The 56,913-nt window shown below is 67.5% G+C and carries 46 protein-coding genes and 1 other RNA gene (1 of these 47 cut by a window edge); 23 read left to right on the plus strand and 24 right to left on the minus strand.

All coding sequences use genetic code 11. The features are described from left to right. Both RHOSA_RS20875 and RHOSA_RS0106240 read left to right on the plus strand, forming a co-directional pair. Positions 1-1,127, plus strand: partial view of a metallophosphoesterase family protein gene (locus tag RHOSA_RS20875; protein ID WP_051431871.1) — the 3' portion only. Its footprint begins 142 nt before the window's first position; 1,127 of the gene's 1,269 nt are visible here — the last part of the coding sequence; the start codon falls outside the window, past its left edge; it ends in the stop codon at positions 1,125-1,127. Continuing rightward, complete coding sequence (locus tag RHOSA_RS0106240) at positions 1,124-4,015, plus strand: AAA family ATPase (RefSeq protein WP_027287996.1); 2,892 nt, start codon at positions 1,124-1,126, stop codon at positions 4,013-4,015. The genes RHOSA_RS20875 and RHOSA_RS0106240 overlap by 4 nt, the downstream gene beginning before the upstream one ends. Positions 4,016-4,087: 72 nt before the next feature. On the opposite strand, the gene RHOSA_RS20880 is transcribed toward RHOSA_RS0106240, so the two are convergent. The 3 genes from RHOSA_RS20880 to RHOSA_RS0106255 all read right to left on the minus strand — a co-directional run bounded on the left by RHOSA_RS20880 (position 4,088) and on the right by RHOSA_RS0106255 (position 10,123). Next, positions 4,088-4,354 (minus strand): YrhK family protein, encoded by a 267-nt coding sequence (locus RHOSA_RS20880; RefSeq protein ID WP_051431872.1) that lies wholly within the window; start codon positions 4,352-4,354, stop codon positions 4,088-4,090. A 101-nt stretch (positions 4,355-4,455) separates the two neighbouring features. Beyond that, positions 4,456-8,010, minus strand: coding sequence for an indolepyruvate ferredoxin oxidoreductase family protein (locus RHOSA_RS0106250; protein WP_081728528.1), 3,555 nt, complete (start codon positions 8,008-8,010; stop codon positions 4,456-4,458). A 232-nt stretch (positions 8,011-8,242) separates the two neighbouring features. Continuing rightward, positions 8,243-10,123: an AMP-dependent synthetase/ligase gene (locus RHOSA_RS0106255; RefSeq protein ID WP_051431873.1), complete on the minus strand. Its 1,881-nt coding sequence runs from the start codon at positions 10,121-10,123 to the stop codon at positions 8,243-8,245. 148 nt (positions 10,124-10,271) lie between these two features. Between RHOSA_RS0106255 and RHOSA_RS0106260 the strand changes: the two genes are divergently transcribed. Further along, a complete protein-coding gene (locus RHOSA_RS0106260; protein ID WP_081728529.1) occupies positions 10,272-12,134 on the plus strand; it encodes a M3 family oligoendopeptidase in 1,863 nt (620 codons plus the stop codon). Between the two features lie 79 nt (positions 12,135-12,213). On the opposite strand, the gene bhcD is transcribed toward RHOSA_RS0106260, so the two are convergent. The 4 genes from bhcD to bhcA all read right to left on the minus strand — a co-directional run bounded on the left by bhcD (position 12,214) and on the right by bhcA (position 16,700). Continuing rightward, positions 12,214-13,197 (minus strand): iminosuccinate reductase BhcD, encoded by a 984-nt coding sequence (gene bhcD / locus RHOSA_RS0106265; RefSeq protein WP_027288000.1) that lies wholly within the window; start codon positions 13,195-13,197, stop codon positions 12,214-12,216. Positions 13,198-13,316: 119 nt separating this feature from the next. Beyond that, positions 13,317-14,468: a 3-hydroxy-D-aspartate aldolase BhcC gene (bhcC, locus tag RHOSA_RS0106270; RefSeq protein ID WP_027288001.1), complete on the minus strand. Its 1,152-nt coding sequence runs from the start codon at positions 14,466-14,468 to the stop codon at positions 13,317-13,319. Positions 14,469-14,500: 32 nt separating this feature from the next. Continuing rightward, complete coding sequence (gene bhcB, locus RHOSA_RS0106275) at positions 14,501-15,490, minus strand: beta-hydroxyaspartate dehydratase BhcB (RefSeq protein ID WP_037255800.1); 990 nt, start codon at positions 15,488-15,490, stop codon at positions 14,501-14,503. A gap of 19 nt (positions 15,491-15,509) precedes the next feature. Then, positions 15,510-16,700, minus strand: coding sequence for an L-aspartate--glyoxylate aminotransferase BhcA (gene bhcA / locus RHOSA_RS0106280; protein WP_027288003.1), 1,191 nt, complete (start codon positions 16,698-16,700; stop codon positions 15,510-15,512). A gap of 203 nt (positions 16,701-16,903) precedes the next feature. On the opposite strand from bhcA, the gene bhcR reads away from it, so the two are divergent. Further along, entirely contained in the window at positions 16,904-17,722 is an 819-nt protein-coding gene (gene bhcR, locus RHOSA_RS0106285) for an HTH-type transcriptional regulator BhcR (protein WP_027288004.1), read from the plus strand. 21 nt (positions 17,723-17,743) lie between these two features. Here bhcR and RHOSA_RS0106290 read toward each other — a convergent pair whose 3' ends face one another. Beyond that, entirely contained in the window at positions 17,744-18,727 is a 984-nt protein-coding gene (locus tag RHOSA_RS0106290; RefSeq protein ID WP_027288005.1) for an L-threonylcarbamoyladenylate synthase, read from the minus strand. A gap of 112 nt (positions 18,728-18,839) precedes the next feature. Between RHOSA_RS0106290 and parA the strand changes: the two genes are divergently transcribed. Beyond that, a complete protein-coding gene (gene parA / locus RHOSA_RS0106295; RefSeq protein WP_027288006.1) occupies positions 18,840-19,481 on the plus strand; it encodes a ParA family partition ATPase in 642 nt (213 codons plus the stop codon). A 21-nt stretch (positions 19,482-19,502) separates the two neighbouring features. On the opposite strand, the gene RHOSA_RS0106300 is transcribed toward parA, so the two are convergent. Beyond that, a complete protein-coding gene (locus tag RHOSA_RS0106300) occupies positions 19,503-21,122 on the minus strand; it encodes an ABC-F family ATP-binding cassette domain-containing protein (protein ID WP_027288007.1) in 1,620 nt (539 codons plus the stop codon). 237 nt (positions 21,123-21,359) lie between these two features. Between RHOSA_RS0106300 and RHOSA_RS20885 the strand changes: the two genes are divergently transcribed. The 3 genes from RHOSA_RS20885 (at position 21,360) to RHOSA_RS0106315 (ending at position 24,808) form a co-directional block, all read left to right on the plus strand. Beyond that, on the plus strand, positions 21,360-21,962 hold the full coding sequence (locus RHOSA_RS20885; RefSeq protein ID WP_051432439.1) for a TRAP transporter small permease: 603 nt from the start codon (positions 21,360-21,362) through the stop codon (positions 21,960-21,962). Then, on the plus strand, positions 21,963-23,273 hold the full coding sequence (locus RHOSA_RS0106310; RefSeq protein ID WP_027288008.1) for a TRAP transporter large permease: 1,311 nt from the start codon (positions 21,963-21,965) through the stop codon (positions 23,271-23,273). 143 nt (positions 23,274-23,416) lie between these two features. Continuing rightward, the gene (locus RHOSA_RS0106315) at positions 23,417-24,808 is read left to right on the plus strand and encodes an FAD-binding oxidoreductase (protein WP_027288009.1); all 1,392 of its coding nucleotides are present in this window, start codon (positions 23,417-23,419) and stop codon (positions 24,806-24,808) included. Positions 24,809-24,890: 82 nt separating this feature from the next. On the opposite strand, the gene RHOSA_RS0106320 is transcribed toward RHOSA_RS0106315, so the two are convergent. Next, positions 24,891-25,070, minus strand: a complete 180-nt coding sequence (locus RHOSA_RS0106320) for a hypothetical protein (RefSeq protein WP_027288010.1) — start codon at positions 25,068-25,070, stop codon at positions 24,891-24,893. 316 nt (positions 25,071-25,386) lie between these two features. Here RHOSA_RS0106320 and RHOSA_RS0106325 point away from each other — a divergent pair, with 316 nt between their 5' ends. Together RHOSA_RS0106325 and RHOSA_RS20890 are read left to right on the plus strand one after the other, a co-directional pair. Beyond that, a complete protein-coding gene (locus RHOSA_RS0106325; RefSeq protein ID WP_027288011.1) occupies positions 25,387-28,791 on the plus strand; it encodes an AsmA family protein in 3,405 nt (1,134 codons plus the stop codon). A 77-nt stretch (positions 28,792-28,868) separates the two neighbouring features. After that, entirely contained in the window at positions 28,869-29,504 is a 636-nt protein-coding gene (locus RHOSA_RS20890) for a DUF6655 family protein (RefSeq protein WP_051431874.1), read from the plus strand. A gap of 18 nt (positions 29,505-29,522) precedes the next feature. Here the strand turns inward: RHOSA_RS20890 and RHOSA_RS20895 are convergent, their stop codons facing one another. From RHOSA_RS20895 to RHOSA_RS0106350, 4 genes are all read right to left on the minus strand, one after another. Beyond that, positions 29,523-30,083, minus strand: a complete 561-nt coding sequence (locus tag RHOSA_RS20895; protein WP_081728530.1) for a GAF domain-containing protein — start codon at positions 30,081-30,083, stop codon at positions 29,523-29,525. Positions 30,084-30,388: 305 nt separating this feature from the next. Further along, positions 30,389-30,652 carry a ribbon-helix-helix domain-containing protein gene (locus RHOSA_RS0106340; protein WP_037255805.1) on the minus strand — a complete coding sequence of 88 codons (264 nt, stop codon included), beginning with the start codon at positions 30,650-30,652 and terminating at the stop codon, positions 30,389-30,391. 1 nt (position 30,653) lies between these two features. Beyond that, complete coding sequence (gene fumC / locus RHOSA_RS0106345; RefSeq protein ID WP_027288013.1) at positions 30,654-32,060, minus strand: class II fumarate hydratase; 1,407 nt, start codon at positions 32,058-32,060, stop codon at positions 30,654-30,656. 359 nt (positions 32,061-32,419) lie between these two features. After that, positions 32,420-33,064, minus strand: a complete 645-nt coding sequence (locus RHOSA_RS0106350; protein ID WP_037255806.1) for an alpha/beta fold hydrolase — start codon at positions 33,062-33,064, stop codon at positions 32,420-32,422. An 81-nt stretch (positions 33,065-33,145) separates the two neighbouring features. Here RHOSA_RS0106350 and RHOSA_RS0106355 point away from each other — a divergent pair, with 81 nt between their 5' ends. Continuing rightward, entirely contained in the window at positions 33,146-33,358 is a 213-nt protein-coding gene (locus RHOSA_RS0106355) for a hypothetical protein (RefSeq protein ID WP_027288015.1), read from the plus strand. Positions 33,359-33,461: 103 nt separating this feature from the next. On the opposite strand, the gene RHOSA_RS0106360 is transcribed toward RHOSA_RS0106355, so the two are convergent. From RHOSA_RS0106360 to ssrA, 4 genes are all read right to left on the minus strand, one after another. Further along, positions 33,462-35,468 (minus strand): PhoX family protein, encoded by a 2,007-nt coding sequence (locus RHOSA_RS0106360; protein ID WP_322786833.1) that lies wholly within the window; start codon positions 35,466-35,468, stop codon positions 33,462-33,464. Between the two features lie 142 nt (positions 35,469-35,610). Further along, on the minus strand, positions 35,611-36,135 hold the full coding sequence (locus tag RHOSA_RS0106365; protein WP_037255809.1) for a mismatch-specific DNA-glycosylase: 525 nt from the start codon (positions 36,133-36,135) through the stop codon (positions 35,611-35,613). Positions 36,136-36,215: 80 nt separating this feature from the next. Continuing rightward, a complete protein-coding gene (locus RHOSA_RS0106370) occupies positions 36,216-36,746 on the minus strand; it encodes an SspB family protein (RefSeq protein ID WP_037255811.1) in 531 nt (176 codons plus the stop codon). 69 nt (positions 36,747-36,815) lie between these two features. Then, positions 36,816-37,220, minus strand: a transfer-messenger RNA (tmRNA) gene (ssrA, locus tag RHOSA_RS24665). A 99-nt stretch (positions 37,221-37,319) separates the two neighbouring features. Between ssrA and RHOSA_RS0106375 the strand changes: the two genes are divergently transcribed. Next, positions 37,320-37,853, plus strand: coding sequence for a dihydrofolate reductase (locus tag RHOSA_RS0106375; RefSeq protein ID WP_027288019.1), 534 nt, complete (start codon positions 37,320-37,322; stop codon positions 37,851-37,853). An 85-nt stretch (positions 37,854-37,938) separates the two neighbouring features. Here RHOSA_RS0106375 and apbC read toward each other — a convergent pair whose 3' ends face one another. Continuing rightward, on the minus strand, positions 37,939-39,150 hold the full coding sequence (gene apbC / locus RHOSA_RS0106380) for an iron-sulfur cluster carrier protein ApbC (protein ID WP_027288020.1): 1,212 nt from the start codon (positions 39,148-39,150) through the stop codon (positions 37,939-37,941). Positions 39,151-39,328: 178 nt separating this feature from the next. On the opposite strand from apbC, the gene hflK reads away from it, so the two are divergent. From hflK to RHOSA_RS0106405, 5 genes are all read left to right on the plus strand, one after another. Next, the gene (hflK, locus tag RHOSA_RS20900) at positions 39,329-40,579 is read left to right on the plus strand and encodes an FtsH protease activity modulator HflK (protein ID WP_081728531.1); all 1,251 of its coding nucleotides are present in this window, start codon (positions 39,329-39,331) and stop codon (positions 40,577-40,579) included. An 18-nt stretch (positions 40,580-40,597) separates the two neighbouring features. Further along, positions 40,598-41,575 (plus strand): protease modulator HflC, encoded by a 978-nt coding sequence (hflC, locus tag RHOSA_RS0106390; RefSeq protein ID WP_027288021.1) that lies wholly within the window; start codon positions 40,598-40,600, stop codon positions 41,573-41,575. Between the two features lie 121 nt (positions 41,576-41,696). Further along, on the plus strand, positions 41,697-41,894 hold the full coding sequence (locus RHOSA_RS0106395; RefSeq protein ID WP_037255815.1) for a DUF2065 domain-containing protein: 198 nt from the start codon (positions 41,697-41,699) through the stop codon (positions 41,892-41,894). Positions 41,895-42,150: 256 nt separating this feature from the next. Continuing rightward, on the plus strand, positions 42,151-43,641 hold the full coding sequence (locus RHOSA_RS0106400; protein WP_242468874.1) for a DegQ family serine endoprotease: 1,491 nt from the start codon (positions 42,151-42,153) through the stop codon (positions 43,639-43,641). A gap of 144 nt (positions 43,642-43,785) precedes the next feature. After that, complete coding sequence (locus tag RHOSA_RS0106405; RefSeq protein ID WP_027288024.1) at positions 43,786-45,324, plus strand: alpha/beta hydrolase; 1,539 nt, start codon at positions 43,786-43,788, stop codon at positions 45,322-45,324. Positions 45,325-45,334: 10 nt separating this feature from the next. Here the strand turns inward: RHOSA_RS0106405 and RHOSA_RS0106410 are convergent, their stop codons facing one another. Together RHOSA_RS0106410 and serB are read right to left on the minus strand one after the other, a co-directional pair. Continuing rightward, positions 45,335-45,718, minus strand: a complete 384-nt coding sequence (locus RHOSA_RS0106410) for a helix-turn-helix domain-containing protein (RefSeq protein WP_027288025.1) — start codon at positions 45,716-45,718, stop codon at positions 45,335-45,337. Positions 45,719-45,824: 106 nt separating this feature from the next. Continuing rightward, positions 45,825-46,754, minus strand: coding sequence for a phosphoserine phosphatase SerB (gene serB, locus RHOSA_RS0106415; RefSeq protein ID WP_051431877.1), 930 nt, complete (start codon positions 46,752-46,754; stop codon positions 45,825-45,827). Positions 46,755-46,821: 67 nt separating this feature from the next. Here serB and miaA point away from each other — a divergent pair, with 67 nt between their 5' ends. The 5 genes from miaA to RHOSA_RS0106440 all read left to right on the plus strand — a co-directional run bounded on the left by miaA (position 46,822) and on the right by RHOSA_RS0106440 (position 52,605). Continuing rightward, positions 46,822-47,826: a tRNA (adenosine(37)-N6)-dimethylallyltransferase MiaA gene (gene miaA / locus RHOSA_RS0106420; protein ID WP_215904992.1), complete on the plus strand. Its 1,005-nt coding sequence runs from the start codon at positions 46,822-46,824 to the stop codon at positions 47,824-47,826. Between the two features lie 159 nt (positions 47,827-47,985). Beyond that, positions 47,986-49,782: an acetolactate synthase 3 large subunit gene (locus RHOSA_RS0106425; RefSeq protein WP_051431878.1), complete on the plus strand. Its 1,797-nt coding sequence runs from the start codon at positions 47,986-47,988 to the stop codon at positions 49,780-49,782. A 182-nt stretch (positions 49,783-49,964) separates the two neighbouring features. Further along, a complete protein-coding gene (gene ilvN, locus RHOSA_RS0106430) occupies positions 49,965-50,498 on the plus strand; it encodes an acetolactate synthase small subunit (protein ID WP_027288029.1) in 534 nt (177 codons plus the stop codon). 119 nt (positions 50,499-50,617) lie between these two features. Continuing rightward, positions 50,618-51,637 carry a ketol-acid reductoisomerase gene (gene ilvC / locus RHOSA_RS0106435; protein ID WP_027288030.1) on the plus strand — a complete coding sequence of 340 codons (1,020 nt, stop codon included), beginning with the start codon at positions 50,618-50,620 and terminating at the stop codon, positions 51,635-51,637. Between the two features lie 260 nt (positions 51,638-51,897). Continuing rightward, entirely contained in the window at positions 51,898-52,605 is a 708-nt protein-coding gene (locus RHOSA_RS0106440; protein WP_027288031.1) for a type 1 glutamine amidotransferase domain-containing protein, read from the plus strand. Between the two features lie 98 nt (positions 52,606-52,703). Here the strand turns inward: RHOSA_RS0106440 and RHOSA_RS20905 are convergent, their stop codons facing one another. Further along, a complete protein-coding gene (locus RHOSA_RS20905; protein ID WP_169816604.1) occupies positions 52,704-53,576 on the minus strand; it encodes a class I SAM-dependent methyltransferase in 873 nt (290 codons plus the stop codon). A 166-nt stretch (positions 53,577-53,742) separates the two neighbouring features. On the opposite strand from RHOSA_RS20905, the gene RHOSA_RS0106450 reads away from it, so the two are divergent. Further along, positions 53,743-54,684, plus strand: coding sequence for an ArgK/MeaB family GTPase (locus tag RHOSA_RS0106450; RefSeq protein ID WP_027288032.1), 942 nt, complete (start codon positions 53,743-53,745; stop codon positions 54,682-54,684). Between the two features lie 24 nt (positions 54,685-54,708). On the opposite strand, the gene aroC is transcribed toward RHOSA_RS0106450, so the two are convergent. Both aroC and fabI read right to left on the minus strand, forming a co-directional pair. After that, a complete protein-coding gene (gene aroC, locus RHOSA_RS0106455) occupies positions 54,709-55,827 on the minus strand; it encodes a chorismate synthase (RefSeq protein ID WP_027288033.1) in 1,119 nt (372 codons plus the stop codon). Between the two features lie 42 nt (positions 55,828-55,869). Next, the gene (gene fabI, locus RHOSA_RS0106460) at positions 55,870-56,718 is read right to left on the minus strand and encodes an enoyl-ACP reductase FabI (RefSeq protein ID WP_037255819.1); all 849 of its coding nucleotides are present in this window, start codon (positions 56,716-56,718) and stop codon (positions 55,870-55,872) included. Positions 56,719-56,913: the final 195 nt, after the last annotated feature.

A 56,913-nucleotide genomic window follows, 5' to 3' on the forward strand; every position in this document is an offset into this window, starting at 1 on the left:
TGCGGGTCGAGGCGGACGCATTGGTCCTGGCCGGCGATCTGTACGACGGTCCGGAGCGTGGCCTGCGGGCGCAGTTGCGTCTGCGTGACGGCTTCGCGCGCCTGACCCAGGCGGGCGTGCAGGTGTTTCTCGTCCATGGCAATCACGACCCGGTGGAGGAGGGCTGGTCGGCCGTCGCCTGGCCGGAGGGCGTGCATGTCTTTCCCACCCAGGAGGTGGAAGGCGTGCCGGTGCACCGGTCGGGGCGCGAAATCGCGCGGGTGTACGGCATCAGCTACGCCCGTCGGGACACGACCGACAATCTCGCCGCCCGCTTCCCCCAGACGTCCGACGCGCCGTTCGCGGTTGGCCTGCTGCACGCCAACGTCGGCAACAACCCTGCACACGCGCGCTATGCGCCGTGCGAGCTGTCGGAGCTGACGCGCGGCGGCATGGATTACTGGGCGCTCGGCCACGTTCACGACGCGCAGGTCTTGAGCGACGGTGCGGTCCATGCGGTCTACTCCGGTGTGCTGCAGGGCCGCAGCCCGAAGCCGAGCGAACAGGGACCCAAGGGTGCCTACCTCGTCGACGTCGACGACGGACGGGTCAGCGCGCTTAGTTTCCGGCCGCTCGACGTCGTGCGGTTCGAGACCCTGCAGGTCGACGTCGAGGCGGTCGCGGATACCGGTGGCCTGCAGGACGCCTTGCAGACGGCGGCTGCCGATGCCGCCGAGGCGGCCGACGGGCGCGATTTGATCCTGCGTGCCGACCTCACGGGCCGCGGGGCCGTGCATCAGCAATTGCGCCGTGGCGCAGGCGTTGAAGAGGTGCTGCAAAGCCTGCAGGAAGCCGGTACGCAGGTTGCCGGCGCGCGGGTCTGGTGGGATCGGCTGATCGACCGCACGGCCCCGCCGCTGGACAAGGACGCGATCCGCCGGCGCGGCGACTTCTCCGCCGAACTGCTGCTGCGGGCGGAGGCGCTGCTGGCCGACCCAGAGCAGTTGGACGCCTTCCTGGCCGCGCACGCGCGCCCGACCGACCGGCGCCTGCGCGCGCTGGTCGACGCGGCGGACGCGGAAACCGATCAGGCGACGTTGGCCGCGGCGCTCGACGAGGCACTCGACCGGCTGGAGCCGGAAGAATGATCATCCGCGGCTGGCAGATCGACGGCTTTGGCGCGTTCCGCGACCAGCGGTCGAGCGAGCTAGCGTCCGGTCTCTCGGTCCTGCACGGACCGAACGAAGCCGGCAAGAGCACGCTGCTCGCCTTCATCCGCGGCGTGCTGTTCGGGTTCCCCGACAAGCGCAACAAGGGCGTGCCGCTCTACGAACCGCCTGGCGGCGGGGCTTTCGGCGGCAGCGTCTTCGTCGAGCACGACGGCCGGCGCTACACGATCCATCGCCGCGCTGGCTCGCGCAACAACGCGCCGACGATCACCGACGCCGGCGGCCAAAGCGTGCCCGAGGGCGAGCTGCCGCAAATCCTGGGCGGGGCTGACAAGACGCTGTTCCAGAACGTCTTCGGTTTCTCCCTCTGGGAGTTGCAGGAGGGACAAAGCCTGACGGCCGAGGGCGTGCGCGACCGCATCTTCTCCGGCGCGGTCGCCGGCGCCGGCCTCAACGCGCGAAGGGCCGCGGAAGAGCTGGAAGCTCGTGCCAAGGACCTCTACAGCCCGAACGCCCGGCAAAAGAAGAACCAGGCGGCCAAGCTGCTGGACGAGATCCGACAGGTCGACCAGGAGCTGGTCGAGGCCAAGCGCGCCGCCCGCGACTATCCGCAGAAGGTCGAGGCCGAGCGCACGGCGGCCGCCGAGCGGAAGCGGCTGGATGGTGAGATCGCGCATTGGCAGGGCAAGCGGCGCGAACTCGACGCGCTCTTGCGCCTGTGGGAGCCGTGGTGTCAGCGCGCCCGCGCGCTGGAGACGCTGGAACGTCTGACCGGGCGCAGCCTGCCGCGGATCGATCCAGTGCCGGTCGATGATGCGCTGGACGCCCAGCAACGCCAGGTCGACGCGCTGCGCGAAAGCTTGGGGTTGCAGCGACAGCGGCTGCAGGACGCGGGCGAACTGGCGGCGCAACTGGAAGCGCAGGCGCAATCGCTTGCCCGGACGCTGCAGACGCTTGGACCGCAGTGGACGGAAGACCGCGTCGCGGCGTTCACTCTGCCGATCCCCGCGCGCGATGAGGTGCACGACTGGGAGCGTGCGCTGGATGCGGCGGACGCCGCCGTCACCAAGGCCGATGAGCAGCTCGGCGAGGCCGAGCGCCGTCGCCAGGAAAGCGCGGAACGGCATGCCAAGCTGGCGCAGGAGCTGGAGGCGCTTGCCGATCCGCCGCCGGCGTTGGCGACGCTGCAGCGCCGGCAGGCCGAGCTTGAAGACCTGCGGGCCAAGATGGACGAGCTGGCCCGTCTGCGCGACGCCGAGGGCTACGCGCAGGCGGCCTTGGAGCAGGCAGATGCGCGCGTGGACGACGCCCGGGACGAGCAGTCCGGCCGTGGCCTCGTACTCGGCGCCTTGGCTGTGGCGGTTCTGGCGGCCGTGGCGGCGGGTGTCGCCGGGGTCCAGGGCGAGCCGGTTGCGGCGGGTGCGCTGGCGGCGCTTGCGCTGGCGGCTGGCGCCGTCTCGGCGTGGCTGCATCGCCGCCGCCGGCAGGCGGCGGCGCGTGTCCAGCGGGCGGAAGCCGACCGCGACGCCAAAGCCCGGGACGTCGACCGCCAGAGCGAACGGCGGCGCACCCTGGAGCAGGAAGCCGATGCCGCCGCCCAGGCGCTCGACTTTGCCGAGAGGCCGGGGCCGGGCGAACTGGCGCGGGCTGTGACCGAACTCGGCCATCGGCTGGAGGACCGGCGCCGGCTCGACCGGCAGATTCAGGACGCGGAGGTCCAGCGTCAGGAGGTCGAGACCCGCCAGGAAGAGGTCGACCGCCGGCAGCAGACGCTGGAGAGCGCCCGCGCGGAAAACCAACGGCTGGAAGCGGCTTGGGCCGAGTGGAAGCGCGCGCGCGCCTTCCCGGAAGCCTCGCGTCCGCAAGGCGTGCTCGAGTTCGCCGAGCAGCTACGCCAAGCGCAAGACATCCTGCGGGAGACGCGCAGTCTAGAGGCCAAGCGCCAACAGCTCGACATCGCGATCGCTGGCTGGGAAGAGGCCGCGCGCGGCGTTCTACAGGCGCGCGGTGCGGACAGTGCGGCGACTGGCGAGGCGCTGATCGAGGCGTTCAACGCCTGTGCGCAGGCGATCCAGTCGGAGCAGGAGGCCTATCAGCAGGTTCGCGAGGTCGAGGCGGCGGTGCTGCGCGAGGCCAGTAACGAGCCGGCACGTGCAGCCGAACTGCGCGAGACGCTGGCCGGCGGTGATGCGCAGGCCTGGGCCGATGAACGCGAGCGGCTGGACGCCTACCTAGCCGCGCAGCAGGAGGTGCGGGACGATGCGCTCCGGCAGGAAGAGGAGGCCGCCCGCGACCGCAAGGCGGTGGAAACCTCCGACCGGATCGCGGAACTGGAGACCCGGCGCAACCAGTTGGCGGGCGAGGTCGCGCGCCTTTTCCGCCAGTGGCAGGTTTACGCTGGCGCCCAGGCGCTGATCGAAGAGACGCTGGAGCGCTTCGAACGCGAGCGTCAGCCGGCCGTGTTCGCCCGGGCGAGCGATCGGCTGGCGCGGTTCAGTCACGGCCGCTACACCCAAATCCGCCAGGCCGAAGCGGGTCAGGACTTCCGTGTGATCGATCGGGAAGGCCGAGCGGTGCAGCCGATCGACCTGTCGCGTGGTACCCGCGAGCAGCTTTATCTCGCCGTCCGGCTCGGCCTGATCGAGGAGTTCGCCCAGCGCGGCACCTCGCTGCCGCTGGTGTTGGACGAGGTTCTGGTCAACTTCGACCCCGAGCGGATGGCCGCGGTCGCCGCCGAACTCGCCCGCTTCGCCGAGGATCACCAGGTGCTGCTGTTCACCTGCCACCCGGAGATCGCCGAGCGCGTGCAGGCCAATGCGCCCGGCGCGGCCAGCATCCCGATGGCGGAGCTAGCCGCTTCTTCTTAGAAGAACACCGGGTGAGTTGGGGGGCGTGCCGGGTCTAGCTCCGGCTTCAAAGCCTTGCAGCGCAAATGCGCTCTAGACGACCGGCTGATCGTTCCGACGCAGGCGTTCGTAGTGCACGATCAGGGAGCAGATCCGGTCGATCATCATGCCCCCGGCGCCGACGATGAACAGCCAGATGCCGGCCAGCTTGAGGCTTTCCCACAGGAAGAAGACCGAGCCGACGAAGAAGCAGACGTGCCCGAGAATCCCCAGCAGGCGGTGAATCCACTCGTATTCCCGCAGCAGGGTCGAGACCGCCTGGTACTTGGTTTGCGAAACAGCGTGTTCGAGGTTCGTCATCGTATAGACAGCCAATCCATGAAGCTCCGATCCAACGCGCCACGTGGTCAGGGCGTCAGACGGGTGCAACAGGCGTCCCCGCAGCGGTCACCGTGTCTTCGCTATTCCGCCGCCTGCCGGGTCGGTTCGCCCGGCGTGCGGAACTGCGCCAGCAGCTCGGCCTCGCGGGCCTTGGCGGTCTCGGCGTTGCGCTGCTTGACCGGGCCGAAGCCGCGGATCTGCTGCGGCAGGGCGGCGAGCTCGACGGCGGTGGGCAGGCGCGCGGGCGTCAGGTCGCGGCACAGCTCCCCGACCAGTTGCTCGAAGTCGTCGCGCCACCGGCGTTCCTGCTTGCGCTCAGCCAGATAGGCGAACGGGTCGAGGGCGCTGCCGCGCAGGCGCTTGAACCGCTTGAGGACGCGGAAAACCGGGAACACCCAGGGGCCGAACTCGGTCTTCTTCGGCTCGCCCGTGGTGGGGTCGGTCTTGGCCAGGATCGGCGGGGCGAGGTGGACCGTGACCTTGGGCGCCTTGGCGAACTGGCGCTTCAGCTGCGCGTCGAACTGCCCGTCGGTGTAGAGACGGGCGACCTCGTACTCGTCCTTGATCGCCATCAGTTTGAAGGCGCTGTGGGCGACCGCCCAGGCGAAAGCGTCGCTCTCGGGATCGATCTTCCGTTCCGCCGCGCGGGCCTGCTCGACCAGCGTGCGGTACCGCTCGGCGTAGGTCGTGTCCTGATAGGCACGCAGGAAGGCGACGCGCCGGTCGATCGCTTCCTCCAGGCTGTCGGACAGCTTGTGCCAGCCCTTGGCCTGCGTGTCGTCGGCGGGCTCGATCAACGCCTCGACCGCTTGCAGATCGTGCGCGGCGCGCCGGCCCCATTCGAAGGCGCGGACGTTGCTCTCCACCGCGACGCCGTTCAGGGCGACCGCCTGCAGGATCGACTGCTTGGCGAGCGGCACCGTCCCGCGCTGCCAGGCGTAGCCCAGCATGAACAGGTTGGTGGCGATCGAATCACCCATCAGCGCCGTGGCGATCCGGGTCGCCTCCAGCATTTCGGTCGCCTCTTGGCCGGCGGCCTCCGCCACGCGCTGTTGCAGCCGCCGCCCCGGGAAGCTGTAGTCCGGGGTGCGGGTGAAGTCGCCGGTCACCGTCTCGTGGGTGTTCAGGATCGCGCGCGTCCGTCCGGCCGCGATCTTGCCCAGCGCCTCCTGGCCCGCCGCGACCACGAGGTCGCAGCCGAGCACGAGATCCGCTCCGCCCGCCGACAGCTTGGTCGACTGGATCGCCTCCGGGCTCTCGCCAAGGCGGACGTGGGACATTACCGCGCCGCCCTTCTGCGCCAGCCCGGTCATGTCGAGCACGCTCGCGCCCTTGCCCTCGATATGCCCGGCCATGCCGAGCAACTGGCCGATCGTGACCACGCCGGTGCCGCCGACGCCGGTCACCAGGATGCCGTAGGGACGTGCGCCTAGGGGCGGCACCTCGGGCTCGGGCAGCGACGCCCAGCTGTCGGCCGCCCCGTCGTCGATGCCGTCGGAGGTCTGCTTGGCCAGCTCCCCGCCCGTGATCGTCACGAACGAGGGGCAGAAGCCGTTGACGCAGGAAAAGTCCTTGTTGCAGCTCGATTGATCGATCGCCCGCTTGGTGCCCAGCTCCGTCTCCACCGGCACCACGGAGACGCAGTTCGACTTGGCCGAACAGTCGCCGCAGCCCTCGCAGACCAGCTCGTTGATCAACACCCGCTTGTCGGGGTCGGGGTAGGTGCCGCGCTTGCGCCGGCGACGCTTCTCCGCCGCGCAGGTCTGGTCGTAGATCAGGACGCTGACACCCTCGGTCTCGCGCAGGGACCGCTGTACCTGATCCAGGTCGTCGCGGTGGTGGACCGTGACTCCCGATGCCCAGGGCGTCTCGCGCGGGTACTTTTCAGGCTCGTCGGTGACGACCTCGATCCGCTGTACGCCTTCCGCGGCCATCTGGCGGGAGATCATCGCGGGGTCGAGCGGACCGTCGACCGCCTGGCCGCCGGTCATCGCGACCGCATCGTTGTAGAGGATCTTGAAGGTGATATTGATGCCCGCGCCGACGCAGGCGCGCACCGCGAGGCTGCCGGAGTGGAAGTAGGTGCCGTCGCCCAGGTTCACGAACACGTGGTTCGTCTTGGAAAAGGGCGCCTGGCCGATCCAGGGTACGCCCTCGGCGCCCATGTGGGTGTAGGTGGCGGTGTTGCGGTCCATCCACTGGACCATGTAGTGGCAGCCGATCCCGGCCATCGCGCGGCTGCCTTCGGGCACCTTGGTCGAGGAGTTGTGCGGGCAGCCGGAGCAGAAGTAGGGCAGCCGGGTGAGCGGCGGCTGCTCCTGGGCAAGCTGCTGTTCCTTGGCCTGCAGGAAGGTCAGCCGCTGTTCGACCCGCGGCGGCACGCCGTGGGCCTGCAAGCGCTTGGCGAGCACGCGGGCGATCATCGCCGGGGTCAACTCGTGCCAGCTCGGTAGCTGCCAGGCGCCTTCTGCGTCGAACTTGCCGGTGACGCGCGGGCGCTTGTCGGCCTGCCAGTTGTAGAGTTGTTCCTTCAACTGGTTCTCGATGACCGCGCGCTTCTCCTCGATCACCAGGACCTCATCGAGGCCCTCGCAGAAGGCGCGCGCGCCAGCGCGCTCCAGCGGCCAGGGCATGGCGACCTTGTAGATCGACAGGCCGAGATCGCGGCAGGCGTCGAGATCGAGGCCCAGGTCTTCCAGTGCCTGCATCAGGTCGAGATAGGACTTGCCGCTGGCGATCAGGCCGATCCGCCGGTTCGGTCCGTCGACCACCGTGCGGTCGAGCGCGTTGGCGCGGGCGAAGGCGAGCGCGGCATAGACCTTGTAGCGGTGCAGCCGCTCTTCCTGCTCCAGCGGGCTGTCCGGCCACCGGATGTTGAGCCCGCCCGCCGGCATCTCGAAGTCGTCCGGCAGGGCAAGTGCGATGCGCTGGGGGTCGGTGTGCACGCTGGCGGTGGACTCGACCGTCTCCGCGATCGTCTTCAACCCCACCCAGCAGCCGGAATAGCGGCTCATCGCCCAGCCGATCAGGCCGTAGTCCAGAATCTCTTGCACGCCCGCCGGGTTTAGCACCGGGATCATCGCGTCCATCAGCGCGTGCTCGCACTGATGAGCGGTGGTGGAGGATTTCGCCGTATGATCGTCGCCGGCCAGCGCCAGCACGCCGCCGTGGCGGGCCGTGCCGGCCATGTTGGCGTGGCGGAAGGCATCGCCCGAGCGGTCGACACCCGGACCCTTGCCGTACCAGATGCCGAACACGCCGTCGCAGTCGAAGTCCTGGAAGATGTCGCCCTGCTGGCTGCCCCAGACGGCGGTGGCCGCCAGATCCTCGTTGACCGCCGGGGTGAACTGCACGCGGGCCTTGTCGAGGAAGCGTTTGGCCGCCCACATCTGGCTGTCGAAGCTACCCAGCGGCGAGCCGCGATAGCCCGCCACGAAGCAGCCGGTTTCCAGCCCCGCCGCCTGGTCGCGCTGGCGCTGCATCAACGGCAAGCGGACCAGCGCCTGCGTGCCCGACAGGAAGATCCGCCCGCGCTCCAGCCGGTACTTGTCGTCCAGTCTCACCTCGGGAGCCGGCACGCCCGCGCGGGCGGCAGCCTGGATCAGCTTGTCGGCTTGGGCAGGTGTATCGGCCATCGCGGCGAAACCTCCATCGGGGTCGGCCTCAGCACCGCAGCCCTGAAACCGCAGCGCTCACCCGTAAAATATCGCCGTCCCAACCCCTGCGACAACTCAACGCGGGGTCACGATGTCGAGAAAGCAACGACGTTGGGCATAAGCGCCGGCCATGGCTTCGGTCACTATCCGGCCGCCAATGGAGGCGCAACATTGTTTCGCGGTGGTTTTTGCTCGGGGCCGCTGCCCGCCACTACCGGCCGTACAGTGCTTCCAGGTTCTCCTGGTAGCGTTCCTTCACCTTGTGGCGGCGGACCTTGAGGGTCGGGGTCATCATGTCGTTGTCGACGGTGAAGGGGGCGGGAGCGATCACGAAGCGGCGGACCTTCTCGCTTTGGGATATTTCCTGATTGACCCGATGGACCACCCGGTCCAGCTCGGCGCGCAGGTCCGTGTCCTCGGCGAGGTTGGCCATCAACTGGTCGGCGCCCCCACTGCCGGTCTTGTCGCCGGTCTTGGCATGGCGCTTGGCCCAGTCGGCCAGCCACTCGCCGTCCGGCACCAGGATCGCGACCAGATGCGGTCGCCGGTCGCCGTACACCATCGCCTGGGCGATCTCTGGCTGTCGGGTCAGGAAGCCCTCGACGCGGGCGGGTGACAGCGTGTCGCCGCCGGACAGCACGACGATGTCCTTCTTGCGGTCGGTGATCTGGACATAGCCCTCCTCGTCAATCGCCCCCAGGTCGCCGGTGTGCAGCCAGCCATCCTTGATCGTTGCAGCCGTCTGTTCGGGCAGTTCCCAGTAGCCCTGCATCACGTTCGGCCCATGCACCAACAGCTCGCCGTCCTCGGCGATGCGGACCGTCACGTCGGGCAGCGGCGGACCCACGGTGTGGAGCTTGCATTTTCCTGGTGGGTTGCAGGCGACCACGGGCGAAGTCTCGGTCTGGCCGTAGCCTTGCAGCACCCGGACGCCGAGGGCGTGGAAGAAGATCCCGACCTCGGGGTCGAGCGCCGCACCGCCGGAAACCATGCCCTTCAGCCGCCCGCCGAAGCGCGCGGCGACCTGGCGGCGCACCAGCCGGTCGAGCACGGCGTTCTGCAGCCGCTCGACCAGGGTCAGCGCGCCTGGATCGTGATAGCGCTTGCGGCCCAGCTCCACCGTCTTGTGAAACAGTTTACGCCGGTGTGCCGGAGCCTTCTCGATCCCGCGCAGGATGCGCTGCTGGAAGGATTCGTAGAGCCGTGGCACCGCCGTCATCACGGTCGGTTGCACCTCCTGCAACTCGGTCGACAGGTGCTCCACCCCGCGCGAATAGTATATCTGCGCCCCGATCGTGAGCGGGAAGCACTGCCCGGCCGTGTGCTCGTAGGAGTGCGACAACGGCAGGAAGGACAGGAATACCTCGTCGCCCAGCCCGAAGGACGTGAGCAGATGGTAGGCCATCTTGCAGTTCGACAGGATGTTGCCGTGGCTCAGCACCACGCCTTTCGGCGCGCCGCCGGTTCCGCTGGTATAGATGAAGCAGGCGGTGGCATCGCGCGCGAGCGCCTGGGCAGCGGTATCCGGGTCGAACGCGCCGTTACCCGCAGGGGCCTGGATCGCGGCGCTCCAGGGATACACGTCGAGGTGCGCCGGCTGCTGGGTCGGCAACTCGCCCTCGATCTGGATCGCGGTGCGGCAGTGGGTGGCCCGCGCCGCCGCCGGCAGCACGCGTTGAGCCAGCTCTTTGGTGGAGACGACCGCGAACGCCGCCCCACTGTCCTCCAGAACGTGCAGGTGATCGGCTTCGGTGTTGGTGGTGTAGGCGGGGACGGTGATGCCGCCAGCGGTCATGATCGCAAGATCGGCAATCACGAATTCCGGTCGGTTTTCCGCCACCAGCACGACCCGTTCACCCGGCTGCAGGCCCAGTCGGTGCAGCCCCCGAGCCAGGGCCCGCACCCGTTCGGCCACCTCGGCGCGGGTCAGCGGCTGCCACCGGCCGTCGTGCTTGGCCCACAGCTGCGGCGCGTCAGGCGCGCGTGCGACGACGTCGAAAAAGGCCTGCGGGATACTCTCCCAACGGTCGTAGTCGTCGTGCGCAAAATCCGGACCCACCGCCTCGCGGCGGGCCGTGGTGGCCAGCGCCATGTTACCTCCCTCACCTCGTGCCGGCTTGTGCGCGCAGCCGCTTCACCGGTTCCCGCGTCGCCAACGCCATTGCCGAACGCCCATCGGTTCCGGTCTTTCCTTGGTCCCTATGTCCCCTTATATCGCTTGGGGATCAAGGAGGAGATGCATGCCCGACACCGCCGTTTCGACGCGCCCGAGCCGCCCCTTTGCCGATTTGCACCGCGCCCCTGATGCCGACCAGCGCGGTGGCGCGGCCGGTCGGGAGGACTTGGGGTCGCTTCCCGAGTGGAACCTGAACGACCTCTATTCCGGTACGCAGTCGCAGGATCTGCAGGACGATCTGGAGCGTGCGCGCGGCCAGGCGCGTCAGCTGCGCGAGGACTACGAGGGCCGACTCGCCGGGCTGAATGGCGACACGTTGGCCGTGGCGATCGAGCGCTACGAGGCGATCGAGGAAGTGCTGGGCCGGCTGATGAGCTACGCCCAGCTGGTCTATTCCGGCGACATGTCGAACCCGGAGGTCGGCAAGTTCTACCAGGGCATGCAGGAGTCGGTGACCGAGATCTCCACCGACCTGGTTTTCTTCACGCTTGAACTGAACAACATTCCCGAGGACGCGCTGGAAGCGAAACTCGAGAGCGAGAAGCTGCGCGTTTATCAACCTTGGTTGCGCGATGTCCGCGCCTTCCGCCCGCACCAGCTCTCCGACGAGCTGGAGCGCATGCTGCACGAAAAGCACGTCTCGGGCCGCTCCGCCTGGGTCCGGCTGTTCGACGAGACGATGGCCGCGCTGCGCTTCCGGCTGCACGGCGAGGAACTGACCTCCTCGGAGGTGCTGAACAAGCTGACCAGCCATGACGAGGCGACCCGCAAGGCCGCGGCCAAGACCTTTGGCGGCACGCTGGGCGAGCAGGTGCGCACCTTCTCGCTGATCACTAACACGCTCGCCAAGGACAAGCAGATCGAGGACAGCTGGCGCGCCTTTGCCCGGCCGGTCTCCTCGCGCAACCTGGCGAACTTCGTCGAGGACGAGGTGGTCGACGCGCTGGTCGGCGCGGTGCGCGAGAGCTATCCCAAGCTTTCGCACCGCTACTACCGCCTCAAGGCCAAGTGGATGGGCAAGGACACGCTGCCCTACTGGGACCGCAACGCGCCGCTGCCGGAAGACGACGACAAGGTGGTCCCCTGGCAAAACGCGCGCGAGACGGTGCTGAACGCCTATGCCGAGTTCTCGCCCCGGATGGCGGAGGTCGGCCAGCGCTTCTTCGACGATAACTGGATCGACGCGCCGACCCGCGCGGGCAAGGCCCCGGGCGCGTTCTCCCACCCGACGGTGCCGAGTGCGCACCCCTACGTGCTGCTGAACTACCAGGGGCGCACACGGGATGTGATGACGCTCGCCCATGAACTGGGCCACGGCGTGCACCAGGTGCTGGCTGCCCACCAGGGTCACCTGATGGCGGATACGCCGCTGACGCTGGCAGAGACCGCGAGCGTGTTCGGCGAGATGCTGACCTTCCAGCGGATGCTGCGCAACGAGACCGATCCCAAGCGCCGCAAGGTCATGCTGGCCGCCAAGGTGGAGGACATGCTGAACACCGTGGTGCGCCAGGTCGCCTTCCACGAGTTCGAGCGCCGCGTCCACGACGAGCGCAAAAACGGCGAACTGCTACCCGAACGCCTGGGCGAGATCTGGCTGGAGACGCAGCGCGAGGCGCTGGGCGATGTCTTCCTGTTCGACGAGGAGTACCAGTATTTCTGGTGCTACATCCCGCACTTCATCCATGTGCCGTTCTATGTCTATGCCTATGCCTTCGGCGACTGTCTGGTGAACAGCCTGTACGCGGTCTATGAGAACGCGCACGGGGACTTCGCCGACAAGTACCTGGAGATGCTGCAGGCAGGCGGCACCAAGCGCCATCGCGAACTGCTGGCCCCGTTCGGCCTGGACGCCAGCGACCCCAACTTCTGGCATCAGGGCCTGGGCCTGATCGAACGCTTCATCGACGAATTGGAGACCTTCGACTAGCACGCGGGCGGCTAGCACACGGGCGACTGGCGGCGCGGCGACCGCTTGGCCGCCGCGTGCATCCCGACGTCCGTCAGCGCTAGAGCCGCACCGTCTCCGCCTTGCCCTGCTGCTGGGCGAGCTTGGCGGCGGTGGCGGCGACCGCGAGGTCCTGCAGGCCCACTCCGGTGCCGTCGAACAGCGTGATCTCGTCATCGCTCTGCCGGCCCGGGTGGGTCTTGTTGATCACCTCGCCGATCGGGGTGATGTCGCTTTCCGCGAGCAGGCCCTGGGCGACCGCGTGCTGCGTCTCGCCCAACTGAACTGACTGTGCGACCTCGTCGGTGAAGACACGCGCGCCGGCGACCAGTTCGGGATCGACTTCCTGCTTGCCCTTGGTGTCGGTGCCCATACAGGCGATGTGGGTACCGGGCTTGATCCAATCCCGCATCAACAGCGGCTCGAAGGCGCTCGTGATAGTGATGATCACGTGCGCCTGCGCGCCCAACTCATGCTGCGACACCGCCTCGAACGGCAGACCGATCTCGCGCGCGACCGCTTCCAGCTTGGACAGCATGTCCGGGTGCGGGTTCCAGGCGACGACCTTCTCAAACGCCCGCTGCTCGGCGGCCGCGCGCAACTGGAACTGCGCCTGGTGGCCGGCGCCGACCATGCCCAGCACCTTGGCGTCGGGCCGGGCCAGGTGACGTATCGAGACGGACGAGGAGGCCGCTGTGCGCACCGCCGTCAGGTAGTTGCCCGCGACCAGCGCCTGCAGCCGTCCGGTGTCGGGGTCGAACAGGAAGACGGTCGACTGATGATTGGTCAGGCCCTTGTCCGCGTTGCCGGGCCAGAAGCCGCCGGCCTTCAGACCGAGCGCCATGCCCGCCTTGTCGAAGCCGGACTTGAAGCCGAACAGCGCTTCGGCGTGACCAGTTGCCTCGCGTACCACTGGGAAGTTGCGGGCATCGCCGCTGGCCATCGCGGCGAACACCTGCTCCACCGCCTGGAACGCGTCGGCGCGCGAAACCAGCGCCTCGCAGAGGTCTTCCGGCACCACCACTACCTGATGATTGTCGGTCATGCGTGTCGTCCTGGCTTGTTGGTCGGGTGTGTTCGTCTGGAAGGCGCGGCTGGAACGAAAGTCCCTCTCCTTCGAAGGGAGAGGGACTTTCGGCTTACGGCCGTGTTGCTGTGGAGTCCTCAGTAGGCCTTGCCGCGGGCGGTGATCGGCCAGATCTGCTCGACCTTGCCGCCGCGCACGCCGACGTACCAGTCGTGCACGTTGCAGGTCGGATCGATGTGGCCGGGGACCAGCTTGACCTTGTCGTTGATCTTCAGGTGGCCCTGCGGGTCCGAGATCACGCCGTGTTCGTCGGAGCACTTGATGTACTCGACGTCGTCGCGGCCGAACACGTAGGGCAGGCCGCTGTCGACCGACTGCGCCTTCAGGCCGGCGTCGCAGATCGCCTTGTCGGCCTTGGCGTGGCTCATCACGGTGGAGAGGATGAACAGGGCGTTCTCGAACTCGCTGATGTGGTTGCCCGTTTCATCCAGGACGCGCTGGTAGTCGGCGTCCATGAAGGCGTAGGAACCGCACTGCAACTCGTTGTAGACCCCGGAGTTGCCCTCGAAGTAGTAGGAGCCGGTGCCGGCCCCGCCGACGATGGCGCAGGTCAGGCCGTTCTGCTGCAGGAGGTCGACCGTCCCGCGGACCTGATCGATCGCGGCGTCGATCTTGGCCTTGCGCTCCTGGAAGTCGTGCACGTGCTGGGCCGCGCCCTGGTAGGCCTGCAGGCCGGCGAACGTGAGACCCGGGGCGGCGTCGATCGCCTTGGCGAGCGCCAGCACCGGCTCCCCGTGTTGCACCCCGCAGCGTCCGGCGCCGCAGTCGATCTCGACCAGCACCTCGATCTCGGTGCCATGGCGCTGTGCGGCTTCGGACAGGTGCTGCACGTTGTCCAGGTCGTCGACGCAGACGAGCGTGCGGGCGATCTTGGGGAGCTGGGCCAGCCGGTCGATCTTCTTGGGATCGGTCACCTGGTTGGAGACCAGCACGTCTTTCACGCCGTTGCGCGCGAAGCTCTCCGCCTCCGACACCTTTTGGCAGCACACGCCGATCGCGCCCTGCTCGATCTGATAAAGTGCCGCGTCCGCGCTTTTGTGCATCTTGCCGTGGACGCGCAGGCGCACGCCCATCTCGTCGGCGAACTTCTGCATCTTCGCGACGTTGCGCTCGAAAGCGTCCAGGTCGACCACCAGGCAGGGGGTCTGGATCTCGGCTTCCGGCATGCCGATCGCCGCCGGGATGTCGTAGCCGACCTCAAGCTGACTCAGGTTGGTCTGCATGTTCATGGCATTCCCCTCCCGTGATGGGGTCAACTGGTTCAGGCCGTCATCCACGGCAGCTTGTCGAGGTCGACGTTGCCGCCGGTGACGATCACGCCCACGCGCTTGCCCGCGAAGACGTCCTTGTTTTTCAGGATGGTAGCGAGCGGCACGGCGCAGCTCGGCTCCATGACGATCTTCATGCGCTGCCAGGTCAGCCGCATGGCATCGACGATCTCCTGCTCGCTCGCGGTCAGGATGTCGGTCACGTAATTGCGTACGAAGTGCCAGGTGTATTCCTTCATCGGCACCTTCAGGCCGTCCGCGATGGTCTGCGGCGCGTCGTCCTGGATCAGCGTGCCTGATTTGAATGAGCGGTAGGCATCGTCCGCCGCCTCGGGCTCGGCGGCGTAGATCTCAATGTGCGGGGCGAGTGCTGCAAGCGTCAGGCAGGTGCCGGAGACCATGCCGCCGCCGCCGATCGGCGCGATCACCGCGTCCAGCCCGTCGATCTGGCTCAGCATCTCCTTGGCGCAGGTGCCCTGGCCGGCGATGATCCGCGGGTCGTTGTAGGGGTGGACGAAGTCTGCGCCGGTGCGTTCCTGCACGGTCGCGAACACCGCCTCGCGCGAGGAGGTGGACGGCTCGCACTCGGTGATCTCGCCGCCGTAGCCGCGCACCGCGTCCTTCTTCGCCTGCGGGGCGGAGTGCGGCATTACCACGTGCACCGGGATGCCGCGCCGCCCGCCGGCGTAGGACAGCGACAGCGCGTGGTTGCCCGAGGAGTGGGTGGCCACCCCCTTCTCGGCCTGCTTGTCCGACAGCCCGAACACCGCGTTACTCGCGCCGCGGACCTTGAAGGCGCCGGCCTTCTGGAAGTTCTCGCACTTGAAGAACAGCTCCGCGCCGGAGAGCTGGTCCATCGTCGTGCAGGTCTGCACCGGCGTTTCGTGGATGTACGGCTTGATCCGCTCGTGCGCGCGGGCGACGTCGTCGTAGGTCGGCAGGTCGAGCCCGGCGGCGTCCTTGGCTTTCTCGTCGACGGTCATGGCGTTCGCCTCCCTGGCTTCAGGCGGCCATCGCGCGCAGCTCGCCGCGCGTCTTGCTGTAGTAGGCCTGCGCGGCCGCCGTGCCGGCGCCGAGCTGGATCGGGTAGCCAAGCTCGTGCATCGCCATCTCGATCGTGGAGATGCCGGTCAGCGCCATGACGTCGGTCAGGCTGCCCAGGTGGCCGATCCGGAACACCTTGCCCGCGACCTCGCCCAGGCCGACGCCGTAGGACACGCCATAAGCGGCGTAGGCGTGGTTGATCAGCGCCGTGGCATCGAAGCCGTCCGGTACGTGGATCGCGGTCACGCTGTCGGAGTAGAGTTCCGGGCGCTTGGCGCAGAGCGGCAGGCCCCAGGCCTGCGCCGCCTGGCGCACGCCTTCGGCAAGGCGGTGGTGGCGGGCGAACACGTTTTCCAGCCCTTCTTCCTCGAGCATCTTGATGCTCTCGCTCAGGCCGAAGATCAGTTGCAGCGGCGGGGTGTAAGGGAAGCTGCCCTGGGCGTTCGCGTTCAGCATGTCGCGGAAGTCGAGGAAGCAGCGGGGCAGGCGGGCGCTCTCCATCGCCTGTAGCGCCTTCTCGCTGACCGCCACGATCGCCATGCCGGTATAGAGCATGAAGCCCTTCTGCGAGCCGGTGATGGCGATATCGACGCCCCACTCGTCGAACCGGAAGTCCATCGAGGCGATCGAACTGACCCCATCGATGAACAGCAGGGCTGGGTGGCCGGTATCGTCCAGTGCATTGCGCAGGCCAGCGATGTCGCTGACCACGCCAGTCGCGGTCTCGTTATGGCAGGCCAGGACGGCCTTGATCTCGTGGTTGCTGTCGGCCTGCAGCGCTTCGGCGTACTGCTCGACCGGTGCGCCTTCGCCCCATTCCACATCGATCACCTGCACGTCCAGGCCGTGGTGCTGGCACAGGTCGATCCAGCGGTGGGAGAACATGCCGTAGCGTGCGGCCAGCACCTTGTCGCCTGGCGACAGCGTGTTGGTGATCGCGGCTTCCCAGCCGCCGGTGCCGCTCGCCGGGAACAGCATCACCTGGGCGCTGCTCGCCTTCAGGATGCGCTTCACACCGGCCAGCACCGGCTGGAAGGTGTCGGCGAAATCGGGGGCCCGGTGGTCCAGCGTCTGCATATCCATAACCCGGCGCAACCGGTCGGGGACGTTCGTTGGCCCGGGAATGAAGACGGGGTTCTGTTGGCTCATGTGCGTTTAACCTCCCAGGTTCGCTGACCCGGTATGGTACGCCGGCCGGAATTTTCTGCAATTTTTCTAGAAAACTTTTCCAGTTGCCCCTGGAAAACGGTTAGAATACTGATTCATTTGAAATATCGATTTTTCCATTCGCACTTGCACAACGGCACGCGGAAAATTCCGTTGACGCTCAAGGCCCGTCGGGAGGCAGAGACATGGCGCAGGGCGGACGACGCGGGCGTGGACGACCGCGCAGCGCGTCCAGTGATACGGCAGCGACGACGGTGCAGGCGCTGGACCGCGGTATCCAGGTGCTGGCCACCCTGTCGCAATTCGGCCGCGCGACCCTGACCGATCTGGCGGTGACCGCCGAGATGGCGCCGTCGACCGTCCATCGCCTGCTGGAGACGCTGCGCCAACACAGCATCGTCGAGTTCGACGAGGTCGATCAGACCTGGGCGGTTGGGGTGGAGGCCTTTCGGATCGGCAGCACCTACCTGCTGCGCGCCAACTACATCGATGCCGGCCGGCAGATGATGCGTCGTATGGTCGAACGCACGGGGGAGACGGCGAACCTGGGCGTGCCGGATGCGGGCGATGTCGTCTTCGTTTCCCAGGTGGAAACGCAGCAGCCGATCCGTGCCTTCTTCCCGCCTGGTACCCGGGGACACATGCACGCTTCCGGCATCGGCAAGGCACTGCTGGCGGAAATGAGTTCGGAACGCGTCGCCGCGATCACGCGGCAGAGGGGGCTGCCCGCCTTCACCGACAACACGATCACCACGCTAGATCGCTTGAACGAGGACCTGGCGGCAACCCGGACGCGCGGCTGGGCGATCGACGATCAGGAACGTCAGCTCGGCATGCGCTGCCTGGCCGCGCCGATTTTCAACGAGTTTCGGGAGATCGTCGCCGGTATCTCGATCTCCGGCCCGGCCGTGCGTCTGCCCGACGACAAGCTGGCCGAGTTCGGCCCGCTGGTCCGCGAAAGCGCGGACGAGGTGACCCACCGGATCGGTGGGGCACGGCCGTGACATACGCCTCGGACCGGTCTGTCAGTCGTATCCCCGTGGCGCGGCGGCGCGGCGCAGGCGGTCGTTGATCGCGGCGCCCAGGCCTGTTTCCGGCACCGGCATCGCGGCGATGCCGCGGATGTCCGGGCGGTCCAGGGCGTGCAGCTGGGCGAACAGGTTCGCCGCTGCTTCCCGCAGATCGCCGGTCGGGCTCAGGTTCAAGGTCGCCTTGGCGCCGCCTGGCACCTCCGGGCCGAAGGCGAGCAGCGCCTCGTCGGCTGATGGGTCGGTCGCGTTCAGGCGCAGGCGGGCGTTAGGGGCGTAGTGGCTGGCGAGCTGGCCCGGGCTGGTTGGCGCGTCGGGATCGCTTGCGGGGTCGCGCAGCGGCCCGGCCGCCGCCTCCAACTCCTCGCGCGGCAGGCCGCCGGGGCGTAGCAGGGCGGGGCGGTCGCCGGAGAGATCGATTACGGTGGATTCGACCCCGACCGGGCAAGGGCCACCGTCCAGGATCAGGTCGACCGCATTACCCAGGCTGTCGGCGACATGCCGCGCCGTGGTCGGGCTGATCGACCCCGAGCGGTTGGCGCTGGGCGCGGCGACCGGACGGCCGGTTAGCGTCAGCAGACGCCGGGCGGTCTCGCTGCCCGGCACGCGCAGCGCCAGCGTGTCGAGCCCGGCGGCGGTCAGGTCCGCGATCCGGCTGTCCGGCGCGCGGCGGACCACCAACGTCAACGGGCCCGGCCAGAAGCGCGTCGCGAGTGCGCGGGCGCGAGCGTCGAACCTGCCTTCGGCGAACGCGGCCTCGGCGTCGGCGCAATGGCTGATCAGGGGATTGAAGCTGGGTCGGCCCTTCGCCTCGTAGATCCGGGCGACCGCGCGCGCGTCGGTCGCATCCGCGCCCAGGCCGTAGACCGTCTCGGTCGGGAAGGCGATAAGGCCGCCGGTGCGCAGCAACTCCGCCGCGTGGGCGAGCGCACGGGGATCGGTCGCATCGGCGAGTTCGGGGCGGTGGACGGCGTCGGTCATGGCGGCGGCGGAGTGTAGGTGGCGCGCGGGCCGGGCGAAACCCCGCGAGGCGTGCTTGTCGCGCGCGGCGGGTGCAGGCACACTGCACGCAAGATATAGGGGGGACCCACGCATGGGCGCCAAGGTCTTCACGATCGCCCAGCAGAAAGGCGGGGCGGGCAAGACGACGCTGGCCGCGCACCTGGCCGTTGCCTGGACCGCGCAGGGCTATAGCGTGGCGGTGGTGGACATCGACCCGCAGATGTCGCTGACCGCCTGGTTCCGGGTGCGCGAGGCCGCACAGGGCGACGCCGGCGCCGGCCTGCTGGTCAATCAGATCAAGGGCTGGCGGGTGCGTGCGGAAGTCGACAAGCTGGCGGGCGACCATGACATCGTGCTGATCGACAGCCCGCCGCACATGGAGACGGAAGCGCGTGTGGCGATCCGTGCGGCGGACCTGGTGATCGTGCCGGTTCAGCCTTCGCCGATGGACGTCTGGGCGACCCGGCCGACGATCGAACTGGCGCGCGAGGAAAAGAGCCCGGTCCTGCTGGTGCTCAACCGCGTGCCGCCACGCGCCAAGCTGACCGATGCGATGCAGGCGGAACTCGATGCGCTCGGCGGCGAACAGGCCGAGGCGCAGATCGGCAACCGCGTGGTCTTCGCCAGCGCGCTGTCCGAAGGCCGCTCGGTCGGCGAGGTCTCGCCGACCGGCAAAGCCGCCCGCGAGATCAAGGCGCTGGCCAAGGAACTGCTGGTGCGCGCGGGCGCGTGAGACGGTGCTGGGACCGGTCGGTTAAGTTCGCCCCAAGGACACGAAACTGCCAGGCTGTTCCCCCAACGAGACCCTGCGGTCAATGCGAAGGCGATCCAGAAACGCCTCGTCGTGGCTTACCAGGAGGAGCGCGCCGTCGTAACTGGTGAGCGCGGCTTCTAAGGCCTCAATCCCGTCGAGATCGAGGTGGTTGGTCGGTTCGTCGAGGATCAGTAGGGCGGGCGGCTCCGATCGCCCGATGGTGCACGCGAGCCCTGCGCGCAGGCGCTCTCCGCCACTGAGAGAGTTGATCAGCCGAAGAGCCTCGTCCGAGCGGAACCGGAAGCGCGCCAGCGCAGCTCGACACTCGGTTTCGTTCGCCTCCGGGTTGAGGCGACAGAAACTTTCCCGGAGCGACAGTTCCGGGACAAGGAACCCAACGTCCTGGTCGAGGTAGGCTGTGGCCACCTCGCGTCGGATGGTGCCGGCATCAGGCGCGCGGCGGCCGGCCACGAGGTTAAGAAGCGTGGTCTTGCCGCTCCCGTTCGGTCCGGTGACGGCGATCCGCTCGGGACCCGTCATCACCAGTGACCGGTTGCGGATGATGGGCCGGTCCGGATCGGGGCCGCCACTGACGCCCTCGAGCCGTAGCACGGTGCGCGAGCGTGGTAGGCCGGTCGGCGCGATCTCCATGGTCAGGGGCTCGACGACTTCAACCTTCTCGCGGGCCTCCGAGACCTTCGCTTCAGCCGCTACGCGCCGGTCATTCCGCAGCCGCGCATGGGTGCCGTCGGAGCCTTCCGCCCGCTCCTTCCGTGCATCCATCAGGACCTTCGGTTGGTCGCCCTTTGTCCGGCTTCTGCGGCCGCGGCTGTCCTTGCGGGCTTTGCGCTCGGCTGCTTGCTGCGCGCGTCGTTTCTGTTCGGCGCGTGCCTTCTCCGCATCGGCAAGGTCTTGGCGTACCGCCGCAAGCTTCTCCTGTTTCTGGGTATGATAAGCGCTGTAGCCGCCGTCGTAGCGTCTTGCGCCCAGATTCGAGAGCTCCACGATAGCGTCCATTTCCTCGAGCAACTCGCGGTCATGGCTGACAACGATGGCGGCTTGGCGCCAATCACGCAGAATATCGATCACCGCGACGCGGCCTGCTCGGTCGAGATCGTTCGTTGGCTCGTCGAGCATCAGGACGTCCGGTTCCGCGAAGAGCAGCGCTGCGAGTCTGGCGCGAGTCCGCTGTCCGCCGGAAAGTCCAAGCAAGGGGGCCTGAGGGTCGACTGCGAGGCCGCAGCGGTGCAGCGCGCGCTCCATTCGGGCGGGTAGTGTCCAGTCGGCCTCGGCCAGCTCCTCGACACTGGCCCGCCCCACTTCGGCGCGATTGATCAACTCCAGCGCCGAGCTCACCTCAAAAAAAAGGTCGGCAACTGTATCGGAGGCCTCTGGTAGGAGGGACTGACGTAACAGGCCTGCGGTTCCGGTGCGTGTCACGTTACCGGTGCTCGGCGCCAAGTCTCCCGTAATCAGTCGGAGCAGGGTGGTCTTGCCGCTGCCGTTACGGCCCACGAGACCCGTGCGTTCGGCGGCGAAGCTGAAATTGAGGTCGGAGAGGACGGCAGTGCCGTCAGGCGCGGACCAAGAAAGATTGCAAAGCGTGACAGAGGCAGGCATGGGGCAGAATTTCTCGCAGCAGCATCGGCGGGGCGAAAGCGGCGAGATTCTGATCCATGTTGATGCAACTCCTGCCTGCGGTAACGCTCACCAGCATATGGAAAGACGGTTGGCGCGTCGACGCAAAGCTGACGTGGAGCGAAGTCGACACGGCGCTTGCATGTTATTTGTGGTGACTCGAACGACGCACGTGCGCTCTTGAACCTTGGCGGCGTTCCGGCCACGCTCCGGGCCGTCATGCGCACTTTCCTCGACCGGCTATACGCTCTCTCCGGCGCGATCGCGGCGGCGTTCATCTGCGCCATCGCGCTCGTCGTGCTGGCGCAGGTGGGGGCGAACCTGCTCGACCAGCTCGCGAGCCTGGTTCTGGGCGCGCCGTTCGGGCTGGTGGTGCCGTCCTACGCCAACTTCGCGGGCTTTTTCCTGACCGCGGCGACTTTCTTCGCGCTGGCCTACACCCTCAAGCGCGGCGCGCACATCCGGGTGACGCTGGCGATCCAGTTCCTGGGCCCGAAGGCCCGGCAGGTGGTCGAGGTCTGGTGCATCCTGGTCGGGCTGTCGATCGCCGGCTTCTTCACCTGGCACACCTTCGGGCTGGTTTCGGACTCCTACCGTTTCGGCGACATGTCGACCGGCATGGTCGCGATCCCGATCTGGATCCCGCAGGGGGCGCTGGTGCTGGGCGGCGGGGTCCTGACGATCGCGCTGCTGGACGAGCTCGTGGTCGCGCTCAGCGGCCGCACGCCGGCGCACGAGCGCGCCAACGTCGGCATCCTGGAACATGTCGGCGAGGCCGAGCGCGAGAGCGACCGCGCGGCGGCGCAGGGGGAGCGCCGCTAGATGGGCGAGGTCTGGCTCGGTATCCTGCTGGTGGTCGTGCTGTTCGCGCTGCTTGGCAGCGGCGTCTGGGTCGCCTTCTCGCTGTTCGGCGTCGGGCTGGTGGCGATGGAGCTTTTTACCAGCTCACCGGTCGGCCGGGTGCTCGCCACCAGCGTCTGGGGCGCCTCCAACTCCTGGGCGTTGGCGGCGCTACCGCTGTTCATCTGGATGGGCGAGATCCTGTTCCGCTCGCGCCTGTCGGAGGACCTGTTCGGCGGCCTGGCGCCCTGGATGGGGCGGATGCCGGGCCGGCTGATGCACGTGAATATTCTGGGCTGCTCGATCTTCGCCGCCGTGTCCGGCTCCAGCGCGGCGACCGCCGCCACGATCGGGCGGATGAGCCTGCCCGAACTCACCCGGCGCGGCTATGACGAGACGATGTCGATCGGCACGCTGGCGGGCTCCGGCACGCTGGGACTGCTGATTCCGCCGTCGATCATCCTGATCGTCTACGGCGTCGCGATCGAGGAATCGATCGCCCGTCTGTTCGTCGCCGGCATTCTGCCGGGACTGGTGCTGGTGGTGCTGTTCATGGGCTACGTCGCGCTGTGGTCGACGCTGCATCCCGAGCGCACGCCGCCACGCGACCCGGCGGTGCCGCTACGACAGCGGATCTGGCAGTCGCGCCGCCTGATTCCGGTGGTACTGCTGATCGTGGGCGTGATCGGCAGCATCTACGTCGGCATCGCGAGCCCGACCGACGCGGCCGCCGTCGGCGTGTTCCTGGCGCTGCTGCTGTCCTGGCTGTCCGGCACCCTGACCCGCAAGTCCTTCGCCGACGGGCTGATGGGGGCGACGCGCACCTCCTGCATGATCGCCTTTATCCTGGCCGGCGCGTCCTTCCTGACCAGCGCGATGGGCTTCACCGGCATCCCGCGTATGCTGGCGGAATGGATCGCGACCCAGGGGCTGTCGACCTACGGCCTGCTGGCGGCGCTGACGGTGTTCTTCGTCGTGCTCGGCTGCTTTCTGGACGGCATTTCGCTCGTGGTCCTGACCACCGCCGTGATCCTGCCGGTGGTGGAGGCCGCTGGAATCGACCGGATCTGGTTCGGCATCTACCTGGTCGTCGTGGTGGAGATGTCGCAGATTACGCCGCCGGTCGGCTTCAACCTGTTCGTCCTGCAGGGGCTCACCGGCCGCAACATTCTGCAGGTCGCCAAGGCCGCCTTGCCGTTTTTCTGCATCCTGGTGCTGGGCGTCGTGCTGCTGGTTGCCTTCCCGCAATTGGCGCTCTGGCTGCCGGATCTGATGGCCCAGATGCAGAACTGATGGCCGGCTGATAAGCTTCCGGCCGGGTGCGATACATTTTTCGCAGAGAGGCCCTCCCTTCAAGGAAGAGGGAAGGGGCCTGCCAGTATCCAAGGCGGCGTGCGACAAGCCGCCGATCGCGAGCACGAAGGGGAGGCACGGTGATGAACGCGGATGCGGCGCTGAAGCGCGGGTGGCTGGACGAACTGGCGGATGTCCTGGGCGCGCGGCTGAGCACGGCGACAGCCCATCTGGAACAGCACGGCCAGGACGAGAGCTACCACGATGGGCAACCGCCGGAAGCTGTCGCCTTTCCCGAGACGACGGAGGAAGTGGCGCAGCTGGTAGCGATCTGCGCACGCTATCGCAAGCCGGTGATCCCGTTCGGCGCCGGCACCTCGCTGGAGGGGCACGTCGCCGCGCTGTCGGGTGGGGTCTGCCTCGACCTGTCGCGGATGAACGCGGTGCTGGACGTCAATGCCGAGGACATGGACTGCGCCGTCCAGGCCGGGGTGACCCGCAAGCAGCTCAACGATTACCTGCGTGATACCGGCCTGTTTTTCCCGATCGATCCCGGCGCCAACGCCACTCTCGGCGGGATGGCCGCGACGGGCGCCAGCGGCACCAACGCGGTGCGCTATGGCACCATGCGGGAGAACGTGATCGGGCTGACGGTCGTGCTGGCCGACGGCCAAGTGGTGCGCACCGGCGGACGGGCGCGCAAGTCGAGCGCCGGCTACGACCTGACCCGCCTGATGGTGGGCAGCGAGGGCACGCTGGGGGTGATCACCGAGGTGCGGCTGCGTCTGAGCGGGCAGCCGGAGGCGATCTCCTCGGCCGTCTGTTCTTTCCCGACGCTGGAAGGTGCGGTCGAGACGGCGCAGATGGTGATCCAGTCCGGCATCCCGGTGGCGCGCATGGAACTGCTGGACGAGGTGCAGATGGATGCCTGCAACCGCTACAGCGGTCTTGATTACCCGGTGCAGCCGACGATCTTCTTCGAGTTCCACGGCTCCGAGGCGGGCGTGAGCGAACAGGCGGAGCGCACCGGCGAGCTGGCGCAGGCGTGCGGGGGCACCGACTTCGCCTGGGCGACCCGGCCGGAGGAACGCTCCAAGCTGTGGGCCGCGCGGCACGCTGCCTTCTACGCGGCGCTCGGGCTCAAGCCGGGCTCGAAAGGCTGGCCGACCGACGTCGCCGTGCCGATCTCGCGCCTGGCCGAGTGTATCACCGAGACCAAGCAGGATATCGCGGAGTCCGGTCTGATTGCGCCGATCGTGGGCCACGTCGGCGACGGTAACTTCCATCTTGTATTTGTCATCGACCCGAGCGACGACGCGGAGATGGCCTGCGCCCAGGCCCTGAACGAGCGCCTGGTCGCCCGTGCGCTTCGCATGGCGGGCACCTGCACCGGCGAGCACGGCATTGGTTACGGCAAGATCGACCTGCTAAAGCAGGAGCACCCGGATCTGCTACCCACGATGGCCGCGATCAAGCGCGCCCTCGATCCCGCCAACATCCTGAACCCGGGCAAGATCGTGCGCCTGGACGGGTAGTCTGGGGCCTGCCTTAGGAGGTGTGCCCCTCGGTATTGCAATCGGAGGTGTGTGGGGTCGCGTCCGCGCGATTCCCGGGACGTTACGCCGGCTCCGGCGGATCAGGATCGTCGGGGGGCTCGGGTAGCTTGGGAAATCTCGGGCGTGGGTTTTCCGCTGGGCGGGGACCGTTGGCCTTGTCCGGATCGCGGATGGTGGCGAGACGGGGGAGGCCGCGCTGTTTGCGGCGGCGATAGGCATCCAGGTCGATCAACTCACCCATGGTTCGCCTGCCCATCCTGTCGCACGTGTCCGGCCCCAATTTCCGGGCCGGCGATCTTCCCAAGACCGGTGTTCTGGCCAGCAAACGCCTGCATCTGCGTGGCAGCGTTTGCCGTTGCCGCCGTCTTTCATTAGCTTAGCGCGTACGCTGCCGGGTGCAACGGAAACGCCCGCGCCGGGCGGGGTCCCGGGAACGGGAAGACGTCCTGTCGCGGCCTTGCTCTCGCACGCATGCTTTGCGGCCGGCCGCCGGGCCGGTCGCGCGATGATGCTAACGCCCGCCCAGACGCACGTCGTGCGCGACAGAAGGTCACGCGTTGAAGAAGCTGCTCTACGCCCTGCTCGCCGTTGTCCTGCTGTTGGTGGCGGCGGTGCTGCTCCTGCCGAGCCTGATCGACTGGAACGCGTATAAGGACCAGCTGGCCCAGCAGGTCGAGCGGGCGACCGGACGCAACATCACGGTCGGCGGGTCGGTCAGCCTGTCGCTGCTACCCAGCCCCGCTTTCTCCGCCCAGCAGGTGACGCTTGCCAACGTCGCGGGTGGGCGTGAACAGGCGATGGCGGAGATTGCCGACTTGCGCGTGCGCGTCGCCCTTGCGCCCTTGCTTCAGGGGCAGGTCAAGGTCGAGCAGCTGGTGCTGGTCGAGCCACGGGTGTTGCTGGAACGCACCGCCGCCGGCCGGGCCAACTGGCGCTTCCGCGATGGCGATGGTCCGGCGACAGGCGACGGCGGCCCGCTCGATCGCGGGCTCCTGGGGCAGGTCAGCCTGCAAAGCGTGCGCGTTGTCGATGGCACACTGCGCTTCGTCGATGCCGCAGCCGGGATCGACCGGCAGGTCACAGGAATCGACGCGCGACTGTCCGCGCAGTCGCTTTCGGGCCCACTGCAAGCGCAGGGCAGCCTGAGCGCGAATGGCGTGCCGTTGAGCTTCGAGGGAGAACTGGGGCAGCTGAACACCGGCGGTCCGGCGCCCTACAGCCTGCGGGTCCAGTTGAACGGGACGGATGCATACGCCGAACTCGGCGGCGCGCTGTCGACGGGGGACGCGGTACGGCTTCAGGGCGACCTGGAGGCGCGGGGCAGCAGTCTTGCGGACACGCTGGCCCGCATCACCGGGCGTGCGGCCGGGAGCTATCCGCCGCAGCTGGCCCAGACGTTTTCCAGCGAGAGCCAGCTGACGCTCGACGCTGATACGCTGAAGGCGCAAAACCTCTCGCTACAGCTCGGCGACACGGGCGCGGACGGACGATTGCAGGTCACCCTCCCGACCGCGGACGAGAGCGAGCGTACCGAAGCGGTCGCCGACCTCACGATCCAGCGTCTGGACCTCGACCGTCTGCTCGCCATGCAGCGTGACACCGACGCCGGCGTCGATGGCGAGGGCTCACGCGGATCCGACGGCGACGCCTTCTCCCTGCCGCAGGATGTGCAGGCTGAGCTCAATGTGAACGTCGGCGCGATCTTGTATCATGACCGGGTGATCCGGCAGGGCCGGGCGAACGCTGTCCTGGCCGACGGTACGGTCACGCTCAATCAGGCGATGGCGCTGCTGCCCGGGTCCAGCGATCTCGCGCTGTTCGGCACGCTTGCCGCGCAGGATGGCCGGCCGGTGTTCGATGGCCGGCTGGAGACCGCTTCCGACAACCTGCGCGGCATGCTGGACTGGCTGGGCGTACAGGTCGAGCGCGTATCAGAAGATCGCCTGCGCCGGATGGAGCTGTTGGCCGATCTGCAGGCGCGTCCCGGGCAGGTAACGCTCACCAACGTCGACTTGGACGTCGACACCGCGCAGGTGCAGGGCGGTGTGGCGATCGCGTTGCGCCAGCGTCCGGGATTTGGCATCGGGTTGACTGTCGACAAGCTGAACCTCGACGCCTACTTGCCATCTGGTGACGCGGGCGGGCGCCAAACGGGCGAAGATGCTGGCCCGCCGCTCGGCTGGCTGGGCGGTTTCGATGCCAACTTCGACCTGCGCGCGGGTCAGTTGACCTACGCCGGCACCACGGCGCGAGACGTCAGGCTGGATGCGACCCTGCACAACCAGGCGCTGACGGTGCGCGAGGCTTCGGTCGGCAATCTCGCCGGCGCGGCCGTACGCCTGGATGGCAAACTCAGCGAACTGGTGGGGCTCGATCCGCAGCTCGACTTCAACGTCGATCTGGACGTGCAGAACCTGTCGCGCTTTGCCGGGGTGGCCGGCCTGTCGGACTCGGTTCCAGCCGGGGTCGGTCCGGTCGCGCTGACCGGCACCGCCCAAGGCGGGGTAGCCGACGCCAAGGTCGATGGCACGCTGACCGCGCTGGGCGGCACTGCGACCTTCCAGGGACAGATCGAACCGCTGGCCGCCCCCATGGCCTTCGACCTCGTGCTCGCCTTGCAGCATGACAGCCTGCGTGCGTTCACCGAGCAGGCGCCAGGGCTGCCCCGGCTGCGGCAAGAGGCTGGCGCGCTCGACCTGACCGCCCGGCTCGCCGGGACGACGCGCAGCTTCAGCACGGATAACCTGACGGGGCGGATCGGGCCGGTGACGGTCGAGGGTCCGGTTTCGCTCGACCTCGCCGGTGACCGGCCGCGCCTGACGGCCAATCTGGAGACGGGCGAGCTGCCGCTTGCGGCTTTCGCGGCCGCGGGGGCCGGCGCGCAAACTCCGGCGTCGGAAGACGTCGGCGAGGACGGTACGGCAACCGGCGCCCGCTGGTCGGCGCAGCCGCTGCCGTTGGCTGCCCTGACCGGGGTCGATCTGGACCTGACCCTGGCGAGCGACGCGCTCGTTCTGCCCGATGATAGCCGGCTCGAAGACGCCGAGCTGGCTGCGACCTTGACCGACGGCGTCCTCGATCTGGATCGGCTGCAAGGCACGCTTTTCGGCGGCGATCTGCGCGCCAACGGCACGCTCGATGCGCGCGATACCGCGGCGCTGTCGCTCGTGATTGAGGCGCAGCAGGTCGCCAGCAGCCCGCTGCTGGCGCATCTGTTCGGGGTCCAGGCCTTGGACGGGCCGATCGACCTGAATGCGGATTTGAACGCCAAAGGCGCCAGTCCGAATGCGATGATCGGAAGTCTGACCGGGCAAGGCGAACTGTCTGGCCGCGTGACGGTCGAACCACAACTGTTCCTGGGGCCGCAGGCCGGCCAATTGCTGGAACAGAATGGCGCGCCTGACGGTCGGATGGGGCAGCGTCTCTCCAATATGCTGGGCGATGCCTTCGGGGCGGAGGTGAAGATCGGCGGTCTGACCCGGGCCCTGGACTTTGTCGGCATGGCTTTCACCCAGGAACGTGCCAAGCTGGCCGGTACCTTCGCCATCGCCGAGGGGATCATGACCACCTCCGATCTGACGCTCGATGGCTTGGAAGGCCGGGCCGAGACGCGTGGGCAGATCAACCTGCCGACCTGGCGCCTGGACCTGACGACCGAGTTGTTCCGTGCGAAGGACGCGCCCGATGCCCCCTTCGTCGTGACCCGCCAGACGGGGTCGCTGGATGCGCCCAACGTCGCGATCACCGGCGGCGCCTTCCGGGACCAGTTGACGCCCGGTAAGAGTCAACAGCAGACCGGGGACGCCGCGCCGGAAGCCGACGATAGCTCGGGGGAACCTGCCGGAGACGAGGCTGGCGCACAGCCGTCGGACGATACGTCTGCGGCGAACGGCGGCCAGGCGCCCAAGCGCGCGGAGGAAATCATCCGCGGCGTCCTCGACCAATTGCAAAGCGAGCCCTGAGCCTAGTCTCCAAGTGCTGCTGGTAAATTAGCCCCCAACCGGCGGCCCACCCATCCGCAATCTCAAGGAGTGCGCCTATGACCGCGACTGCGGCCCGCGCCGTCGTGTTCGCCTTGCTAGCCCTCATGATCGCCGGCTGCACGGACATACGTCGCACCGAGCCCGAACGCGGCGCGAACGAGCAACTGCTGTTGTCGACGGCCGCGGACGAGGCGATCAAGCGGATGGAGTTCAGCCTTGACGACGGCAGCCGGGTTTACCTGGATGGCCGCTACTTCGACTCCTACGACCGCGCCTATGCAGTTGGCGCATTACGTTCCGCATTGCTGGCGCAGGGCGCGCACCTCGTCAGCAACAGGGGCGATGCCGAGGTGATCGTTGAGGTGCGTTCGGGCGCGCTGTCGACCACGCGCCGGGACTTTCTGGTGGGCTTTCCCGCGATCGAGATTCCGGTTCCGACAACGACCTCGCTGGAAACGCCCGAACTTGCGTTGTGGAAGGAACTGGACCGTACTGGCATCGCCAAGTTCGCGGCGACCGTCTACCACGCCGACGGCGGGCTGATCCGGGAAGTCGGGCCGGTTTATGGCCTATCTTGGCTCGACCGGAATCACATCGTCGGTATTGCCTGGGATGTGCGTAACACCCAGCCGGATGATGTGCCCATCGATCCCCCGGTCTCCGGGCCGGATCCGGCGCGCAAGACCAAATAACGCGCGTCGCGGGGCCCCTTACAACCAGGGTTGCCAGCCGATTTCCTTGCTGTCGGCCGCGATGGGCAGGTCGCCTTCCGCGTGACGGCTGATTTCGTCCTCCACCAGGCGGGCGATGTCGCGCAGGTTGGCCCGGTCGTCGTTGCTGAACGTCGGGCGTGGTTCTGGCGCCAGCAGGCACAGCGTGCCGACGTTGGCCCCGTCCGGGCTGCGCACCGGCACACCGGCGTAGAAGCCGATACCGCGGGCGTGTTCGCCCTGAACCATCTCGTCGAACCGCCGATCCGCGGCAACGTCGGGGACGATCAAGGGGCTGCCATTGGCGATCGTGAAGGCGCAGAACGCCTGATCGCGCGGCACCTGGGAAACCGGCAAACCGATGGAGGATTTGAACCAGTTGCGGTCGCGGTCCAGGAACGCGATCGCCGCCATGGGAACCCCACCGACGCGCGCGGCCAGGCGGGTCAAGCGGTCGAACGCAAGCTCGCGCGGCGTATCCAGCATCCGAACACGGCGTAGCGCAGCAAGCCGGTGCGCCTCGTCCGTCGGTAACGGCGGGGCCGTTCGGGTTTCTGGCATACCTATAGCTCTCCAGTCGTTATCAGCCGAGCTGCATCGAAAACTGTAGGTAGGAAACTACCCCAAAATCTTCAGACGTTCACACGCACTGGGGTATGTGTTGCCTGTCCGAACGGATAGTGGCTGGGACCTGACCGGCATCCGGTGCGCTGGCAGGTATCGCGAGCCCGGGTGTGCTTGCGGAAAAATTGATGGCTGGCCGCAGTCCGGTCGTCTACGTGCCGTTTGACGGCGGCGTGGAACGCCCGCCGATCAGGTAGGGACCGTTGGCGTACTCATCTGCACTCATCTGGTCGGGGCGACGTTCAGCGCCCCGCCGAGATCTGCTGCAACACCCAGACGCGTAAGGCACTCGACAGGTTGCCACTGCGCGCCGCGTCGATCTCGGCGATCAGGGCGTTCAAGGATTGACCACGTGCCGCCGCCAGCCGGCGCAGGGCCGCCCAGAAGGGCGGTTCCAGGCTGAGCGAGGTGCGGTGCTGGAACAACGTGACCGAATGCTTTTCCAGCCGCTGATCGCCGGGATCGAGCGCGATGGTGGGCGCCCCCTCGGCGCGCACCTCGGCCATCTCAGTCCGCCTTGCGCGGGCCCAGCATCTCTTCCGGCCGGACCAGCTGGTCGAACTGCTGCTGGCTCAGCAGGTCCAGCTCGGCGGCGGCCTGCTTCAGCGTCTTGCTTTCGGCGAACGCCTTCTTCGCGACCTTGGCGGCGTTGTCATAGCCGATGTGCGGGTTGAGTGCGGTCACCAGCATCAGGGAATCGCGCATGAGCTGGTTGATCCGCTCCTCGTTCGCCTCGATTCCGGCCACGCAGTTGGTGTTGAAGCTCTCTGCCGCATCGCCCAGCAGTTGGCAGGACTGCAGCAGGTTGTAGATCATCACCGGCTTGAAGACGTTGAGTTCGAAGTGGCCGTTCGAGCCGGCGACCGTGACGGCGGTGTGGTTGCCCATCACCTGCGCGCACACCTGGGTCATCGCTTCGCACTGGGTCGGGTTGACCTTGCCGGGCATGATCGAGGAGCCGGGCTCGTTCGCCGGCAGCAGCAGCTCGAAGAAGCCGCACCGCGGGCCGGAGCCCATCAGGCGGATGTCGTTGGCGATCTTCATCAGCGAGGTCGCCACGGTGTTGGCCGCGCCGGAGGCCTCGACCACCGCGTCGTGTGCGGCCAGCGCCTCGAACTTGTTCTCCGCCGTTTGGAAGCGCTCTCCAACGATGGCCGAAACCTCCTCGGCGAATGCCTCGGCGAAGCCCTGGGTGCTGTTCAGGCCGGTGCCGACGGCCGTGCCGCCCTGGGCGAGCTGGCGCAGCCGGGGCAGGCTGCCTTCCAGCCGCGCGACCGCATAGGCCGCCTGGGTGGCGTAGCCGGAGAACTCCTGGCCCAGGGTGAGCGGCGTCGCGTCCATCAGGTGGGTACGGCCGATCTTGATGATCTGGTCGAACGCCTTCGCCTTCTCCTGCAGGGCGTCGGCCAGACGCTTCAGCTTCGGGATCGTCTCGGTCGTGATCAGCCGGACGGCGGCGATGTGCATCACGGTGGGGAAGGTGTCGTTGGACGATTGCCCGTAGTTGCAGTGATCGTTCGGGTGCACCGGCGACTTGCCGCCGCGCGTGCCGGCCAGCATTTCGTTCGCCCGGCCGGCGATCACCTCGTTGGCGTTCATGTTCGACTGCGTGCCGCTGCCGGTTTGCCAGACCACCAGCGGGAAGTGATCGTCGAGTTCGCCGTCGATCACTTCCTGCGCGGCTTTGCAAATCGCATCGCCGACCCGCTTGTCGAGCTGACCCAGCTTGATATTCGCGCGGGCCGCCGCGAGCTTCTGGATGCCGAGCGCGCGAACCACCTGGGTCGGCATCCGTTCCCCGCCGATCTTGAAGTTCTGCAGCGACCGCTGGGTCTGTGCGCCCCAGTAGGCGCTGGCTGGAACCTCGATCTCGCCGATCGAATCGCTTTCGGTACGGGTGGCTTGCTCGCTCATGACGCTCGCCTTGTCGGTTGTCGTGGGGCTCGTTTGCCGGCGTTAACCTGGCGGGGTTGTAGCTGCTCGCGGGCGTGGATGCCAGGGGCGACGCCTGACCTGACGGCGCGCAGGCGTTTCACGTCGCTTGAATCTGCGCGTCTTCGAACGCGAACTTCCAGTCCACCGGTGCTTCGCCCAGGTCGCGTACCGCCTCGTGGTAGAGGCCGGTCGCCTTGCGGAAGGCCTCTTGTTCGCCAAACGCGGCACGTCGGCAGTAAACGCGAGCGTTCCCGCGGCAAGCGGCTTGGTCAGGGTGACGCGGAACGGGCGCTTGGGCGGTTCTTCGGCCATTCCAGAACGTCCTTCTTGCGCTGCAATCAGGTGTGGCCGCGCAGGAAGGCGGCAACCGTGTCGGCGGCTGTCGCCCAGTTTGTCTCTGCACTGTAGCCGGAGGATTTGCGCGGCTTCAGATCGTGATCGCCGTCCGGTAGACAGGTGAGCTGAACTGCCGCCGACAGCGGGTAGGTCGCGACCTCCTCGGCCGTGCCGAACGGGTCGCGCTCGCCCTGACAGACCAGCATGGACGTGGCAAGCGCCTGCAGGTGCTCGGTGCGCAGCTTTTCCGGCTTGCCGGGCGGGTGGAAGGGGTAGCCGAGGGCGACGACGCCAGCCACCGGCTGGTCCGTCTGTTCCTGGTCGGCGGCGAGCAGGCTTGCCATGCGCCCGCCCATTGACTTGCCGCCGACGACCACCGAACCGGGGCCTCCCAACGCGTCGATGACCGCCCGGAATTCGGCCAGTAGCGTATTCTGCGCCGGTGGCGGACGTTTCTTGCCACCCGCCCGCCGCTCGGCCATGTAGCCGAACTCGAAGCGCGCTACCCGCACCCCGCGTGCGGCCAGAAGCTCCGCCATCGCCGCCATGAACGGGCTGTCCATACCGACCCCGGCGCCGTGGGCGAGAGCCAGAACCGGACCGTCCTGTGGGCCATCGAACGTGATCTGCGGGGGCTCCGCCGTCATCCGCTGCTCCCTAACGCGATCTTAACCGCGCGCCCGCGATGCTCGTTCCCGACCCGCCGACAAACCCCGGGAGAGACGGGCATGGACGACATCCACGAGCGCGATCTGTCGCGTAAACCCAACCATGCGCTCAGTGACGAGGAAAAGCGTGAACTGAGCCGTCGGTTCAAGGAGTTCTCGCAGATGGTCCAGGCGCGCGGCCCGAAGGCGTGCGGTCTGCGCGGCGCTGGCAAGGGCGGCGCGGTCGGTGCCAAGAAGCGCATTCGCAAATGGACGCCAGGCCAGAAGGCGTAGCGCCTGCGCCTACCGGCGAGGCAGTATCGGATCGGCCCCAAAACGCTCAGGGCCGGCGCCGTGTCACGGCGCCGGCCCTTTGCGTATTTAGCCGGACCGTCGTTTAGCCGATCTGGCCGCCCTCGTTCCGCGTGATCGCGACAACCGCCGGACGGACCGGCAGATTGTCGTCGAAGTCGGGCCAGCGGGTCACCGGGTTCTCGAAGGTCGAGCCCTCGGCATCGCCCGGATGCTGGACCGCAACGAACAGCGTGCCGTCGTCGGGGGTAAAGAACGGTCCACACATCTCAGCCCCGACCGGACAGCGGAAGAAGTGGCGGCTGGAGCCGCGGAGATCGCCCTTGGTCTCGATCGCCCAGACACCGTCGGCGCGGCCGGAGGTTTCCTGGTCGTTGCCGTCGGTGGAGATCCACAGCCGCCCGCGGTGGTCGACCACGGCGTTGTCCGGATTGACGAACCAGCCGTGCTGGCTGGTGCCCTTGCCCCATTGGGCGCCGGCGTTCGGGTCGTTCGGATCGCCCGCCAGCACCAGGATATCCCAGCGGTCCTGCAGACCGGCGAAGTCGCCGTCGGTGACGTCGATCTCCAGCACGTGCCCGGCGGAGTTGCCGGCGCGCGGGTTGGCCGGGTGGGTGGCATCCGGTTTGCGCTTCTCGTTGGAGGTCAGCATCACGTAGATCTTGCCCTCCTGAGCGTCCGGCGCGACGTCTTCCGGCCGGTCCATCGGCGTGGCGCCCAGCAGGTCGGCGGCCCGGCGGGTCTCGATCAGCACGTCCGCCTGGCTGTTGAAGCCGTTCTCCGGGGTCAACGGCCCGGTGCCGTAGACGATCGGCAGCCAGTCGACCGTGCCGTCCTCGTTGAAGCGGGCGACGTACAGTGTGCCGCTGTCGAGCAGGCCGAAGTTGTTGGTCCGGTTGTTGTGGTCGACCCGGCCGTAGGACACGAACTTGTAGACATAGTCGAACCGCTGGTCGTCGCCCATCACCGAGACGACGCGACCGTCCTTGTTCTCGATCGTCTCCGCGCCCTCGTGCTTGAAGCGGCCCATGGCGGTGCGCTTCACCGGCGTGAACGATGGGTCGTAGGGATCGTACTCGACCATCCAGCCGAACCGGTTCGGCTCGTGCGGCTCCTTGCCGATGTCGAAGCGGTCGTCAAAATCCGCCCAGGCGTACCAGCCGCCCGGGACGCCGTAGCGGGTGTGGTTCTGCGCTTCAGCCGGGTCGGCGTTCTCGCCCTTGAAGTAGCCGTGGAAGTTCTCCTCGGCGATCAGCACCGTGTTCCACGGCGTCACGCCGCCGGCGCAGTTATTGACGGTGCCGATTACCCGCGTGCCGGAAGAATCGTGGGAGGTTTGCAGGCGGGGATGGCCGGCGGCCGGCCCGGAGATGGCCATCTCCGTCGAGCGCAGCGAATAGCGGCGGTTGTACGGGCTGTCCTTGCGGTAGCTCCACTTGCCGTCGCGCCCGCGCTGCACCTCGATCACCGAGTGGCCATGCGCGGCCATCTCGATCGCCACCGTCTCCGCCGTCGGCTGCTCGTAGTTGGGGAACATCAACTCTTCGTTGGTGTATTCGTGGTTGATGCACAGCAGTCCGTGGTCGGCGCTGTCGGACCCTGCGGGCAGCGGGACGAAGCCGATGAAGTCGTTGTTGTAGCCGAACTGCTGTTCCTGCGCCTCGGCGGTCTGGTGCATCGGGTCGAAGGCGGGAGCGCCCGGCGCGACCGGATCGCCCCAGCGGATCAGGATGTCGGCATCGTAGCCCTCGGCGACGTGGTGGGTCTCGTCGACCGCGGCCTCCAACTCAGGGAACTGGAAGCTCCAGGCGGATTCGGGGACGCTACCGGCACCGCTGGTCTCCGCCGCCTCGGCCTGGCTACCGACGAGACCGCCGGTCTTGGCGGTCAGGGTCGCCACGGCTGTCATCGCGAGCGCGCCGCGCAATACGTCCCGCCGGCCGTAGCGCGCGCCGATCACCTCGCCGATGGTCGGTCGGTCGAGCGGGGAGGACGGCGTATCCTCCGCGAATTCCATCCGCGTCGAGCTGCTGTAGCCCTGGTCGACCGGATCCTGTTCCGGCTCCCGGGAGAGGGGGGTACCATCGCTCATTGTGCAAATCCCTGTTTCTGGCCTGTCTGTCCAGGTGGTTAACGGCCAGATTGTGCAGGCGAGTTGTTTGCAGAGCGGTGACACCTGTGCTGCGCATTGATGACGGCGTCTACACCCGGAGGTCACCCCAGGTGTCTTGCTGTTATGGCGTGTCACCCGCCGGGTGTGAGCGATGCCGACCGACATGGGCCGCCAGTTCCTGCCAGGGCGCAAGGTCCCAGCTTCCCCGTGCGGCCCCGGAGGGCGACGGCAGCACGAACACGTCGATGTCAGGGAACGGGCTTTCGGGCTGTCGGCCCGTTACAACTTGGCGGCTGCCCAGAAAGACCTTGGCCGGGCGCTTACCCACGAAGGCCAGCACACGCGGCGTGTAGCGCCGCATCTTGGCGGCGAGGGCGGCCGGGTCGTCGCCGCCGGCCGGGAGGGCGGCGTCGGCGCCGCTGGCCGTTTGGCACAGGTCGGTCAGCCCCAGACCGTAGTTTGGCAGCTCGCGGAAACGTTCGGGCGGCAGTTCAACCGGCGTCAGGCCTACCCGTGTCAGGGTCGGCCAGAAGCGATTCCCGGGTCCCGCGTAATACGCACCAACGCGCGCCGAGACGGCGCCGGCCGCACTGCCGCAGAATACCACGTCGAGCCCGGGTGCCAGAATGTCGGGCAGGATGCTCACGCCGAACCCGTCACAGACTGTGGCTGCTGGACGCGCTTATGGTTCGGAAAAAGTCGCCTGTGGGCGCCTGTTCCGTGGCGCTATTGCTTTTTGCGAAAGCGGTCCAGGGTCACGACGTTGTCGTCGCCACCGGTGTCGTCGTCCCCGCCTTCGGCCTTTTCCGGGGCACCGCCGGCCTCGCTGGCGTTGCCCTGATAGTTCGAGGCCTGTTCGGGGGTCGCGTTTTCGCTGTCGTCGTCCTCGCCCGCGTCGAACTGCAGGCCAAAGCGCACCGAGGGATCGGCGAAGGCGGCGATCGCCTCGAAGGGGATGTGCAGCTGTTCGGACACGTTGTTGAACGTCAGCGTGACCTGGAAAGCGTCCTCGCCGACCTGCAGATCCCAGAACTGGTACTGCAGGACGATCGTCATCTCGCGCGGGTAACGCTCCTTTAGCGAATCCGGCATGACGACGTCGGGATGGTCGGTGCGGAAGGTCACATAGAAGTGGTGTTCGCCCGGCAGCCCGTGTTCGGCGACCTGGGCGAGCGCCTGACGCACCACGCCCCTCAGAGCGTTCTCGACCATCACGTCGTAATGCAGGTCGTCCTCGGAGCCGCCGGTTTCGGCCATATCAAATCCTTCCTACGCCTCGTCTGCTTGCGGCGGAGGCTATTAAAGCGGATGCGTGGGAGCAATGAAAGTGGGGCTTTCTGTTGCTAGGTAGCCCCAGACCCCACCTAGCCGGACTCGACCCGACTAGGGATTTATGCCGTGGTTGCCTTGGCGCTGTTACGCGGCCGCGGCAACCGGAGCGCGATTGTCGTTCGCACTTCTTGGATGGCCCGATAACGGCGGATGCCATGCCGGGGCAAAGACACGTCTTTTGCCGCGCGTCGATCCTGGTTCGCCCCCATGAGGTGGCAGCCCGACCCGACGTGCAACGCCGAAAGAGGGGAACGGCGATACGCGGGTCGGTGATGTTGGTGGAGGCGCCGGGTACTGCCCCCGGGTCCGCTACGGCTAGTGAACGTGCCGTTTATGCCCATAGTCCGGTGCGACCGGACATTTATCCATGTGGGGCAGAGGCTTACCTTTTTAAAGGGTGGCCGCGCAGGAGGGCTCTCGCTTCGGCCTCGCGCGGTCGCTGCCGCTCGTCTAGGGTCGTTTGCGATAGTTCGTTCTGACAGGAAAGACGCCTTGGCCATGGTCGCTCCCGATTCGCCCGTCCGTCCGCGCATGACCCTCGTCGTCGCCGCCGACGCGGCGGGGGGAATCGGCCAGGAAGGCGGGCTGCCGTGGCGTCTGCCGGATGACCTGAAGTGGTTCAAGCGGGTCACGATGGGGCATCCGCTGGTGATGGGCCGGAAAACCCACGAGTCGATCGGCCGTAGCCTGCCGGGCCGACTGAACATCGTGGTCACCCGTCAGCCGGACTACGCGCCGTATGCGGACGCCGTGCTGGCGGATTCGCTGGAGGCGGCGCTGGATCGCGCCGCGCAGGGCAACGCCGAAGAGGTGGCCGAGGAGGTGATGGTGATCGGCGGGGCGCAGATTTTCCGCAGCGCGCTGCCCCTCGCGGATCGTGTGCTGCTGACCCGCGTGCACGACACCTTTTCCGCGGACACCTTCCTTGAGGACTTGGACCCGCAGGTCTGGCAGGAAACCTGGCGGGAGGACCACGCCGCCGACGCCCGCAACCCGCACCCCTACAGCTTTATCGAGTTGGTGCGGGGGTGACGGTCTTCTAACACCCGTCGGCGCCGCGCCCTTATTCGACGCGCGTCACGGAGGGTGCCCGTGACGCACGCAGCTTCGGCGACCGTTAGCTCATCTTGATGCTGGGTGCCTTGCGGGCGGTGGCGGGATCGCTGTTCGTGATCTTGCCCCAGACCTGCTCGGCGATCGACAGGTAGGCTTGCGCGTGCGCGCTCTCCGGATGGGAGACGACGACCGGCTGGCCGCCGTCGCTGGTCTCGCGGATCACGATGTCGAGCGGGATCTCGCCCAGCAGTTCGGTGCCCATCTTCTCGGCCTCGCGCCGGCCGCCGCCGGCGGAGAAGATGTCCGAGCGCTCGCCGCAGTGTGGGCACAGGTAGTAGCTCATGTTCTCGACCATGCCGAACACTGGCACGTCGACCTTACGGAACATGTTGAGGCCCTTCTTGGCGTCCAGCAGGGAGATGTCCTGCGGGGTGGTGATGATCACCGAGCCGGCGAGCGGGACCTGCTGGGCCAGCGTGAGCTGCGCATCGCCGGTGCCGGGCGGCATGTCGACCACCAGCACGTCCAACTCGCCCCAGTCGACGTCGCGCAGCATCTGCTGGATGGCGCTCTGCACCATCGGGCCGCGCCAGATCATCGGCGTGTCCTCGCCGACCAGGAAGCCCATCGACATCACCTTGACGCCGTAGGCTTCCATCGGGCGCAGACGCTTGCCGTCCGGCGATTCGGGACGGCCCGAGACGCCCATCATACGCGGCTGCGAAGGGCCGTAGATGTCGGCGTCCAGGATGCCGGTCGCATGCCCCTGGCGCTGGAAGGCGAGGGCCAGGTTGGCGGCGGTGGTGGATTTACCGACTCCGCCCTTGCCGGAAGCCACGGCGACGATCGCCTTCACGCCCGGTACGGCGATCTGCTGCTGGCCGCCCGCGCCGCTGCCGCTGCTACGTTGCTGGTGCGAGTCGTTGGGCTGGCCGGCGCCGCCGGATCGGGGGCCGTGCGATGTCTGCGTGCGGGTGCCCTGGCTGGTGGGGCCGCTGCCGGGCGCTTGCCTACCTGGGGCCTGGGCGTGCGCGGTCAGTACCGCGGTGACCGACTGGACGCCCTTGAGCGCCCGCACCGCACCTTCGGCCTCCTTGCGCAGCGGCTCCTTCTCCTGGCCCTTGCGCGAATCAACCTCGATCGCGAATCCGACGTTGCCGTCCTTGATGACCAATCCGGAGACCATCTGAAGGCTGACGATATCCTGACCCGCTTCGGGGTCCTGAACGCTGCGCAGGGCCGTCCAGATGCTCTCCTCGGTGACGCCGCTCATGCTTGAATTCTCCCTTTCGCGCCCGATATTCCGGTGACCGGTTTTGCGAGGTCGGCTCGACGCGTTACGTATAGGGTTCGATATGGTCAGTCGCGGAGTCCTGTGAAGCCCGATCGGGCCACAACTTCTGCTGCCCAAACCTCACGCCCGCAATTCGATACACGGAGTACAGCAGAACATGCCTTGGCAGAATCAAGGTGGCGGCCCCTGGGGCGGCGGTTCCGGCGGCGGCGGTGGCAACGGTGGCCCGTGGGGCGGCCGTGGCTCCGGCGGCGGTGGCGGCGGCCGCAACAATGGCGGTGGCGGTCCCTTCGGCGGCGGCGGGCAGCGTCCGCCGGACTTCGACGATCTGGTGCGTAAGGGCCAGGAGCGCCTGAAAAAGATTATCCCCGGCGGCTCGGGCTCCGGCGGCGGCTTGGGCGGCCGCGGCATCGTGCTGATCGCAGCCGTCTTGGTCGGTATCTGGTTCCTGAGCGGCTTTTACCGCGTTCAGACGGATCAGCAAGGCGTGGTGTTGCGCTTCGGTGAGTGGGTGAACACGACGAAGCCGGGTCTGAACTGGCACTTGCCCTATCCGATCGAAACGGTGCTGACCCCGTCGGTCGAGCGGATCAACCAGATCAACATCGGCTTCCGCCAGATCGGCGGCGGGCAGTCCGCCAGCGAGCGCGATGTCGAGGGCGAAAGCCTGATGCTCACCGGCGACCAGAACATCATCGACATCGATTTTTCGGTGCAGTGGAAGATCTCGGACGCCGGGCGGTACCTGTTCAATATCCGCGATCCCGAGGGCACGGTGAAGATCGCCGCCGAATCCGCGATGCGCGAGATCATCGGCCGGACCGACATTCAACCCGCCCTGACCGAGGCGCGCGCGGAGATCGAGAACAAGACCAAGGACCTGCTGCAGGAAATCCTGAGCAACTACGAGTCCGGCATTCTGGTCACCGGCCTGAAGTTGCAGAACGTGCAGCCGCCGGGGCAGGTGGTCGACGCGTTCAACGACGTGCAGCGCGCCCTGCAGGACCGTGACCGGCTGCGCAACGAGGCGCAGGCCTATCGCAACGACTTGATCCCCAAAGCCCGCGGTGAGGCGCAGAAGATGATCCAGGAGGCCGAGGCCTATCGCGAGCGGATCATCAACGAGGCCGAGGGTGAGGCCGAGCGCTTCAACCAGGTGCTCAGCGCCTACAAGGTCAACCCGGATGTCACCAAACGCCGGATGTACCTCGAGACGATGCAGAACGTGTTCGCGCGTACCGACAAAGTCCTGATGGATGCCGGCTCGTCGGGCGGAACGGTCCCTTACTTGCCGCTTGACCAGCTGCGTAACCGGATGGCCGGGGACAACCCCTCGGATCAGACGGGCACGTCACGCAATCGTTCGGCGACGGGCGGCGGCATGTCGTCCAACGCCACGACGAACTAAGCCAGGAGGGCATCGATTATGAACCGCGTCTTTTTGATTGCGGGCGGCGTACTTGCGATCCTTCTGGCGATCGTGGCGTACAGCGCGCTGTTCACGGTGCACCAGACGCAGCAGGCGATCGTCATGCAGTTCGGCGATCCAAAGCGGGTGATCTCCGAACCCGGCTTGAACGCCAAGGTGCCGTTCATCCAGGACGTGCTGTACTACGAGAAGCGCATCCTGGACCTGGACCCGCCGGTCGAACGCGTGCTGCTGGCCGACCAGAAGCCGCTCGATGTGGACTCCTTCGCCCGCTACGAGATCACCGATCCGCTAAAGTTCTACCAGACGGTGACGTTCGAGCGGAGCCTGCGCGACCGGCTGGGCTCGATCATCAACTCCGCCTTGCGGAGCGAGTTGGGCACGGTGAACCTCGCCAGCATCCTGTCGGATCAGCGCGACGACATCATGGCGCAGATCCAAAAGCAGGTGAACACGGAGTCCAACCGCTTCGGCATCAACATCGTCGACCTGCGGATCGGCCGGACCGACCTGCCGGAACAGGTGTCCGAGGCCGTCTACGCCCGGATGCGCTCCGAGCGTGAGCGCGAGGCCGCCGAGTTCCGTGCCCAGGGCCGGGAGGAGGCGCAGCGCATTCGCGCCTCCGCCGATCGCGAGGCGACCGTGATTCGCGCCGAGGCGCAGCGGGAGTCCGACATTATCCGCGGTCGCGGCGAAGCGAAGCGTACCCGGGTGCTGTCTGAGTCCTATGGCCAGGACGAGAACTTCTTCGCCTTCTATCGTGCGATGCAGGCCTATGAAGGCTCGATCAACCAGGGTCAGGCGAAGAACTCCTATCTGGTCCTCTCGACTGAGGACAACGCGTTTTTCCGGATGTTCGGGGAGGGCGCGCTGTCTAACGAACTGCGCGAAGCGGGCAAGCAGTCCGCCGACCAGCCGGCGTTGGGCCCGCGGGCCGAGCGCTCGCCGGATAACAACGCGAGCAACGCCAACTAACGTCTGCGCGTTGGCAGTTTCGTCGAGCCGATACGGGCCGGGGTCTTGCAAGACCCCGGCCCGTTCTTTTTTGTGCCCCCGTCGCCCACCGCTCCCGCTCTCGAAGGCCATTTGAGAGGCCATGCCCGATATCGCTTGGATTGACCTGTGGACTGCGCTCGCCCTCGTACTCGTGATCGAGGGGGTGTCGATGTCGCTGTTTCCCGGCGTCTTGCGCCGCGCGCTTGAGCAATTGGATCAGCTGCCTGCGGAGGCGCTGCGCTGGGGCGGTCTGCTGTTGGCATTGATCGGCATGTTTTTCCTTTACATGCTACGCTAGAGACCGCCCTAGAATGGCCAAACTCTCAGCCGATCTAGGGATGCGGCAGCTTGACCCGAGCCATCCCTGGCCCACCCTTGAGCGCGTGGCCTCCTGGCCGCACGACAAAACCCGGGATCGGGGGGACGCCAGACCATCGGGCCCCGGCGCCGGGCGGCTCGCGAAAGCGGCCCCAACTGGGTGTCGCAGCCACAACCTCGGCTGTGCGGTCTCCCGTCCGTGCGGCCGACAGCTCTCGTGCAACGGAGACATGACCTTGCAGACATCTGCCATCGTCAATGCGCCGATCCGTCGGACGCGCTTCGCCCGGCTGGCCGCTGTGGCGTTGGGCGCGTTTCTGGCCGTGGTGCTCGCGCTGCCGGCCGGCGTACAGGCCAAGAACCGTCCAGATTCCTTCGCCGACCTGGCGGATGCGTTGCTGCCCACCGTGGTCAACATCTCCACCACCCAGAAGGTCGAGGAAAGCCCGCAGCGTCGTCAGTTCGAGGAGTTCTTCGAGGACTTCTTCAACCGTCGGCGCGAGGGGCAACCACAGCCGCCGGGCCGACAGGGGCCGCGCCGCGCGCCGTCGTCGCTCGGCTCCGGCTTCGTCATCGACGAGGACGGGTATATCGTCACCAACAACCATGTGATCGAAGGCGCCGACGAGATCACGGTGCGCTTCCATGACGACACGACGATGTCCGCCGAACTGGTTGGCCGGGACGACAAGACCGATCTGGCGCTGCTGAAGGTCGACACCGACCGCAAGCTAAAGGCCGCGTCCTGGGGCGACAGCACCGAAACGCGGATCGGCGATTGGGTCCTGGCGATCGGCAACCCGTTCGGGCTGGGCGGCACGGTGACCGCAGGCATCGTCTCGGCGCGTTCGCGCGACATCAATGCGGGCCCGTACGATGATTTCATCCAGACCGACGCGTCGATCAACCGCGGCAATTCCGGCGGGCCGATGTTCAACACCGATGGCGACGTGATCGGTGTCAACACGGCGATCTTCTCGCCGTCCGGCGGCTCGATCGGCATCGGCTTCGCAATCCCCAGCGAGATCGCGGAGAACGTGGTCCAGCAGCTGCGCGAGTATGGCGACGTGCGCCGCGCGTGGCTGGGCGTGCGTATCCAGTCGGTCACGGAGGAGTTGGCCGAGGGGTTGCGGCTCGATCACCCACGCGGGGCCCTGGTCGCCTCCGTCTCCGAGGGTGGCCCGGCGGAGAATGCCGGAATCCGCCAGGGGGACGTGATCCTGCGGTTCGACGGCAAAGATGTCGGTGACATGCGTGAGTTGCCACGCATGGTCGCCGAGACACGTATCGGCAAGAAGGTCGATGTCGTGGTCTGGCGCAAGGGCGAGCGGGAGACCGTTGAGGTCGACCTTGGCAAGCTGGACGAGGATGCGTTGGCCAGCTTCCGCGATCAGGAGAGCCAGCCGAACGGCGGCACGAATGGTGCGGAGACCAGCAGCGTGCTGGGCATGGGCCTGGCCGAATTGAACGAGGACGCGCGCCAGCGCTTCGGCCTCGACGAAAACGCCAAGGGCGTGGTTATCACCGAGGTCGACCCGAGCAGCTCCGCCGCCGAGAAGGGGCTTTCTCCCGGCGATGTGATCGTCGAGGTCGACCAGGAAGAGGTGAACGCCCCGGGCGAGGTCGCGCAGAAGATCGAGCAAGCCCGGAAGGGCGGCTACCGGGTGGTCACGCTTTTGGTCTACAACCAGGGTGACTTCCGCTGGGTCGCGGTCCGGCTGGGCTGATCGCCGACCTTTTTGCAAGACCTGATCGTCTGTTGACGCGGCGGTCCCGAAGGTCGGGGCCGCCGCGTTGCATGTCGGGTGCGAAGCGCGCAAGGATGCGGGCGCCGCTGCGTCCCCGACTCACGTCCGCCTGGAGCTTCCGTCTTGACCCGCCTGTCCAATCTGTTGATCGCCGTGGTGGCCTTGGTCGCCATTGGGCTGGCCCTATGGCGTCTCTTGGCACCTTTCGACGGGGTCACGGTTAATCAAACCACGGTGGGTGCGCATACGCCGGCAACCGTTTATCGACCGGCAGGTGACGACACGGCCCCCGTTGTCCTGATCGCCCACGGTTTCGCCGGCTCGCAGCAGTTGATGCAGCCCGCGGCCCTGACCCTGGCGCGCAACGGCTATATCGCCGTGACCTTCGATTTCCTGGGCCATGGCCGGAACCCGCTGCCGCTCACCGGCAACATCACACAGGTCGACGGGGCAACGCAGAACCTGCTGGAGCAAATGAGCGAGGTCGCCGCGTTCGCCCGCGCGCTGCCGCGCAGCGACGGCCGCCTGGCGCTGCTCGGCCATTCCATGGCGTCCGATATCGTCGTGCGCTTCGCCCAGCGCGCCGACCAGCCGATCCAGGCCACCGTGGCGATATCGATGTTTGCACCCACCGTGTCGGCGCAGACGCCACGGAACCTGCTGGTGATCGTCGGCGGACTGGAGCCGCAACCGCTGCTCGATGCCGCCCGGGATGCGGTCGCGCTCAAGCCTGGCGTCGACGATCCCAGAGAAGGCGAGGTTTACGGCGACTTCGCCGATGGCAGCGCGCGCGGCTGGCGGATCGCCGACCGGGTCGAGCACATTGGCGTGCTGTATAGCCAGGAGAGCCTGACAGCCGCGCGCGACTGGCTGAACCGGAGTTTCGGGCGCGAGAGTCTTGCGGGACCGGTGCAGTGGGGCCCCTGGATCCTGCTGCTCGTGTTGGCCGTGGCGGCGCTGGCGCGCCCTCTGTCCACCTTGTTGCCAGCCGTGCGCGCGCAGCCCGTGGGCGCAGGCCTGGGCTGGCGACGGGTGTGGCCAGCCGTGGTGATTCCGGCGGTGATGACGCCGCTGGTACTCTGGCTGCTGCCGACCAACTTCCTGTCGCTGCTGGTGGGCGACTATCTGGCCGCGCATTTCGGCCTATACGGCGTGCTGACGGGCCTGTCGCTTTGGTATATCGGGCGCGGGCGCGATATCGCACAGCAGAAGCCGGCCCTGCCTTGGGGACGGCTGGCGGTCGCCATAGCCGGTGTCGCCGCCTATGGGGTTCTGGCCGTCGGCCTGCCGATCGATCGCTTCTTCATCAGCTTCTGGCCGATCCCTGAGCGGCTGCCGCTGATCGCGGCGCTGTTCCTCGGCACGTTGCCGTTTTTCCTGGCGGACGAGTGGCTGACCCGGGGGCCGGGACATGCCCGGGGCGCCTATCCGGCGACCAAGGCGCTGTTCCTGGTCTCGCTGATGGCCGCGGCGGCGCTCGACATCGAACAGCTGTTCTTCCTGTTCATCATCGTGCCGGTGATGGTGCTGTTCTTCCTCGTGTTCGGCCTGTTCAGCCGCTGGTCGTACAAGACGACCGGGCACCCAGCCGTGGCCGGTATCGCCAACGCCCTGATCTTCGCCTGGGCGATCGGGGTGACCTTCCCGATGGTGCAGCCGTAGGCGGGTGCGTTCAGCTGCCGCTGCTGCGCCGGCTTTCCAGGGCGTTTACGCGGGTTTGCAACGCATCCAGGTTGGTCGAGAGCTGGTGTACCAGTTCGCGCGCCTGGCCGAGCTGCTCGCGCAGCGCGGCGATTTCGCCGTCCGGATCCGTTTGCGGGCTGCATTCGCCATGGCCTTCCAGCAGCCAGCCGATGTTGGTTTCCATGACCCCGGCCAGGGTCAGCAGGCGGTTCGACCGCGGCGCGGTCCCATCGCGTTCCCACTCCGAGAGGGTGTCCCGGGTAACGCCGGCGCGTCGGGCCAGTTCGGTGACGGATAGGCCGAGGCGCTTGCGCTGCGTGCGGATGCGCTGACCCAGGGTCTGTGGTTGGGCGTCCTGAAGTAGGGTCGTCATGGCGATGCGGGCCCTCAAAACGTGCAGCGGAACAGAAAGACCCTATTATCACCTCGGGGAAGGGGATCGACCAACAGATTGCGCCACATTTCCTTCGTGGAGCGAACTACGCCACCTGCGCGATCTCGTCGTCGCTGTAGCCCTGCAGGTACAGCAGGCCGGTCAGGTCGCCGTGCTCCAGGGCGAAGCGGGCCTCGGCCTTGACGCTCGGCTTGGCGCGGTAGGCGACACCCAGGCCGGCGGCGAGCAGCATGGGTAGGTCGTTGGCGCCGTCGCCGATGCTGGCGACCGCGCTTTCGTGCACGCCGCGCTGGCCCGCCATCTCGCGCAGGGTGGCGAGCTTGGCTTCCTTGCCCACGATCGGCTCGGCCACCTCGCCGGTCAGGGCACCGTCCTCGATGATCAGGCGGTTGGCGACCACGCGGTCGAACCCGCACCATTCGGCCACCGGCTCCGCGATCGCGGTGAACCCGCCGGAGACCAGCGCACAAGTGACCCCATGGCGCTTCAGGGTGGCGATGGCGGTCTTGGCGCCCTTCGACAGCGCGACCCGGTCCAGGGTGGCCTTGACGTCCGCTTCCTTGAGGCCGGTCAGCATGCCGACCCGTTCGCGCAGGGCTTCCTCGAAGTTCAGCTCGCCGTTCATCGCCCGGCGGGTGATTTCCGCGATCTTGTCCTTCAGGCCGACCGCTTCCGACATCTCGTCCAGCGTCTCGCCGGTCACGATGGTGGAGTCCATATCGGCGATCAGCACTGCCTTGCGTCGGCCGGTTTCCGGCTGGGCGGCGGTGTCGAGCGGGCGGTCGGCGACCGCTTTCCGGGCCGCAGTCCCGGCTGCGCTGGGGGTGATGCCACGGTAGGGCAGGTCGGCCGCGACGTGCTCACTCAGCCAGCGGTGGTCGCTCACCTCTGCGCCAGCCGCGCGCAGCGCCTCCCGCACGTCCTGGATGCCCGTGAGGTCGAGGTCCCTGGACGCCGGATCGGCGATCAGGGTACAGACTTGCCGTTCGTCGGCACGCTCGGATTGGTCCGTCATACCTACGGTGATAAGCGGGCCGCCGCCTGAGGGCAAGCGGCCTGCCATCGTGTGCGCCGATTGCCCCGTGGACTCCAAGGACGCCTTCACCGTGACGCCTCACCGCTTCGCCGACAGGTCCCGGCCGCCCGTGCTGCTCGTCACCGGCCCGACAGCCAGTGGCAAGTCCGGCTTCGCCCTGAATGTCGCGCGGGCCTACAGGGGCACGGTGATCAATGCGGATTCCATGCAGGTTTATCGCGAGCTGCGCGTGCTCTCCGACCGCCCGACGCCGGCGGACGAGGCCGCCGTGCCGCACCGCTTGTACGGCGTGTTGCCGGCCAGCGATCCCTGCACGGCGGAACGCTGGCGCAGTTGGGCGTTGGACGCCGTGGCAGAAGCGCATGAGGCGGGCCGCTTACCGATCCTGGTCGGTGGGACGGGACTCTACCTGCGCGCCTTTCTGCGCGGCCTGGCGCCCGTGCCGGATATTCCGGCGGACGTCCGCCAGCGCGTTCGCGGGCTACAGCACGCGGCGGGGCCGGCGGGCCTGCGCCGGGCGCTTCTGAGCGAGGATCCGACGATGGCCGCGCATCTGGCCCCCGACGATGGTCAGCGCCAGGCTCGCGCGCTGGAGGTGGTGCGCGCCACCGGCCGATCGCTGGCCGCCTGGCAGGCGGATGCGCACCCGGCGTGCCGCGACTACGACGTTTTGACGCTGGCCACGTTGCCTCCGCGCGGGCCGCTGTATCGTAAAATCGACGACCGACTGGCCTGGATGGTCGAGCATGGCGGACTGGAGGAGGTGCAAGAGCTGCTCGATCAGGGCCTGTCCGCCGATTTGCCGGCGCTGAAGGCGGTTGGGGTGCCGCAGCTTGCCCGCTACCTGCGCGGCGAAATGTCTTATTCGGATGCGCTCGCGAAGGCCCAGCAGGCGACCCGCCAGTTCGCCAAGCGCCAACTGACCTGGCTGCGTACCCAGACGCCGAAGGATGCGGACAAGGCAGCGATCGCGTATGCGCAATTTTCGAAAAGCGCACAGGCCTTCTTCTTTAATGAAATTCGCGAGTGCATATTGACCGCGCAACCTTGAGGCCCTAGCTTCCCTTGCGCGCCGCGCCTGACGGGGCATGACAGGCCGGGTGTGTCCATTTCGCTAGAGACCATGCCGGCCGTTCGCGGCAGGTCCGGTGCGGTGCGTGCACGCACGGACGCGAGAACGAGAAGAAGTGAAGAAGTAAGGAAGGACAGCATGTCGACGGAAACCAGGCCGACCGAGGAGACCACCACGTCGGCCGAGCAGTTGACCGGTTCGGAGATCGTGATCAAGGCGTTGATCGAGCAGGAGGTCGAGACGATCTTCGGCTATCCGGGCGGCGCGGTCCTTCCGCTTTATGACGCGATGTTCAAGCAGAACAGCCTGCGCCACATCCTGGTCCGCCATGAACAGGCGGCCGTGCACGCGGCGGAAGGCTACGCGCGCTCCACCGGGGAGGTTGGCGTCGTGCTGGTCACCAGCGGTCCGGGCGCGACCAACGCCGTCACCGGGCTGACCGATGCGCTGATGGACAGCATCCCGCTGGTCTGCTTCACCGGCCAGGTGCCGACCCACCTGATCGGCAACGACGCCTTCCAGGAGGCGGACACCACCGGCATCACCCGCCCGTGCACCAAGCACAACTACCTCGTGAAGTCGGTCGAGGATCTGCCGCGGATCATCCACGAGGCCTTCCACGTCGCCCGCTCCGGCCGGCCGGGTCCGGTCGTGGTCGATCTGCCCAAGGACGTGCAGCAGGCGCTCGGCACCTACCTGTCGAAGGAGCAGGTCAAGCACCGCTCCTACAACCCGCAGGTCCAGGGTGAGACGAGCGCGATCGAGCAGGCGGTCGAGCTGTTCGCGCAGGGCAAGCGGCCGATCATCTATTCCGGCGGCGGCGTGATCAACTCGGGCGACCGGGCGAGCGCGCTGTTGACCGAGTTCGCGCGGCTGACCGGCGCGCCGATCACCAACACGCTGATGGGCCTGGGCGCCTATCCGGCCGGCGACCGCCAGTTCCTGGGCATGCTCGGCATGCACGGAACCTACGAGGCGAACCTCGCCATGCATGGCTGCGACGTCATGCTGGCGGTGGGCGCGCGCTTCGACGACCGCGTGACCGGCAAGCTGTCGGAGTTCTCGCCGCACTCCAAGAAGATCCAGATCGATATCGACCCCTCTTCGATCAACAAGAACGTGGTGGTCGACGTGCCGATCGTGGGCGATGTCGCCCACGTGCTGGAGGAGATGGTCCGGCTGTGGAAGGCGCGCCAGCACAAGCTGGACGCCCAGGCGCTCAAGACCTGGTGGGCGCAGATCGACAGCTGGCGCCAGCGCAACTGCCTGCACTTCGAGCAGACCGGCGACGTGATGAAGCCGCAGTACGCGATCAAGCGGCTGTACGAGCTGACGGCCGACCGCGACGCCTTCATCACCACCGAGGTCGGCCAGCACCAGATGTGGGCGGCGCAGTACTACCACTTCGAGAAGCCCAACCACTGGATGACCTCGGGCGGTCTCGGCACGATGGGCTACGGCTTGCCGGCGGCGATGGGCGTGCAGGTGGCCCACCCGGACGCGCTGGTGATCGATATCGCCGGCGAGGCGTCGATCCTGATGAACATGCAGGAGATGTCGACGCTGGTGCAGTACCGCCTGCCGGTGAAGATCTTCATCGTGAACAACCAGTGGATGGGCATGGTCCGGCAGTGGCAGCAGCTCCTCCACGGCGAGCGCTATGCCGAGAGTTACACCGACAGCCTGCCGGACTTCGTCAAGCTGGCGGAGGCCTATGGCGCGGTCGGCATCCGCGCGACCAAGGCGGCCGAGCTGGACGACAAGATCCAGGAGATGCTGGATACGCCCAAGCCGGTGATCTTCGACTGCTGCGTGGATCAGGTGGAGAACTGCTTCCCGATGATCCCCTCGGGCGCGGCGCACAACCAGATGCTGCTGGGCCCGGAAGACCACGCCCGCCACGAAACCAGCGAAGACGGCATGGTTTTGGTCTAACCGACCGGCGAAAAGCCCCGCGGGCAGACCCCGCGGGGCTTTTTCCGCGCACGCCGTTGCTTTAGACCTCGGTGCGGCGCGCTTTTAGCCGATCGCCGCGCCCTTCCAATGCCGCCGCCCCGCGCAGTCGTCCAAGATGCGCTCATAAGATTACGGCCCAGAACCTCATGGCCCCGACAACCATGGCTCAAACACCGGAAGAACTCCGCGCCTCCACCCACACCGAAAAGCGCACGATCGCCGTCCTGGTCGACAACGAGCCGGGCGTGCTCGCCCGCGTGATCGGCCTGTTTTCCGGGCGCGGCTACAACATCGAAAGCCTGACCGTGACCGAGGTCGATCCGGAGAACGCGCTCTCCCGGATCACCGTCGTCACCTCCGGCACGCCGATGATCCTGGAGCAGATCAAGGCGCAGCTCGGCCGGCTGGTGCCGGTGCACAAGGTTTCCGACCTGACCATGGCCGGGCCGTATGTCGAGCGCGAGCTGGCGCTGATCAAGGTCAACGGCGCCGGCGAGAAGCGGGTCGAGGCGCTGCGCATCGCCGACATCTTCAAGGCCCGCGTCGTCGACGCCAGCCACGAGCACTTCGTCTTCGAGATGACCGGCAAGACCGACAAGCTCGACGCTTTCGTCGAGCTGATGAGCCCGCTCGGTTTGATCGACGTCTCCCGCACCGGCGTCGTCGCGATCCAGCGCGGGCCCGAAGGGTTATAGCGGCGCCCACCTGGACTGGACGGCGCTGGCCGGGCGCCTTAAGCACGGGCCAGCGTTAAAGGCCGCTCACGGGTACACCAAAACGCACATCCACAAGCGAGTAGGGGAAACACCGCGCCATGCGTGTCTATTACGATCGCGACGCCGACGTGAACCTGATCAAGGGCAAGAAGATCCTGATCGTCGGCTACGGCAGCCAGGGCCACGCCCATGCCAACAACCTGCACGAAAGCGGCTGCAGCCAGGTCAAGGTCGCGCTGCGTCCGGGCTCGAAGACGGCCGAGAAAGTCAAGAACGCCGGCCTGGAGGTCACCACCCCGGCCGAGGGCGCGCAGTGGGCCGACGTCATCATGGTGCTCACGCCCGATGAGTTGCAGGCCGACCTCTACACCGAGCACCTTGGGCCGAACATGAAGCCGAACGCCGCGATCGCCTTCGCGCACGGCTTCAACATCCACTTCAACCTGATCGAGCCGCGTGATGACATCGACGTCTTCATGGTCGCGCCGAAGGGCCCCGGTCACCTGGTGCGCAGCGAGTATGTCCGCGGCGCCGGCGTGCCCTGCCTGATCGCGGTCGAGCAGGACGCCAGCGGCAACGCCCACGACGTCGGCCTGTCCTACGCCTGCGCGATCGGCGGCGGTCGCTCCGGCGTGATCGAGACGACCTTCCGCGAGGAGTGCGAGACCGACCTGTTCGGCGAGCAGGCGGTGCTGTGCGGCGGCCTGTCCAAGCTGGTCGCCACCGGCTACGAGGTCCTGGTCGAGGCCGGCTATCAGCCGGAGATGGCCTACTTCGAGTGCCTGCACGAGGTGAAGCTGATTGTCGACCTGATGTACGAGGGCGGTCTCGCCAACGTACGCTACTCGATCTCCAACACCGCCGAGTACGGCGACTACTGCATCGGCAAGCGGATCGTTGACGATTACACCAAGGATGAGATGCGGCAGGTCCTGGAGGAGATCCAGTCCGGCGAGTTCGCCCGCAACTGGGTGCTGGAGAACAAGGCCGGCCAGCCGCACTTCAAGGCGGAGCGTCGCCGCTGGGCCAACCACGACATCGAGCAGGTCGGCGAGAAGCTGCGCGCGATGATGCCTTGGCTGGGCGAAGGCGCGCTGGTCGACAAGTCCAAGAACTAGCGGTCGCTGGCTCTTAAGGCGGGACCCTGCCGCGCCTCCTTGCGCGCTTAAAGCGAGAGGGGTAGCCGAGCGGGCCGCGAGAGACTGATAAAGGGGGGATTGGCTTTGTGCGGCCAATCCCCTTTTTCGTGTTCGGTTAATCGTTTCCCATGACGAAACGCACTGGCGACGCCGGGGGCGCCCCGGCGCCCGGTTGATCGTCTCGCGCAGCCACTTAGCTGCGGGGACAGGAGACAGATCAACGCGAAAGGAGGCGTCTCATGGCGCGCAAGGTGCTGTTCGTTGTCACCTCCAACCAGAAGCTCGGCGACACCGGCCGGAAGACCGGCGTGCACTTCGATGAGTTGGCGACCCCCTATTACGTCCTGCAGGACGCGGGCATCGAGGTGGAGATCGCCTCGCCCCAGGGCGGCGCGGCGCCGATCGACAATCAGGCGGAGCGCGGCGAGAACCCGGCCAACGTCGAGCGCTTCCTCGACGACCAGTACGCCATGGACAAGCTGAAGCTGACCAAGCGCCTGGATCAGGTGCTGGCGGAAGGCTACCTCGGCGTGTTCCTGCCAGGCGGCCACGGCACGATGTGGGATCTGCCGCATGACGCGCGGCTCGGCCCGCTGCTCGCCAAAGTCTACGAGGCGGGCAAACCGGTCGCCGCCGTCTGTCATGGCCCGGCTGGCTTCGTCGGCGCGACCCGCTCGGACGGTCGGCCGCTGATCCAGGGCAAAAAGGTCAACTGCTTCTCCGACGACGAGGAGAAGGCGGTCGAGCTCGAGAACGTCGTGCCCTTCCTCCTGGAGAGCAAGCTGCGCGAGCTGGGCGCCGAGGTCGAAACGGCCGATAAGTTCACCGAGAAGGTCGTCGAGGACGGCAATCTGATCACCGGTCAGAACCCGATGAGTGCCCAGGCCCTGGCGGAGCGCCTGCTTGAGCAGCTCAAGAACGCGGACACGACCGAGCAGGCGGCCTAACCCCGCGCGTCTCTTTTCCGCTGTGGCGGGCTGCAACTGAAAGGCCCCTCTCCCTTGAAGGGCGAGGGGCCATGTCTGCCAGTACGTGGGAGAGGGCGTTACACTGCCTTCTCGAACACCGCGCGGATCACGCCAACGCGACCTTCTTCCAGGTTGCGGGCGAGGTTGCGGCGCATGCTCTGGAAGTCGTCGCCCTGCAGCAGGTGCGGGCCGAGGCCTTCCGGCTCGCCGGCGCGCAAACGGGCGCGGGCGCGCTGGATGCGCTGCACGGCGGCCTGGCTCAGATCCTCCCAGGCACGCTCCCGCAGCCCGGCCTGGCGCAGCAGCTCATGCACCCCGCGCGCGGGCAGCAGGAAGGAGGCGTCCGGCGTGCTCGCCCAGGGGACGGGGAAGTACGGCTCCCGCCCTGGTCCGGCGACGATGTCGTGCAGCACGAACCGTCCGCCCGGTTGCAGCACGCGGGTGACCTCGGCGTACATCGCGCGCTTGTCGGGGATGTTCATCGCCGCGTGTTGGGTCCAGACCCAGGGAAAGCTGCCGGACGGGAAGGGGATGTCGTGGGCGCTGGCGCAGGCGAAGCGGGTGCGTGCGCCCAGGCCCACTTGGTCGCTGAGCACGGCCGCGTCGCGGCAGTAGCTGGGGGTGATGTCGATGCCGGTGACGTCGCAGCCCCGCGCGTGTGCCAGCATGCGTGCCGGCCCGCCGAGCCCGCAGCCGACGTCGAGCAGCTGTGTCCCTGAAATTCCGGCCCAGTCGGCAAGCGCCTGCGTCGCGTCTTCCCCGCCCAAATGCAGTTGATCCAGCCGCGCCACCGCCTCGGGATCGTGCGGGTCCAACCCGTGCTCGCGCAGCAACGCTGTGATCCGGGGCGCCCAATCGCCGTTGCGGCTGTAGTGCTGGACGATCGGCTCGGGGCTGGGCTGACGGTCACCACGGTCGCGGGTCGGGGCGGGGGACGGACTGTCGGTCATCGGGCCTGCGCGCATCTGGACGGACGGCAACTTTTGCACGCCGCGAATACGCCCGTCCAGATGACTTGTTCCGATCGGGAAGGTTTGGCCGTGTGGCGGCTTGACCGGTAGTGTGCGGCGCGGCTAGCTGGCCGCTGCGCGTTCAAGCCGGAGGAGACATAACGAGGTGGCCGAAACCGCGACCCGCGACGATCCGCAAGACCGCCTGGGCACCATGGCGCACGGCGACAAGGCTGCGCTGGCGCGCGCGCTGGCCCGCCTGGAACGCGCGCCGGAAGCGGCGGATACGTTGGCCCTGCTTGACGCCGCCTACCAGGCGTCCAAGGGGCAGGTGGTCGGTGTCACCGGCCCGCCCGGGGTGGGCAAGTCGACGCTGATGGGCGCGCTGATCCGATCCCTGCGCGCCAAGGGTCGGACGGTCGGCGTAATCGCGGTCGACCCCTCCTCCAAGCGCTCCGGTGGCGCTTTGCTGGGCGACCGCGTGCGGCTTTTGAGCGACCCCGACGACCGCGGCATCTTCGTGCGTTCCATGGCCGCGCGCGACCGGCTGGGCGGTCTGGCCGAACTCACGGTCGCCGGCATGGTGCTGATGCGCGCGGTCTACGATGTCGTATTGATCGAGACGGTCGGGGTGGGACAGTCGGAGACCGACGTCGCGGGCGTGGCCGACACGGTGCTGTTCTGCGTCCAGCCCGGTTCCGGCGACAGCCTGCAGTTCATGAAGGCCGGCATCGTCGAGATCCCGGACGTGGCCGCGATCACCAAGGCCGATACCGGGGCGCCGGCCGAGCGCGCGCTGTCCGATCTCAAGGGCGCGCTCAGCCTGAACGAGGAAGAGGACGACACCTGGCAGGCCCGCTGCCTCAAGCTGTCGGCGGAGACGGGCGAGGGCCTGGACGATCTGATCGCCGCGCTGGATGCCCACCGTGCCTGGCTCGGCCAGCACGACCGTCTGGCCGCGCACCGCGCCCGGCAGGCAGAGCAGTGGCTGATCGAGGCCCTGCGCGATCGCCATGGCCGGGAGGGCTTGAAGCGTCTTGGTAAGGTTACTTTGGATGCCGGCACGTCGCCCTTCTCGCGGCTGAGCGAGCTGGCGGCGCGGTTGTAGGGGCGCTGCGGGCGCCCTAGCGCCTCAGTTCTCGTCGAACGCCGGGGTCACCGGGCCATGCGCGCCGGTCTGGGCGCGGTGGCGGAGCAGGTGGTCGCACAGCACCAGCGCCATCATCGCCTCGCCCACCGGGACCGCGCGGATGCCGACGCAGGGGTCGTGGCGGCCCTTGGTTTGGACCTCGACCTCGTTCCCGAAACGGTCGACCGTCTGCCGCGCCACGGTGATCGAGCTGGTCGGCTTGACCGCGAAGCGGCAGACCAGCGGCTGGCCGGTGGTGATGCCGCCCAGCGCGCCGCCGTTGTTGTTGGTCAGGAAGGTAGGCGTCTCGCCCGCCATGCGCATCTCGTCGGCGTTGTCCTCGCCGCTTGTTGCGGCGGCGGCGAAGCCGTTGCCGATCTCCACGCCCTTGACCGCGTTGATTGACATCATCGCCTTGGCGAGGTCGCTGTCGATCTTGTCGTAGACCGGTTCGCCCAGGCCGGCGGGGACGTTGTCGGCGACCACCTCGACCACCGCGCCGATGCTGCTGCCGGCCTTGCGCACCTCGTCCAGATAGCCGGCCCAGGTGGTGGCCGCCGTGGCGTCGGGCGCGAAGAAGGGGTTGGCGCCAACCTGCGCCCAGTCCCAGTTCGCACGGTCGACCTCGTGCGGGCCCATCTGAACCAGCGCGCCGCGGATCAGCGGGGCGGGAGCGAGCAGGTGTTCCAGCACCCGGCGGGCCACCCCACCGGCGGCGACGCGCGCGGCTGTCTCGCGCGCGCTGGAGCGGCCGCCGCCGCGATAGTCGCGGATGCCGTACTTGGCGAGGTAGGTGTAGTCCGCGTGTCCGGGGCGGAACTTGTCCTTGATCTCCGAGTAGTCCTTGGACCGCTGGTCCTCGTTCTCGATCATCAGGCAGACCGGCGTGCCGGTGGTCAGCCCCTCGAACACCCCGGAGAGGATGCGCACCGTATCCGACTCGCGCCGCTGGGTGGTGTAGCGCGATTGCCCCGGCTTGCGCGCGTCCAACCAGCCCTGCAGGTCCGCCTCCGACAGCGGCACCTGCGGCGGCACGCCATCGATCACGCAGCCGAGCGCAGGCCCGTGGCTTTCGCCCCAGGTGGTGAACGTAAAAGCTTGGCCGAAGGCGTTGCCCGGCATGACGATCAAAGCCCTGAATCTGAACGGCGGGGAAGCGGCGGCCTACTGCGGCGGCGGCTCGCGGCGCAGGCTCTCCAGCAGGTCGGCGAGCTGCGGGGCGTTGTCGACGGCCATCATTCCAACGGTGTGATAACCGCTATCGACGTGGTGCACCTCGCCGGTGACCCCGCTCGACATGTCGGACAGCAGGTACATGCCCGCCTTGCCGACCTGGTCGATGGTGACGTTCTGGCGCAGCGGCGAGTTCAGCTCGTTCCACTTCAGGATGTAGCGGAAATCCCCGATGCCCGAGGCCGCCAGCGTGCGGATCGGCCCGGCGGAGATCGCGTTCACCCGGATGCCGGTGTTGCCCAGGTCGGCGGCCAGGTAGCGCACGCTGTTCTCCAACGCGGCCTTGGCGACGCCCATGACGTTGTAGTGCGGCATCACCCGCTCGGCGCCGTAGTAGGTCAGGGTCAGCAGGCTGCCGCCCTCGCTCATCAACGGCACGGCGCGCTGTGCAACGGCCGTGAAGGAGTAGCAGGAAATCTCCAACGAGCGCAGGAAGCCCTCGCGGCTTGTCCGCACGTAGGTGTCCTTGAGCTCGTCCCGGTCGGCATAAGCGATCGCATGAACGATAAAGTCGATCTGGCCCCAGGTCTCCTCGACCTTGTCGAACACCGCCTGGATGCTGTCATCGTCCGAGACGTCGCAGGGCTCCAGGACTTCGGCATCGACCTGCTGGGCGAGCGGACGGATGCGCTTCAACAGCGCGTCGTTCTGATAGGTGAAGCCGAGCCGGGCGCCCGCGGCGTGCGCGGCCTTGGCGATGCCCCAGGCGATCGATCGGTCGTTCGCCACGCCCATGATCAGGCCGCGCTTGCCCTGCATCAGCCCTTTTTCCTCGGCCATGCGTCTCCTCGCTCTCACGCGTGTTTTTAACTCGGATGGCGGTTGCGCCGGAACTCGCCCTGGCGCCGGTGGCGCGGGGGCGGCCTCTGGCAAGTGGCGGCGCACCGATCTCGATGGCTCGGGCGGCGGGCTCCTTATGAGAGACGGCGCCACCCTGGCTTCGAGGTGGGCGCATCCTACACCAACGCTTCCAGC

Origin of the sequence: Rhodovibrio salinarum DSM 9154 (assembly GCF_000515255.1) — a bacterium.
Lineage (GTDB): Bacteria > Pseudomonadota > Alphaproteobacteria > Kiloniellales > Rhodovibrionaceae > Rhodovibrio > Rhodovibrio salinarum.

Bases quoted from the DNA above. Each gene is read 5' to 3' on its own strand.
- RHOSA_RS0106240 (WP_027287996.1), top strand. From the start codon at position 1,124: ATGATCATCCGCGGCTGGCAGATCGACGGCTTTGGCGCGTTCCGCGAC.
- RHOSA_RS20880 (WP_051431872.1), bottom strand. From the start codon at position 4,354: ATGACGAACCTCGAACACGCTGTTTCGCAAACCAAGTACCAGGCGGTC.
- RHOSA_RS0106250 (WP_081728528.1), bottom strand. From the start codon at position 8,010: ATGGCCGATACACCTGCCCAAGCCGACAAGCTGATCCAGGCTGCCGCC.
- RHOSA_RS0106255 (WP_051431873.1), bottom strand. From the start codon at position 10,123: ATGGCGCTGGCCACCACGGCCCGCCGCGAGGCGGTGGGTCCGGATTTT.
- RHOSA_RS0106260 (WP_081728529.1), top strand. From the start codon at position 10,272: ATGCCCGACACCGCCGTTTCGACGCGCCCGAGCCGCCCCTTTGCCGAT.
- bhcD (WP_027288000.1), bottom strand. From the start codon at position 13,197: ATGACCGACAATCATCAGGTAGTGGTGGTGCCGGAAGACCTCTGCGAG.
- bhcC (WP_027288001.1), bottom strand. From the start codon at position 14,468: ATGAACATGCAGACCAACCTGAGTCAGCTTGAGGTCGGCTACGACATC.
- bhcB (WP_037255800.1), bottom strand. From the start codon at position 15,490: ATGACCGTCGACGAGAAAGCCAAGGACGCCGCCGGGCTCGACCTGCCG.
- bhcA (WP_027288003.1), bottom strand. From the start codon at position 16,700: ATGAGCCAACAGAACCCCGTCTTCATTCCCGGGCCAACGAACGTCCCC.
- bhcR (WP_027288004.1), top strand. From the start codon at position 16,904: ATGGCGCAGGGCGGACGACGCGGGCGTGGACGACCGCGCAGCGCGTCC.
- RHOSA_RS0106290 (WP_027288005.1), bottom strand. From the start codon at position 18,727: ATGACCGACGCCGTCCACCGCCCCGAACTCGCCGATGCGACCGATCCC.
- parA (WP_027288006.1), top strand. From the start codon at position 18,840: ATGGGCGCCAAGGTCTTCACGATCGCCCAGCAGAAAGGCGGGGCGGGC.
- RHOSA_RS0106300 (WP_027288007.1), bottom strand. From the start codon at position 21,122: ATGCCTGCCTCTGTCACGCTTTGCAATCTTTCTTGGTCCGCGCCTGAC.
- RHOSA_RS20885 (WP_051432439.1), top strand. From the start codon at position 21,360: ATGCGCACTTTCCTCGACCGGCTATACGCTCTCTCCGGCGCGATCGCG.
- RHOSA_RS0106310 (WP_027288008.1), top strand. From the start codon at position 21,963: ATGGGCGAGGTCTGGCTCGGTATCCTGCTGGTGGTCGTGCTGTTCGCG.
- RHOSA_RS0106315 (WP_027288009.1), top strand. From the start codon at position 23,417: ATGAACGCGGATGCGGCGCTGAAGCGCGGGTGGCTGGACGAACTGGCG.
- RHOSA_RS0106320 (WP_027288010.1), bottom strand. From the start codon at position 25,070: ATGGGTGAGTTGATCGACCTGGATGCCTATCGCCGCCGCAAACAGCGC.
- RHOSA_RS20890 (WP_051431874.1), top strand. From the start codon at position 28,869: ATGACCGCGACTGCGGCCCGCGCCGTCGTGTTCGCCTTGCTAGCCCTC.
- RHOSA_RS20895 (WP_081728530.1), bottom strand. From the start codon at position 30,083: ATGCCAGAAACCCGAACGGCCCCGCCGTTACCGACGGACGAGGCGCAC.
- RHOSA_RS0106340 (WP_037255805.1), bottom strand. From the start codon at position 30,652: ATGGCCGAGGTGCGCGCCGAGGGGGCGCCCACCATCGCGCTCGATCCC.
- fumC (WP_027288013.1), bottom strand. From the start codon at position 32,060: ATGAGCGAGCAAGCCACCCGTACCGAAAGCGATTCGATCGGCGAGATC.
- RHOSA_RS0106350 (WP_037255806.1), bottom strand. From the start codon at position 33,064: ATGACGGCGGAGCCCCCGCAGATCACGTTCGATGGCCCACAGGACGGT.
- RHOSA_RS0106355 (WP_027288015.1), top strand. From the start codon at position 33,146: ATGGACGACATCCACGAGCGCGATCTGTCGCGTAAACCCAACCATGCG.
- RHOSA_RS0106360 (WP_322786833.1), bottom strand. From the start codon at position 35,468: ATGAGCGATGGTACCCCCCTCTCCCGGGAGCCGGAACAGGATCCGGTC.
- RHOSA_RS0106370 (WP_037255811.1), bottom strand. From the start codon at position 36,746: ATGGCCGAAACCGGCGGCTCCGAGGACGACCTGCATTACGACGTGATG.
- RHOSA_RS0106375 (WP_027288019.1), top strand. From the start codon at position 37,320: ATGGTCGCTCCCGATTCGCCCGTCCGTCCGCGCATGACCCTCGTCGTC.
- apbC (WP_027288020.1), bottom strand. From the start codon at position 39,150: ATGAGCGGCGTCACCGAGGAGAGCATCTGGACGGCCCTGCGCAGCGTT.
- hflK (WP_081728531.1), top strand. From the start codon at position 39,329: ATGCCTTGGCAGAATCAAGGTGGCGGCCCCTGGGGCGGCGGTTCCGGC.
- hflC (WP_027288021.1), top strand. From the start codon at position 40,598: ATGAACCGCGTCTTTTTGATTGCGGGCGGCGTACTTGCGATCCTTCTG.
- RHOSA_RS0106395 (WP_037255815.1), top strand. From the start codon at position 41,697: ATGCCCGATATCGCTTGGATTGACCTGTGGACTGCGCTCGCCCTCGTA.
- RHOSA_RS0106410 (WP_027288025.1), bottom strand. From the start codon at position 45,718: ATGACGACCCTACTTCAGGACGCCCAACCACAGACCCTGGGTCAGCGC.
- serB (WP_051431877.1), bottom strand. From the start codon at position 46,754: ATGACGGACCAATCCGAGCGTGCCGACGAACGGCAAGTCTGTACCCTG.
- RHOSA_RS0106425 (WP_051431878.1), top strand. From the start codon at position 47,986: ATGTCGACGGAAACCAGGCCGACCGAGGAGACCACCACGTCGGCCGAG.
- ilvN (WP_027288029.1), top strand. From the start codon at position 49,965: ATGGCTCAAACACCGGAAGAACTCCGCGCCTCCACCCACACCGAAAAG.
- ilvC (WP_027288030.1), top strand. From the start codon at position 50,618: ATGCGTGTCTATTACGATCGCGACGCCGACGTGAACCTGATCAAGGGC.
- RHOSA_RS0106440 (WP_027288031.1), top strand. From the start codon at position 51,898: ATGGCGCGCAAGGTGCTGTTCGTTGTCACCTCCAACCAGAAGCTCGGC.
- RHOSA_RS20905 (WP_169816604.1), bottom strand. From the start codon at position 53,576: ATGACCGACAGTCCGTCCCCCGCCCCGACCCGCGACCGTGGTGACCGT.
- aroC (WP_027288033.1), bottom strand. From the start codon at position 55,827: ATGCCGGGCAACGCCTTCGGCCAAGCTTTTACGTTCACCACCTGGGGC.
- fabI (WP_037255819.1), bottom strand. From the start codon at position 56,718: ATGGCCGAGGAAAAAGGGCTGATGCAGGGCAAGCGCGGCCTGATCATG.